This is a genomic window from Wolbachia endosymbiont (group A) of Sympetrum striolatum (genome assembly GCF_947250715.1).
Taxonomy (GTDB): domain Bacteria; phylum Pseudomonadota; class Alphaproteobacteria; order Rickettsiales; family Anaplasmataceae; genus Wolbachia.
Genome location: NZ_OX366342.1, coordinates 692,057 through 749,727, shown reverse-complemented (window position 1 = coordinate 749,727; position 57,671 = coordinate 692,057). Strand labels below are relative to the sequence as shown.

The window sequence follows — 57,671 nt, the reverse complement described above, 5'->3', positions numbered from 1 at the left end:
CAAATTCTTCTGCTAAAACAGAAAACACAAAATCTGTATGACAATCAGGAAGAGAGGTTTTTACGCTACCTTCACCAGGTCCAACTCCAGTTAATTGACCTCTTTTGAATGCTTCTAATGATTTTGTGACTTGAAAGTTATCGCGTTGCGTAAAAAAGACAAAATTGTAAATCCTTTGCTTTATATGTGGGAGGCATAAGTAAGCTATTGTAGTTCCAGTTGTGGCCATTCCTATTATGCATAGAAAGTATAAAAGTGGTATACATGCAATAAACATTTGACCAATAAAAGAATATGTTAAAAGCATGGACATACTGAAATCAGGTTGCAAAAGTAACAACACAAAAACTAACAGAAATATTATGATTGATATGTGCATTTTAAACTTCATTCCGCTGGCTAAGATACTAGCTATAACAACAGAAAAAAATGGCCTTACGAACTCAGATGGTTGAACTGAAATTTTGACAATATGTAACCATCGTTTCGCACCTTTTACCTCTATACCAAGTATTATCGCAACTGCCACTAAAATAGTAAATAAAATGAAACCTGCGAATGAGAGGTTAAGTATAGTTCTTGTGTTGAGAAAAGAAAATGTCACCAGGGTAATTAGTGACAGGACTATATAAATTGTATGGCGCCGTATAAAATAATCTTGTGGTAAAGAAAGACGCTGCGCAATTACAGGGCTTGCTGAATAAACAAGAATGAAGCTTATAGTGAGCAAAAAAAACACTGGAAGGATGAGATAATAATCCAGCGTTCTATACCAGAATTTAATATTCATTTTGTTCCAATGTGTAATGCCACTATTCCATAGCTCATATTATGAAACTCAACATTCTTAAAGCCTACCTCTTCAATTTCCATTTTAAAATCAGCCTGAGTTGGAAACTCTCTAATGCTCTTCACTAAATATTCATAAGAACTCCTGTCTTTAGCAACTATGCTGCCAATTTTAGGAATTACTTTAAATGAATATAAGTCATAAAGTTTGGTAAATATCTCATTTTGATAGTGCATAGGGGCAAATTCTAAGCAGATAAATTTTCCATGTGGTTTTAATACCCTGTGCGCCTCATTTAAAGCCTTCTTGCGGTCAGAAACATTTCGAATGCCAAAAGCTATTGTGCAATAATCAAATTCGGAGTCTTCAAATGGTAAACTTTCTGCATTCGCACATACCCAATCAAAATTAATTTGGTTTGAATTTATAGCTTTATCACGTCCTCTGCTTAGCATATTTTGATTTATGTCACATACTGTAACCTTAGCACTTGGCTCTTTTCTTACTATTCTTATTGCTATATCTCCAGTTCCTCCAGCAATATCTAAAATCTTAGAGTTTTTTGTAAAATGCACACTATTTACCATCTTATCTTTCCATAATCTGTGCATTCCGAGGCTCATTATATCATTCATGGTGTCGTAGCGACTTGCCACGGAATCGAATACCTCTTTAACTAATTGTGATTTCTTCTCGATTTTTATAGTAGACATTACGTAAAGTCGCTCAACTCCTTTATAATTAGTAAAAATTAATTTGAATTAACACAAATGTCAACGACAGGCCTTGAGCCTGTTGAAATCTTCTTCAGCGTGGTATGATGACCGAGTTAGTGGGCTTGATGCAACCACTAAGAAACCTTTGGAGTAAGCAACGTATTTATAATGCTCAAATTCCTCTGGGGTAACATACCTATCAAGTTTTGCATGTTTTGGAGTTGGTTGTAGATATTGACCAATTGTAATAAAATCAACCTCAGCACTGCGCAAATCGTCCATAACCTGAAGTATTTCCTCTTTTGTTTCTCCAAGACCAACCATAAGCCCTGACTTTGTGAAAACTTTAGGATTAATCTGCTTTACCATCTTCAACAAATATAGTGAATGAAAATAGCGAGCTCGTGGTCTTATTTTTGCATACAATCTCGGCACTGTTTCAATATTGTGGTTATAGACATCAGGTGATGCAACAGCAATTGCTTCAAATGCTCCTTTCTTATTTAAAAAATCAGGAGTTAAAATCTCTATTGTTGTTTCTGAAGTTATCTTTCTAATTTCTTCTATGCACTGTATAAACTGATTTGCGCCACCATCTGGTAAATCATCACGATCAACAGAGGTAATGACAACATGTTTTAAGTTTAACTTTTTTATCGCTTTTGCTAAATTTTCTGGCTCATGAGGGTCTAGTTTATCAGGAATGCCATTTGCAACGTTGCAAAATGCACAAGCACGAGTACAAACAGAACCAAGAATCATCACAGTAGCATGACGTTTATTCCAACATTCACCAATATTTGGACATGCAGCTTCTTCACATACCGTATGTAAGTTATGCAGTTTAACGATGTTTAAAGTTTCATTGAATACTTCACCGGTCGGAGCTTTTGCTCTGAGCCATTGAGGTTTGCTATGCATCTGAAACGGCTAACTCTACCTCTTGCTTTACTAAAACTTTTTTCAACCTTCTTTTTATCTTCTGCGCTTTTTCACTTAGTTTAATCGTTCTTGTGTTGAGCAAAAAAGCATCTAAATCACCTTTGTAATCTATAGTTCTCAAAGTTCTTGTTGCCACACGAAATCTAAACTTTTTATTCAATATATCACTTGTCAACGTAACCTTATGTAAATTTAAAAGAAAGGTACGCTTTGTTTTACGATTCGAATGTGATACCTTATTACCAAAAGATTTTTTTCTATTTGTTAATTCACAAACTCTACTCACTTCAATATACCAAATTATTCTATGTACTTAGATTACCTTATATAGTCAAATAGTCAATACTCTCTTGCTTAATTTTTATACCATATACTGCTTTATAGCCAAAAAATATCGTAATTTTTTCTATTATAAGAGAAATCATATGCTGAATTTCTAATGCTTTACTGCCATTTGTTACTACTAGATGCAATACACCAGAATTTACATTCTGTGCATATGAGATCTTTTTCGGTTTTGTACACTCTGCTATTTCTTTCCCTACTATATTTCGCCAGTTTAAAATCAGACGTATTTCATTTTTGCTAATCTTATTTTTCATGCATTTTAATGCGTAATTTTCAATTATAGACTTTAATTTTTTTGGACCGCTACGTTTGAGCATTTTTCTGTTTTGTTTCTAGTATAACTAAATAAGTAAGGTTTACTACTACATTGGATTTCCTCAGTGCCAAATCCAAGTAGCTAACACTGGGATGACAACCTTCTAACTACTTTACAAACCTCTAGCCTCACACCGTAAAAAGCAGTATTTTTATGTAAAATTTATCTCAACGTAGCACTTGTCAGGCAAGTCGTAATCACGTTCCATCCAAAAATTTTTGTGCTGCCATCTTTGCCTCATAATTAACCTTCTAGCTGTTTTAATTGTAATTAGTTAAATTATTATTAACCTGAGTGAATTTTAAATTAGATTTAAAAAGTACAGTATTGTCTAAAATGAATGATATACGGTGTCCGAATTTTAGACTCCTTCTTTTTTGTTGTCATCCCAGTACTTGATACTGGGATCCATTTTTCTTTTTTTTTCTGGATTCCAGCGTCACGCGCTAACTTTTAATAGCGATAGTTATTTCTTATTTGTTAAGATCTTTCCTCAATCCAAGCTGCTTGAATGGCTTCGAGTATTTTCTCGTTACAGCGTTTTTCATCATCATCAAATTCCTCTAAACTCAAGACCTTTTTTTTAAGCTCAGTGAATCTGATATTAATTATATTCTCATCTGGAAATTTTTCCTCTAGAGCTTCTACAATATCTTCTATATCAAGCCATTTCATACTTTTTTGTATTTATCTGCTAAGTTAAATTGGTGCCCATGGGGAGACTTGAACTCCCAAGGTCGCAAAACCCACGGATTTTAAGTCCGCTGCGTCTACCGATTCCGCCACACGGGCTTTTTTTTATCTATCTAGAGTAAAACTCTACTACTAAATTGACTTCCATGTCTGCTGAATAAGGAACCTCAGAATATTGAGGTGACCTCAAATACTTCACTGAATGCTCTTTACTATCTGTCTCTAAATAATCCGGAGCCTTGCGCTCTTGTTTTTGTTCAGCCTCTACTACTACAGGGATTTTTGCTGCCCTTTCTCTTATTTTTATTATATCACCTGGTTTCACTCGATAACTCGATATGTTGACCGCCTTATCATTAACTGTAACGTGCTTATGAGATATGAGCTGCTTCGCTGCATAAATTGTTGGCACAAGACCAGAGTGGTATAAAACAGAACTGAGCCTTGATTCTAAAATACCGATAAAATTATCAGCCGTATAACCCCTTCTGTTATAAGCATCTAAAAATGTACGTCTGAGCTGCTTACTTGAAATCGCATAGTAAAACTTAAATTTCTTATGCGCAGCAAACTGCTTACCAAAGTCGGATAACTTCTTGAATCCAAGAATACCATGTTGACCTGGAGGGTATTTCCTTTTGTTTACTGGGTCTTTAGCTCTACCCCATAAATTTACACCAAGTCTACGGCTAATCCTATACTTTCTAGTGATAACAGTTGTCATATAAAAACTCTCACGATTTAACTTTAGATTATTAAGGATTTTAGCATTCAGTGTCAACTTGTTTTTGCTGATATAATCTTTTATACTTCATTTTTAAGTTTTTCTATTAACACATGAATCATTCACATTTGGAATCTATGGCAAACGCCATCCGTTTTTTATCAATTGATGCAGTACAAAAAGCAAACTCTGGACACCCAGGTATGCCACTTGGCATGGCAGATGTTGCAACTGTTTTGTTTGCTAAATATCTGAATCATAATCCTGATGATTCTAAATGGTTCAATAGAGATCGCTTTGTTTTATCAAACGGTCATGGGTCAATGTTACTATACTCAATATTATATTTGACAGGTTATACTAGCATAGATGAGCTAAAAAACTTTAGGCAAATGGGATCCAAGACCCCAGGTCATCCAGAGTTTAGCTTGACTTCCGGGGTAGAGGCAACAACAGGCCCGCTCGGTCAGGGGTTTGCCGCTGCTGTTGGCATGGCACTTGCTGAATCAATCCTTAAAAAGCAATTCAGAATCAATCACTACACTTACGTAATGCTAGGGGATGGCTGTCTTATGGAAGGAATAAGCCATGAAGCAGCATCACTTGCTGGGCATCTTAAATTGAATAAATTAATAGCCCTTTTTGATGATAATGATATCTCTATAGATGGCGCTACTTGCCTTTCCTGCTCTGATGATGTAGAGAAACGCTTCTTAGCGTATGGATGGAATGTTGACAAAATTGATGGCCATGATTTTGATGCCATATCCCTTGCAATAGAGCAAGCAAAAAAGTCTGATAAACCTACAATGATCTGCTGCAAAACTATTATCGGAATATTTTCAAGCCGTGCTGGCACATCCTCTGCTCACAGTGGTGCTTTTTCGGAGGAAGACATCAAACAGATGAGAGAGAAATTAAACTGGAATTACGAGCCATTCCATGTGCCAGAAGATGTGAAAAACGCCTGGAAGAAAACTGTTGAGAGAGCAAGGCAAAATTACAATTCATTGTCATTCCAGCATGTGACCAGTGAAGAAGAAAAAGAATGGATCCCAGTGTCAAGCACTGGGATGACAGAAGAGAATGCTGGGATGACAGGATATCATGCAGAACTTCAAAGGCGACTAGATGAGCGTCTGCCAGATAACAGCAATTCGGTGTCATTCCAGTGCTTGACACTGGAATCCAGTGAAAATAAAGAACTTCAAAGACGGCTAGATAAACGTCTACCAGACAATATCGATAATGTTTTGGCTAACTTGAAGAAACAAATACACGAGACAATGCCAAACGAAGCTACACGTTCTTCTTTCGGCATGGTAATGGAACTTTTAACACAACATATGCCGGAATTAATCGGCGGTTCTGCTGATCTTACTGGGTCAAATTGCACTAAATATAAGCACATGCAGGTAATAGATAGTAATAATTATAGTGGTTCTTATGTCCACTATGGAGTGAGAGAACACGCTATGGCAGCATGTATGAATGGTATGGCACTTCACGGCGCGATTCTTCCTTATGGTGGCACTTTTTTGGTATTTTCCGACTACTGTCGTCCTGCTATACGTCTTTCAGCTTTGATGAAACAGCAGGTTATCTATGTGATGACTCATGACTCAATTGGAGTGGGAGAAGATGGCCCAACTCACCAACCAATAGAGCATTTAGCCTCTCTTCGTGCTATACCAAATCTATATGTTTTTAGGCCAGCCGATGCAGTTGAAACTCTAGAGTGTGTTAGCATTGCACTCGAAAAAAAAGAATCACCTGCACTGTTTGCGCTCTCAAGGCAAAACGTAAGTTACATGCGCAAATTCTATTTTGATATCGATCAATCTGCTAATCTATCGAAGTTTGGTGCATATGTTTTGTGTGAATGTTCAAAAGAATTAAAAGTGACAATATTTGCTACGGGGTCCGAGGTTGAAATTGCAGTTGAAGCAAGGGAGAAATTGCAGGAAAAGGGTATAGGTACAAGGGTTGTTTCTATGCCATGCTGGAGACTTTTTGATGAGCAAAGTGATGAATATAAAGCGGCAATATTAAATAATGACAGCATCAAAGTTGCAATTGAAGCTGGAAGTGAAATGGGTTGGCATAAATATATAGGTTCAAACGGTATATTTATTGGCATGAAAAGCTTTGGAGAATCAGCACCTTATAAAACACTTTATGAGCATTTTAATATCAGCGCTGATCACGTAGTAAAATGTGTGTGTGAATTTTATCATTCCACTGTATATATTCAATAGAAACCACTTGACAAACTCTGCCAGCCCCTTTATCATGAAACTGAAGGTATTCAGTTATCTTCATCTGTGCAGATTAAACAGCAAGAAAACAACGTAGTTGGCGTCTTATTTTTAATTTTTTGCACTATGTGCACCTTATGTCTTCACAACATTTCTAGGTTTTTACCTACACAAGCTGAAACGCGCTTATAAGTCGTTTAAGACAGTATAGTACGCCAATTTGCAGGATTAGAGAGTGACAACTAGCTAACACGGGATTTCTTTGCCTTTTTTTCTGCTTAGTAAATTTCTTAAACATTTAAACAAAGGTGAGTTGCATTTAAAAGCAGCTAAATTGCAGTGTTTAAGACTTAAAAAACGCCAATACTGAAAGTAGACAATGACTAGGGCTTCTTTTGCCTTTTTTTTCGTTTGGTAAATTTCTTAACGTTTGTAGCTAAAGTAACTTAGGTTCACCGACAACCGTCATCCCGCTACTTGTTAGCGGGATCTATGCTAAGAGATACCGCGGCGGTATGACGTAGGACTGCTGTCATTCCAGTGCCAGCTACTTTCATGACATCATCATAAAGTAAAATGAGATCCCAGTGTCATGCACTGGGATGACAGAGAAGGTACTGGGATCTAGCCTTTATTATTTGGTTGAAATTAAGTCTTCTGGATCCCAATGTCAGCTACTTTCATGACATCATCATAAAGTAAAATGAGATCCCAGTGTCACGCACTGGGATGACAGGAGAAGGTACTGGGATGACACCGTCATAAAGGAACCAGTGCCTGGGGACTGCCCTCTTGGATGGAAACCAGTGTCAGCTACTTGGATGCATCCCACCATGTCATTCCAGCGCGTGACGCTGGAATCTAGTAAACCTTTAGCTATATTATGTCATGGTCTCCTGAACTATTCGGTGGTTCTAACACAACTGGTTGGTCAGATTCAGATGATGATTGTATTGGCTCATCAGACCCAAACAACCATGAAAAAACCCCACCAAAAAATGATGCAATTAATGAAAAAGGCTTCATAAGTATACTAAACAAACTACCAAAAAAAGAGCTCGGCTGTTCTTCTGTTTGTGCAGGTTCTATGGGAGCAATAGGCTGTGCACTTCCGGTTGCTACATCAGTTCCTTTTTCTGCACTGGTGGCGGGTTGTCCTCCATTATTTTGTGTAGGTCCTGTAGGTTGACTACCGTTGCTTACACCAGTTCCTTGTCCTGCACTGGTGGTGGGTTGTCCTCCATTATTTTGTGTAGGTCCTGTAGGTTGACTACCGTTGCTTACACCAGTTCCTTTTTTTGCAATGTCTGATTCTGATTTAGCATCACCTTCTTGCTTTTCTTTCTTTTCTGTACCAGCATCTTCTTCTTGAACCCCTTTACTATCCGTCGATGGCTCATCAATTAAACCAGCATCAGGGCTTTCTGCGGCTTTTTGAAATAGAGTTTTTATTTCTTCGTTAGTAGTTAAATCGAAAGGAGTTTTTTCATCTTTATCTTTTACATTAATATTTGCTCCTGCTTTTATTAGAGCGTCTACTACCTCTTTGTTGTTATTTCGAGCAGCAAAATGTAAAGGAGTCTCTTCTTTATCATTTTGTGCATTAACATTTGCCCCTTTATCCAATAGGGCTTTTACTACATCTTTTTCGCCATTTCCAGCAGCAAAATGTAAAGGAGTCCATCCATACTTATTTTGTGCATCAACATTTGCCCCTTCATCCAATAGGGCTTTTACTACATCTTTTTCGCCATTTCCAGCAGCAAAATGTAAAGGAGTCCATCCACCCTTATTTTGTGCATTAACATTGATCCCATTTACTTTCAGTAGGGCTTCTACTACCTCTTTGTCATTCTTTTCAACAGCCAAATGTAAAGGAGTATTTTCAGAATCATCTGTTGCATTAACCTGTGCTTTTCCTTCTTTACCCAACAGATTTTTTACATCATCAATATTACCGTTTTCAGCAGCCTTAAGCAGTTTATCATTGGCCTTTTTTACGCTTTGCAATAGATCTTGTATTCCTTCATCAGTGGCTAAATTGGAAGGAGTCTTTCCTTCATCATTTTGTGCATTAACATTTGCCCCTTTATCCAATAGGGCTTTTACTACATCTTTTTTGCCAGTTAGAGCAGCCTCATGTAAAGGAGTTTTTCCAGAATTATCTTTTGCATTAACATTTGCCCCTTCATCCAATAGGGCTTTTACTACATCTTTTTTGCCATATTCAGCAGCCCAATGTAAAGGAGTACATCCACTATTATTTTTTGCATTAACATTTGCCCCTTTATCCAATAGGGCTTTTACTACATCTTTTTCGCCATTTAGAGCAGACCAATGTAAAGGAGTATTTCCAAAATTATCTGTTACTATATCTTCATTTACATCACTCATCCCACACCTCCTGTAAAATTATATTATCACGGCAAAGCCGTTAATAATCTATGACCTTTATGTTCCTGGATCACGCAAATAATGCCCATGTTTTTCAGTATATTTGAGCAGGCTGTGCATAAGAATTGCAATTGTAGAGCATATTATTGTTAATAGTAAATTTGGTAAAATGCCATAGCGAAAAAATTTTCCTACTATATATATTCCAATAGCCCCAAACATCATATTGCAGAATGAGAGGACTGCACTACCAAGCCCTATACCTTTGATCGTTTCTAAAGCAGAAGTTACGTTATTGCTGATTACTAATGCAAGCCCAATATTGGCTGGAATCCAGGCAACTTGAAGAATTAATATATTTAACTTGTCCGCGAAATAAAAATATACCAATAAACTATCGGATATTATCGGTAACACCAAACCTATTATTAGCATTTTGCTAACCCCTACTTTTGGTACATACCTTCTATTAATTAAAGTTCCAATTATGTAAAATATGACTATGATCGATATGAGGTAGCCAAAATACTGTACTTCAATGCCCATTGATTCAAATATGAACGGGTAGTTAGCAACATATGCCCAAAGCCACATGAAAGTTAATCCATGAATGGCTGAAAACCCAAGGAAACGATAATTTCTAAATATTGATATGTATTGCTTGAAGATATTAGTAGTTATGTTAGTTATACTGGTTTCATTTTTATTCACAATGAGTGTTTCTTGTAACTTAAAGTAAATAAAAATAAGCATAGCAATTGCCGCAAGTGATATAATAAAAAACAAAAATTTCCAACTATACCCATGTGAAATTATATAACCGCCCACCACTGGAGCTATTCCAGGTGAGAGTGCCACTACCATATTTAACTTTGAAATTACTCTCGAGTATTCACTACCCGAGTACATATCCCTTATTGCTGCATACCCAACAACACCTGCAACACCTGCCCCTGCTCCTTGTATGAAGCGAATTAGTATCAAGAGCGCAATACTGTCGGCTATATAACACATGATACTTGCTAAAGTAAAAATTGTCATACCAATCAGCATCATTGGACGCCTACCATAATGGTCCGATAATGGACCATAAATTAATCCAGATACTGCAAATCCAACTAGATTCAAGCTAATTGTAAGCTGCACTACACTGCCTTCTACTTTAAAATAATTGGCAATGCTTGGTAGTGCAACTGAGTATAGGTCAGTTGCCATATCGACAATTGCTACAGACAATATCATAATAAGAGAGATGATATTTTGCGAAAGAGCTGTTTTCACTTAATGATTTACTGGATTAAATATACTTGATTATAATATATTTTTTTCATTAGTATAAGTACAATGTTACATAGTAAACGATGTCATTCGAGTAGCGGACACTGTCCTCCTTTGTCATCCCAGTGCCTTGACTACTTGGATCCAGGAATTTTATTAAGTTGGTAAGCATAAAAGTAGCCGTTTTATACAACGTTTTGATGATTATGAAAAAGCTGGATTCCAGACTGGAATGACACCCTCCTAGTGGATTCAAATCACAATGTTCGTACAGTTATGTGCTTTGACACTGGAATCTTAAGCTAAAATCATAAAAAGCCTGAATTTCAATATCTTATCTTCAATTATTCAGGTTTAAGTTTAAATACTGAGCATCAATTGTTCAGGACCTTTGCTTCCGTGTTATCCAACGAATCACCATAAGTCACTGCTTTGAGGTAAAATTTTCTCCCTGATTGCACTTCAAAAGAAATTATTGAATCATCAAGTAAGGTAAATTTCTCACCTCCTGTATGCTCATACTCTTTAGTACCTTCTTGCCCTCTAATTAGGTTGCTAAGCTTATATTTATTTTTATCTATGAGTTTAGTACTCTGGAATTTCACTATCTCTTTTCCGATTAATGCTGAATTTGAATCGATAATTCCTAGCAGCTTACCAAAACGTAATACTATTACAAGCCCCTCATCGGTAGATTCCATTACATATCCGTAAGTAGACTGTTTATTTGTGCTTGCGATAGGCTTATAATCCTTATCGTTGTACGAAATAAAGAGCGTTGCTCCCTTCCAATTCCTTTCCTCACTAATTAAAGTAAAGCTTGCAATATTACCTTTAACATGCGGTAAATCTATCATTTCTACGATGGTTTTGCTGATATGAGAAGGAGGGTATTCCTTCAGCATAAGAGACCTTGTTGAAGGAAAAGAAAGCTTATATATGGAGCTGTCATAACCAACACCACTTACTTGAATGGACATGCTTTCAAATTTTGTTTTTATAATTCTCACCGTATGCTTTTTCTCACCGTCTAAAATCGTTATGACATCACTTGGCGCAAGCCACGCATATTTTATCGGCAGCTTGAAATTGTATATATTTCTCTCTTGCCACGAAGAATAAAGTAAAACCTCAGCTATATTTTGCGCCTCTCCCTCCTCCATAATGAGCGGTATTTCAACTGTTGCAGCAGTGCCTTGCTTTGGCAACTCAGCATATTTAACATCAATTGGATAGCCAAAATTGCGATTAAAATAAACGACGTTAACTTTATTGTTTAAATCCAGTTGACTAATATTAACAAGTTTTGAATTGTTACTGAAAACCGTTTCACCAATTGGCATTACAGTTGTAACTCCCCTGCCCTTTTGGACAAATTTCAGTTTAGAGCCCTGCTCAACCACATCAAAAAAATAGCAACTTTGCAGCATTTTAATAATTGAACGTACGGGTTGCTGGTCATTTATTACATATCCAGACAATAACCCTTTGACGCCACCTGTATCGAACTGATTGCTTTTTAAACCTGTTTTTTGTAACAGATCCAATAAAACATCGGAAATATTAAGCTGTGAAAGCTTTCCCTGAATCCAATGTCCTGTCTGCCAATTATGTCAGTCAGTCCACACATCACACAAATTGGGAAAGTAAGGAAATGGCCTTGCATCCCATGCCCAGAGAAACATTTTTTCTACCATTTCTGAGCTTTGCCACTTCTTTAGCGTTCCTTCAATTGCAATTTTTTGTGAAAGAAAGCTCACCTCTCCGTTTGAATATCGTGGATATTTGCTCTCTATGCTGCCTTTGTCAACAAACACATTTGGCTCATTAGTGCAGCCGTTCATACTGGGAAATCCATATTCAGTAAACCATATTTTTTTCATTTTTGGTTGCCATTTTGTTTTACTACCACCGGGGTTTATGTGAGTTTCACTCCACCATTTCTCTATATTTTTCCACGCATACCTGCTGTCGTTATACTTTACTTTTTCAGGCTCACTTTTTGAGTAATCATAGAAATAATCATACCCCACTCCACTGCTCCAACCACCCATTACATCTTCCGCAGAATAGCCAAAAGGAGGCTCTGGACCATCAGTCAGTGGAAAATAAGCATCTATGCCAACAACGTCGATGTACTGTGAAGACCACAGTTCATCCATATTATACCAACCATCATATGAGTGGTATTCGCTCCAATCCGCAGCGTAAGTTACTGTTACTTCTTTTCCAAGATCAAGTTTTATCTGCTTTGCAAGCTTAACTAGCTCTGCCACTGCAGGGTAATTACCTTTTTCATCTCTGATTTTGGTAAGTTCAACAAATTCAGAACCAATGATAAACCCTTCCACTTTAGTTTGTTTGGCAATGCTTGCATAATGCTCTATAAATTTGTTGTACTGATTCTTAAAAAAATTACTTATATCCCCAGGAGTCCCGCTCAATCTTCCTCGCCACTCTTTGTTCTTTGTATCAAGTAAGGGCATCGGATAGAGCATCACCTTGTAGCCTCTGCTGTGTAGCTCTTCTATATATCTTATTAGCGCTGAATCACTAACTGTGCCACCATATCTTGGGTTTCCATTATCGTCTTTTGAAATTAGCTGAGCATCATCTCTGGTACTACTTCCTACTTGCCAATCATCAGGTAATATTGCGGAATCATCTTGAAATTCAACTGCAGGGTATATTTTACAATCTTTAATGTTCACAGATCATTCACAAACCAATTGACTACTACCGATACCCACTCAACATTTGGTAAATCTCCCTTTAATTGATCCAAAGAAAGCACTGCATCGCTCTTTTTAGTGTGGTTGTTATGATTTACCCTTTGTGCCAGCCCATATGGGATATATTGGTTGCTGCTTATTTTCTCTTGCGCGATTTTCTTCTGTATTTTTGTATCATATACAAACTCTCCTGAGCCTGGTATTATATTGATATTCTGAATATTTTCTACTACTGAAAATCCGCTAGGCTTTAATATAGTCTGCACTTCAAATGTGAATACCGGAACGCGGTTATTATAGTCTGCTAAAGGAAAATTCTTGATGACTATGTAAGATATTCCCCTATAAGCCGGCACACCTTCGATTGACGACATAAATGGATCAGGATTTTGGTCTTCTGTACCGCGGTAAAAAGTATAATCTATTTCATCAAAGCTAAGTGATGTTGTATCTGCCCAGATTCTGTTTAATTTTTCTACTTTCCCCTTGCAGATCGCAATTGCAAGCGTTGCATAGTAATTATACTCAACATTCATACCTCTTCCAATTTTGCTTTTGGTGGTTATCGCCTCTTCTTTTATTGGCTGTGACCAAATAATGTTCCCTGCAATGCGAGCAGTGCCATAGATAATTGGTATCGTCCTTCCATAGGTTGAGGTTTGAACTTGCAGATTTTTTAGTCTCGCACCATGCGTTACTTTCTGCTCAGCATCAAGGCTAAACATCGCACCATCAAGCTGCGCACCAAGAAGAGCACCGAGTTCTGAGCCGATAATCTGGCCAATTGGACCAAAAATGCTGCCTGCTTGACCAAAAATTGATGATAAAACTATTGTAGACATGATAATCCTCCTTTTTGTTTCTATAGTTAATGTAGGCTCTACGTCATGCCGCCACGAACCGTCATACCGCGATTCATTCGCGGTATAGATTCCACTAACTAGTAGCGGAATGACGAATTTGTCGTTTTACAGCCACTTGGATGACAATTTGCCACTAAATAGTAGGAAATTCAATAGCTTACAATGAATAGTTGAAGTTTTTAATTAAGAAAAGCACATGAGTAAATCGTGTAGCTATAATTATTGTAAGCAACAATGAAAAAGTGCGGAAGTAGAAATTTGAGTTGACAAAATAAGAAAAAATATAGTATATTAAAAATATTGATACTAACTTAAACTAATTATGCCAGCAGTAGTAAATACACCAGACAACATACAAAGACCGTCAAAATTAAAAAAAGCAAAAGAAATTCTGCTAGCTCCTGTAAGGTGGCTAATCACAGGTTTATTTGTAGTACTTTTTATAATATTTTTTATTCCTCCCCTGGTGTTTTTCTTAATCCCCAAGGTATTGAGTAAGCTATATCTTTTTGCAGGAGGCAAAAGAACTGAAGCATTTATGGAGGCAGCACGTATCCCACAAACAACGCATGATACTAATGTAAATGATGCAATTAATATTAACGTTCAAAAGCTAAAAGAAAACTATGGCGAGCCTGATGTTGATGATAAGTTTATAGAGGAAATAGAAGGATTTATTGATCAGTTAGAGTGCATAGCAAATGGCACACAAAAAGCTGCAGATAAAGATCAACTTAGAGAAGATGAGAAAAAACATGCACTTGAGTGCTTGGAGCGTATAAAAAATAACCCTGATACACATAGTGGAAGCGGGTTAACATTGAAGCAAGTTTTAAATTTAGCTTGGAAGGCTTGCAACGATCAAACTAGAGCAAATGCTGATCATAATATAGATATTAATACCCGCATATCACAGAGAAAATATCAACTGGTTAAACATTTAGTAGAATCGCAAACAGAATACGGAGTGCGTGGTGGTCGTGGTTCAAGTGCATGTTTTACTGGTACCTTCAACAGTATTGTCTCTTCCTTGTACATTTTTGAAGAGTTTTCCTTCTTGCAAAAAGCAGATAAGAATACTATAAAGCAGGAATTTGAAAATGAGCTGCAAAAAAAGGGAGAAGAACTATTTAATCAGCTTTCCAATGATAAAGAAAAAAAAGAAGTTGCAGAAGCTTTAAGTAATCCTTCTACAAATTTCTTTTCAAGCTATGTAGAGTCATTTAAAAACCACTCTGCACGTGCAGTTTTAGGTGATAAAGAATGCGACAAATTAGTTAAAACTTATCTTAGTAATCTTCAGTACAATAGCACAATATCTTGCTTTACCTAAAGTAATCACTTTACCAGCGGCAAAGTGATACCATGCTGATTCATATATTTTCCTTTCATATCATCATATGATTTTTCACACTCACTTTCGCCGCTTAAAAATACGAATTGGCATGCGCCTTCATTAGCGTAAATTTTTGCAGGAAGTGGGGTGGTGTTTGAGAATTCGAGTGTGACATGACCTTCCCATCCAGGTTCTAAGGGAGTAACGTTTACTATAATTCCACACCTTGCGTAAGTTGATTTACCAACACAAATGACCAGTACATTTCTTGGTATACGAAAATATTCCACTGTGCTTGCAAGCACAAAGCTATTTGGTGGAATTATGCATACGTCTGTTTCTTTATCTATAAAACTATTCTCAGAGAAATTTTTAGGGTCCACGATGGCTGAATTAACGTTAGTAAAAATTTTAAATTTATTATCCACTCTTGCATCATACCCATAAGACGATAGTCCGAAAGATATAACACCTTTGCTGCTTTTGTGATCCACAAAAGGCTCTATCATTCCAAAATTTTCAGCTTTTTCTCTGATCCATTTATCTGGCATAACTGCCATAATTGCCCCTTAAAGTTGTGTAATACTTACAATAATATAAAATAAAATTTAAATGTAAACTGTAGCTTTTGTCATGCAAGTAGCTTGTATCAAATCACAATGTTCATACAATTATGCGCATGACGCTGGGATGACAATGGATTATTAACTAACAAATTGTACATGGTAAATGATGTCATTCCAGTCTGGAATCCAGAAAACTTAACTTTACACCAGGTAATAAGAACTGGATCCCAGTGTCTGGGCACTGGGATGACATCCTCCTAGTGGAAATTGCTCTCAAATCACAATGTTCGTACAGTAAGCTGCTTGCAGACACCATTGTTACAATGTTCATGCAATTGAAATAGCGGTCAATTGGATTAGCTATAGGTCAATCACAAGAGAAAATTAAAGCTTTTCAGTTTGATTTTTTATTACAATAATTAGATTTATGTTCTTAACTAAAAATAATGCTTAGAAACTTTCTCCTGATTTTTGTATTCGTATTATTCACGCCGCTGTCAAATGCTGATGCCAGGAAATACATCAGAATTGTTGGATCTTCAACCGTTTTTCCTTTTATCTCATTTGTAGCCGAGGAGTTCAATCGTGTATTCTCTTTTAAGACTCCAGTTGTGGAATCGATAGGAAGTGGATCAGGGTTCAAAATGTTTTGCTCAGGAATAGGGGAAGACACGCCAGACATCACCACTTCATCTCGCCCTATGAAGGAAGTAGAAAGAGAACTATGTAAAAGAAATAAAATTAATGAAGTGATAGAGATCATCATTGGCTATGATGGAATTGTCATTGCAAATTCAAATCAAAGCCATAGATTTGATTTCACAAAAAAGGACTTATTTGAAACTTTATCTGCATATTCTCAAGAAAATGATAAATTAGTAAAAAATAATAAGAAGTTTTGGTCTGATGTAAATCAAGCCTTACCAAAAACAGAAATTGAAATTTATGGTCCACATCAAAATACAGGCACATACGAAACTTTGGTTAATTCTATTATGTTCAATCAATATTCATGCATGAACTCGAGAATTTTCAAAGAGAATTATAAAGATCAGGAAGAAAGAAAGAAAGCATGTGGTAATATAAGGGATGACGGAAGGTATATAGAAGTTGGAATTAATGAAAACATAATAATACAAAAATTGAAAAGTAACAAGAACGCTTTAGGGATATTTAGTTTTAGCTTTTTAATGAGGAATCAAGATAAAATACAAGGGAGCACAATTGCAGGAATTGAGCCAACTTACGAAAATATATCATCGGGAAAATATATATTAGCAAGACCTCTATACCTTTATATAAAGAAAGAACACCTGGATACTGTTGATGGATTAAGAGAATTCATAAAAGAAATTATAGATTCGATCGGCATTGAAGATGGGTACCTATCTAGGCTTGGTCTAATCCCACTTTCAAGTGAATATATAAAGAAAGCTTCAGCAAAGGTTTATGATATAACGTGACGGCAACACTTCCTTCTCCTGTCATCCAAGCAGCCTCCTTTTTTTGTCATCCCAGTGCGTGACACTGGGATCCAGACTTTAATTATTATACTCGTAAATAAGTGTAATAGATAATGGTCCTGGTGAGAAAAAAGTTCACCTCAAATGCAGTATTTTTGTTGAAATAGCTCAACTGGATGCCAGTGTCACGCACTGGCATGACACCATTTGTTGTAAACTCACTTTTATGGTTATCTTTTTATACTACCTTGTCTACCTTATTTTGTCGCTTTCCTGAACGGATACATATTCTTTGTCTAGCGTAGTCAGACCCCAGCGCAGCGCGCTGGGATGACAATGGATTACTAATTAGGCAGTTCTTGTTTTGTTGCAACACTGAGAAAGATCTGGGTCCGAGCTTTTCGTATTTGGGCTTTCTGATTTCTCACAAAACTTAGCAATACCAGCACCCATTAATATAACTGCTGCCAAAACTGTTAAAGCCAGTGCAACTACAGGATACGCTAGCACATAGGCTGCAACAGCACCAGCTACGCATAGTCCAGTAACACCTAGAGCAATCTTCCCTTTGTGTTCACTCCAGAAGTTTGTATCGTTCTTTTCTGGGGTTTTGTTATCTGCTTCATTTGTTAATTCAGGGTTTGCGGTGTTAATTACTGGGTTTTGACCTAGATCAGTGTCATCTATACAAGCATTAAGTTCATCATTCTCAAACAGATCATGATTGATTTCTTATGAAAATCGAGTCGCATACTCTTTATCCCATGCTATCTGATCATCAGCCTTGGCATTATCTAGTGTATCTTTACTAAGTTTTTCCTCAAATTTTTGAATCAAATCTTGAAAGCATTGCTCACCTACTCCAGGTATTTTAGCAAAACGTTTTTGTGCCTTTACAAGTTTACTCATTACATAGTTATTTCCACGGTGCTCATACCCAAGGAGCTGTGGAGAAGAAGCATTAAACATTAATTCAAAGATTTCTTTTATCTTTTCCACATCTTCTTGGTTCAATTCTTTACTATATTTAACTTCCAGAGGATAAACTAAAAAGGCATCTACGTCTCCATCAACCCAATATACTATTCGATCTAAAACACTTTGTACATTTTCACCACAATTCTCTAATGCTGCTTCAACTTGATTAACATTAAGACTTTTTATTGCATCTCTTAGTATTGAACTAAGATCCATTACCCTCTTGTGCTCTTCCATTTCTTGAATAACTGTTTCAAGAGCAGGTATGTCACTAAGGACAGTTTCTCTTAGAGAGTTTTCAAAACTCTCTATTGCATGATCACACACAGAATCACGAATTTTTTGATTAGTTTTCTGCCAAATTAGTTCAATGATCTTTACGCTTTTTTCAAATTTTTCTTTATCTTCAACTATATCGTTAAGGCGAGTAATAGCAAAATATAAAATGATATCTTTTTCACTAGTCGGAGCTCCCTAGTGTCTCAAAGCTGCTTGTATATCATCATTTTCATTACTGTTGAATATTTCCTGGACCATTTTAAGGTTGTTCTCGCTGATTGCTGTAATTAATGAAGTTTGAATTTTTTGTTGTATGTCAGTTAATTCAGTCATATTTTACCTCTATTTTCTATAAAGTTTAATTATCATATATATTTACAAGTAAGTCAAGTATATTGTTAATAACTGTTAATAAAGGCCAACAAAATGCTTGACGTTAGAGTAGCTTTTATGGCTTTGTATAGCGAGGAAATAACTCTACGAAAAATCATCAACGTTTACAAACTTTACGTTCAATTGTATTTATTGTGGGAATATTCCTATTGTTATTTAGCTTAGCAATGCTTATTCCTGTTATTACTAATAAATGTCTCAGCTACGAATGGAAAAATTTTCTCGCTGGATTCATAATTACCTGCACATCTGGCGTAATTTTTATTTTACTCGGTAAATTAAATGGCATGCCGGCAATTTTTGCAATTACTAGTTGCACCTGGATTGCCTTGTCTTTGTTTGCAGCTATTCCTTTCTATTTTGACAATCTGAGCTATGTTGATGCATTATTTGAAACGATATCTGGCATCACAACCACAGGGGCAACTATATTTAATGATATTGAAAAACAATCTCCAGGAATACTGCTATGGAGAGCAATGCTACATGGCATGGGGGGTTTTGGTGTAATCACTTTAGGAATTGCAGTTTTTCCTATGTTTAAGATTCTCACAGCCTAAATAATTTACTTTATTCTGAATATTCAGATGCTACAAAAAGGAAGTTGCCGAACACGCGAAGCGTAGTAATTCATATTACAGCAATATATTATGGCCTAATTTTGTTATGTATATTTTCCTATTATCTGGCTGGCATGCCACTATTTGACGCAATATGTCACGGAATGTCCGCTGTATCAACTGGTGGATTTGCTAACTATAATGATTCTATAGGGCACTACAATAACCCTATGTTAGAAGTCATAACGATCATTTTTATGATTTTGGGTTCTCTGCCTTTTTTTAGCTATTTAAAAATCATAAGACGGTTAGACATTTGCTATGATGAACAGGTCTCTTACTTTGTTAAGATAGCTATTGTTTCATCTTTATTTGCTTGTTTTTGGTTGTATCAAAATGTTGATTTAGGAGTGTCATTATCATTTAGATACAGCACGTTTACCATCACCTCTTTAATTACGTCAACTGGTTATGCAATCTGTAATCATATAGATTGGAGCTTCATTTCAGTCTTAGCTTTTTTTCTAACCTTTGTTGGTGGATGTAGTGGTTCTTCAAGTGGTGGCATCAAAATCTTTCGTTTGATCATTTTTCTAAAGTCTATAGGAAATCACTTTCGCCTTTTATTAAACCCAGGTGCAGGTAATAGGGTAAAATTCAACGGAAAAACCCTGGAGAATGATGAAGTTCACTCTGTCTTTATATTTTTTGCAATTTTCATGTTAACGTTTACCATTTCATCAATAGTGATGTCTTACTTAAGCAATGCAGACTTTATAACTAGCATCAGTTCAGTCTCTGCAACGCTTACAAATTCTGGCCCGGGATTTAGTAATTTAATAGGCCCTTCAGGTAACTATTCTTATTTCAGTAATGAAGTAAAATTATTTTTGTCGTTTTTGATGCTGCTTGGTAGACTTGAAATATTGCCAATCTATTTTTGTATAGGTAATTTATTCTTATTTAATAGAAAGAAATAGTTGGTAAAGTTGTGAAACTTGATATTATAGCTAAACTGACTTACGACAATTTGAAAAACCGTCATTCCGCTACTTGTTAGCAGAATCTATACCGCGAATAAATCTACAGATGTACGAACATTGTCTATCAGGAGGGTGTCATCCCAGTGCCCAGACACTGGGATCCAGGAATTTTATTAAGTTGGTAAGCATAAAAATAGATGTTTTACGTTAAAATACAACGTTTTCGATGAGATTATATGGAAAACTGGATCCCAGTGTCAAGCACTGGGATGACAGCAGTCCTACGTCATACCGCGATTCATTCGCGGTATCTCAGCCGCTAACTGTTCTCCCTCGTCATACCGTCACGGTATCTCTAGATCCCGCTAACAAGCAGCGGGATGACGATTGTCGTTTAGCTATAAATATTTAAGAAATTTACCAAACGGAAAAAAAGGCAAAAGAAGCCCTGGTCATTGTCTATTTTCTGTATTGGCGTTTTTTTAAGTCTTAAACGCTGCAATTTAGCTGCTTTTAAGTGCAACTAACCTTAGCTTAAATGTTTAAGAAATTTACTAAGCAGAAAAAAAGGCAAAAGAAATCCCGTGTTAGCTAGTTGTCACTCTCTAATCCTGCAAATTGGCGTACTATACTGTCTTAAACGACTTATAAGCGCGTTTCAGCTTATATAGGTAAAAACCCAGAAATGTTGTGAAGACATAAGGTGCACATAGTGCAAAAAATTAAAAATAAGACGCCAACTACGTTGTTTTCTTGCTGTTTAATCTGCACAGATGAAGATAACTGAATACCTTCAGTTTCATGATAAGGGGGTTGGCGAAGGGTGTCAAGGAATTTTTATGCAAGAGATCCCATAAATTGGGTGTCATAATATGGCGGCTACATTAATTTTGGCGTGCGTGACCTTGAAAGATTGCAGTGCAATACTTAGATTATTAGGGTAGTAGGCAAATAATGGAGCTCAAAATGCATAACGTACAAGAAACTGAAAATTTAAAATTTGACGCTGAAGTAGGGAAAGTACTGAATATAGTGATTCATTCACTTTATACTAATAAGGACATTTTTCTGCGTGAGTTAATATCAAATGCATCGGATGCATGTGATAAATTGCGCTATGAATCTCAATCTAATTCAAATTTGCTAGATTCAAGTGATGAGTTAAAAATCACTATTAGCTCCAATAAAGATAAGAACGAGCTATATATCACTGATAATGGCATCGGAATGAACAGACAAGATTTAATAGATAACCTTGGTACAATTGCAAGCTCTGGTACGCAAAAGTTCTTAGATGCGATTAAAAATAGCAAGGATTCAAGCCAAGCTGTGAAGCTGATTGGGAAGTTTGGTGTTGGTTTTTACTCAAGCTTTATGGTTGCATCAGAAGTAATAGTAGAGTCAAGAAAAGCTGGAGAGGAGGAGTCTTGGGTCTGGAAATCCAAGGGAGATGGAGAGTATTCGATAAGTAAACTAGATAATCAAATTTCTCGTGGAACTAAAATTACACTCATTATGCGTCCTGAAGAGAATGAGTTTTTAGATAAATTTCGTGTTGAAAACATTGTCACTACTTACTCTGATCACATAAATTTTCCTGTTGAATTCATAAATGAAGAAGGAAAAAGTGAAAAGTTAAACAGTAAGGCTGCAATTTGGACTAAGCCAAAAAATGATGTTACTCAAGAGGAACACAATGATTTTTTCCGCAGTGTTGATCACGTTGGCGGGGAGCCTTGGATGATATTGCATAATAAAAATGAAGGTGCAATAGAATATACAAATTTGCTTTATGTTCCCTCTATTAAACCTTTTGATTTATTTCATCCAGATAGACGTTGCTCTGTTAAGTTATATGTAAATAAAGTATTTATCACTGAAGATAACGTACAGATCATACCGCAGTATTTACGTTTTCTGAAAGGTATTGTTGATTCACCGGACTTGCCTCTTAATATCAGCAGAGAAACGCTGCAGAATAATCGTGTTGTTGAGCAAATCAGAAAATCCTTAACTAAACGCGCGATATCAGAGCTCGGTAAAAAGGCAAAAGAGAATTTAGAGGAATATACAAAATTCTGGACCAATTTTGGTGCAGTATTAAAAGAGGGTCTTTGTGAAGCTATGCCAACTTATGAGAGAGAAGCGCTACTCTCGATTTGCAGATTTCATAGCACTGGTGATGAGAAATTAGTCAGCATTGATGACTACATAAGCAGAATGAAGCCTGAGCAGGAACATATCTATTATCTCACCGGGAATAGCCTCGATTCAGTGAAAAACAGTCCGCAACTTGAGGGATTCGTCAGTAAAGGACTAGAAGTGCTCCTATTTGTTGATCCAGTTGATGATTTCTGGACTAGCGTGATTCATGAATATAAAGATCAAAAATTTAAGTCTGTGACCCGCGCTGATGTTGATTTGGAAAAATTCTCTTCAGAAGAAGATAAAAAAGATGAGGAAAATAAGCAAGATGAAGAAAAGACTGAAGAAAATACGGACTCTATACTGCAATATTTCACCAAGGTTCTTGGCAATTCAGTGAAAAGCGTGAAAATCTCAAAAAAACTGACTGACAGCCCTGTATGTCTAGCAGTTGATGAAGGTGCTATGGATCTTCGCATGGAGCGTTTTTTGCGTGAACAAAAGCAGCTAAATTACCGCACGCCAAAGGTACTGGAAATTAACACTAAGCATCCTGTAATAAAAAGCATAATGAAATCTCACGCTGAAAATGGTGAAAACCCAACATTGGAAGACATGATTCATTTATTATTTTACCAAGCTTGCATCGTGGAAGGTGAAGAGATGGATGATGTAAGTCTGTTTGCTAAGAGAGTTAATAATTTGCTTGGCAAGATTGTTGTCTAATACTATACTAGATTAGTTATTTATGTGAGGTAATATATAATTAATCTACTTAGAAAACCTATTCCACAAACAGAAGGTGTTACAGGAAAAGGTAAAAGCAGGAATAATTCTAGGAATCTAACTAAAATTGCAGGATTTAACCAAAAGAAGTTATTAGAGATGATCAACTTCGCTATGGTAGGCTATTATGTTAGTGATTGTGGTTGTAAAAACAATGAGTTTGTTAAGCTAAAGAAAGGAGGATATAAAACTCCTGCTCAACTTGAGAAAGAGGGTTACAAAGTTGTTCAATTTCATGGCATTATTTCTGACCAAGAAGTTCGACATACTGGTTATGTTTTCATAAGGGGTAAGGAAGTAACTATAGCATACCGCGGTACTTGTAATTCTTATGACTTCAAGAGAGATGTTGAAATACCTTTAATTCGTCAATATGAACTTCTGCCCAAAGGTGGTAAAATTCACCTAGGCTTCTACTCCGTATTTGAAAATTCCTGGGAGAGCCTTTACGGGATATTAAAAGGATATGCTAACGATCAAGGATTAGAAATCAGAGATTTAAAAATTAATCTTACAGGTCACAGCATGGGAGGTGCTGTCGCTAACATAGCTGCTCTATGTTTAAGTGTAACAGAGGATGCAAAAGATTTGCATATTGCAACTTTTGGTGCACCAAGGGTTTTTAACCGTAATGCTGCTAAAGTCTGTAATGAGCTCTTCGGAAGAAAGACTATTAGAGTAGTTGATCGATCAGATTCCATACCTTCATTACCACCTAATTTTATGGGCTATAAACATGTAGGCAAACAATTAAAAATAGGAAGACATTCCGTGCCGGCGCTACATGACCACAAATTGGAAGTTTATCATGATCTTATTTTAAAAATAAAGCCAAAAAATTTTAAGTCGGATAATAATACATCTGCAACATGCTACATCCTTTCCCGGACTGCTAGGGAAGTGTATGATGTACTAACTGTACCCAGTTGTCTTATTCCAAGCACCCATTCAAGTAGCGATAAACAATATTTTGAACGAGTGAAAGATCAACATAAGAATGCTTCATTCTCTGAAATAATTAATATATATTCTGAGCTCAGCAATAGAAATGATAAATTTCTTGACAAAGATAGAAGAAATGGTATTATGGGTGACATAAGGGCTTCAATAAAGAAGCCCAGAGGCAATTATAATAAGGAGGGTGTAATGACCAAATTTAAAGAACAAAGTGAAAAGTCAGTCAGTTTGGGAGGAGGACTTCCTAATATTGACAATTTGACTAATTCTAAAGGAGGATCGACGATCAATTTGAGGGAACAAAACAAAAGGGATGAGACTAGTTTGGTAGAATCGTTTGAAAAATGGGCCAATTCGGGGGAAATTTTTGATATTGGCAGTCCGAATAATCTTGAAGAAGGTGAAAAGACTGTGGTTGAACGTGTAGAATATTTTAACAAGTATTTGAACAATCCTAAACCTAGTAAGCACACCCGTCTAGGAGTACCTACTATGGGTGTCAATCAGGTCCATTTAAAACAAAGTAAAAAGAAGTCAGTCAGTTTGGGAGGAGGACTTTCCGATGTTAATATTTTGACCAATTCGGGAATAGAAACTCCTGATGCTGACAAGTCGACCAACTCTAAAGAGGAGAGACAAAGTAAAAAGGGGTCGGTTCAGAAAAGACTTTCTAATTTTTTCCGTCCTAAAAAAAAGACACAAAGTAATGAAAGGTCGACCAGTTTGAGAGAACTTTTTACTCTTCGAGAAACGATAAATGAGGCCGAGGCAGAAATTAATGGTTTGCAGGGCGAGGAAAAGAATCAACAAGAAAGCAAACTTAAAGAAATTAAGGAATTGTTTCCGTTTTCTAGGATTCAAACTAACCAAGGAAAGGCCATAGAAGAAATTCTTTGTAATGTTCTTGAGAGTGTTGATCTTGAGACAGTAAAACTTATAGTGGGACAGAAAAAAATTTATATAACTGCATCTGCTGAATTTGCTTTACGGGAAGCATTAAGCAAAGCCAAGACAAAAGTTGCTAGTTTAGAGGGCGAGGAGAAAAGTAAACAAGGAGGCAAACTCAGAGAGATTGTGAAACTTCTTAGTGAATGGCTTGTAATTCAAAATGATCATGCACCATCAGTAAGTGATGAGCTAGATTCTTCAAGTAAAGATGTTAGTGATACTACAGGTACTCTTGCTAATCAGTCTACTGAATACATAACACTACAAACAAGTGATACGCCAGATTCCTCAAGTGATGAGGAGGATAATCACCAGCGTGAAAGTGAAGATAATCCACAACCAGAAACTTTAGTTAACGATACAAACACCTTGGATGATAATGCTAGTCTCTCAAGCAGTGATGAGCATAGCAGCACCTCTTCAAATGCTGGCGATGTGTCTACAACTGAAGATATTACTGACAATGAAGAGCCTGTGGTAACTACAACAGATAGTAAAGAGGGTAGTGATCAACCTACAGGTAAAGGTGATTCACAAGGTCCGCAGATTATTGTCATCAGTAATTCTAATAACGTAGTTGTTGAAGATAACGATGTTGAAACGCACCCACAAAGTACAAAAAGTAGTAAGCTGCCTGTTATAGCTGCTTCTGCACTAGCACTAGCTGGAGTTGCTTCGGGAGCGGCTATTGTAGTTTGCCTAGAGATGTTAGCAGTGGGAATAGCAGTTGGAGCTTGTTGTTTAGTTGCTGCTGTAATCATATATTGCTGTAACAGACCTTCAAGTTCACTTGAGGGTGGTAATGTTGAACCTGTAGCTAACAGAAAGTTTGTTGAAACAGTAAGTTGAAGAATAAATATTGTAGTTTACCATTTAATAATTTATTATAATTATATTAATTATTAGCGAATGAAAACTTGGTAAACTACGAAGAAATATTCTTAAACAAAATCAAAGATATAAAAGATGAGGGGCGCTACCGTGAATTTATGCACTTTGCGTCATTGCCAGGTAGGCTCCCCCACATTATGGACTATGAAAGAAATAGGGAAGTAATAGTCTGGTGCAGTAATAACTATTTAGGAATGTCACAAAATGAGAAAGTTATTGCCGCTATTCAAAATTCATCAATTGGTGCGGGGGGAACAAGAAATATATCTGGTACAACAAAAGAGGTTGTAGAACTGGAAAAATCCTTAGCTTGTTTGCATAAAAAAGAGGCTGCTTTAACTTTTGCTTGTGGCTACCTTGCTAACCAGACAACACTTAGCACTTTATCGTCTATTATCCCAAATGTAGTAATTTTTTCAGACGAGAAGAACCATTCTTCAATGATAGAAGGCATAAAATCAGGAAAAAGACCAAAACATATATTTAAACACAATGATGTTGATCACTTAGAGCAGTTGTTAAAGTCCGTAGACACAAAAACACCAAAGATAATAGCACTTGAATCCGTATATTCAATGGATGGCGATATAGCGCCGCTTGAAGCGATATGCGATCTTGCAGATCAACATAATGCAATTACCTATTTGGACGAGGTGCACGCAGTTGGCATGTATGGTTCACATGGTGGCGGAATTGCAGAAAGAGAAGGCCTGATGGATAGAATAACCGTCATTCAAGGTACACTATCGAAGGCTTTTGGAGTGATGGGTGGGTATATAGCGTCTTCAAAGAGCTTGGTAGATGTAATAAGAAGTTCCGCTCCAGGATTTATTTTCACCACTGCTATGTCGCCTGTTTTAGCAGCGGCAGCAAAGGCAAGCGTTGAACACCTAAAATCGAGCAACATTGAAAGGGAAAAGCAAAAGCAAGTCGTTGAAAAAGTAAAAAACTCACTGAGAAATACAGGAATTAACTTCATTCCAACAGAAACTCATATAATTCCAATAATAATTGGCGACCCAGAGTTATCCAAAGGAGCATCAAAATTATTATTTGATGAGCATGGAATATACGTTCAACATATAAATTATCCAACAGTGCCAAGAGGAACTGAGCGTTTCCGTATTACCCCTACACCTTATCATACTGATGAAATGATAGAACATTTAACAGAATCTCTTGTAAAAGTTTTTGAGAAGTTGTCTATCTCTGTAGCCTGTTTATGCTATAGCTAGTACAGCCCTACGTCATACCGCGATTTATTCGCGGTATCTCAGCATGGATTCCGCTAACAAGTAGCGGAATGACGAGTTTTACGCTTATCAAATTGTAGGTAAACATAAATTACTTTAGCTATAGTTTTATATCTCCAGCAATGATTAGCCCGTTGTCTTCCGTTAGCCTTCCACCGCTTTCTTGCAGAAAAAGTCTACCGAGCAAGGCTTTATATTTGTTAATTCCAGAGTAAATTATTCCACTTTGCCTTCCTGCTGCAAGGTACGCAAAGCCTAAAATTGTTGAACCGATGGAGCGTACATTACTATTGCCAGGCAGCAATTTATTTAATAAATTACCACTTACATCTATTAGACCCCCTTCACGGCTTTTCACCCGCATTTTTATATGACGAGATCTAAAATCCTCAAGAAAAGCACCTTTCTTTTCTTCTGCCCAAAAAGTTTCTCTAAGAGCCGGAGCATCAATTACAGCTGCCACAACTTTATTTTTATGAATGAGACAGACTGATACTGCAAAATAAACCATGCAACTAGAAAAGTTCTCCCTGCCCTCTATAGGCATAATAAACCAAGTGTAACCGTTATCTTTTATTTCTTGGTCAGTATCATCTTCGGAAATAAACCCATAGTCTCGTTTGTAGTCGTGCAAGCAATCGTATATGGTTTGCTTGGATTTTGAATAAGTTTTATTAATGAAGTCTGCTGATTTAACATTAGAAATTTGCAATTCATTAAAATCGCGCATAAGCTGCCTGGAAGCACTACGCACAGAATCAAGCATCACATTAATTCGTGGTGATGAGATGGACATTCTTCCTTTTACTCTTTCACTCTTTCATAATAGCTGTCATCTGGAGTATATACTACAATTTTATCCTCTTCTTTTATAAACTGAGGCACGTTAACGCGCATTCCGTTTTCTAAAATTGCAGGCTTATAAGAAGCAGTAGCAGTTTGTCCTTTAATAACAGACTCTGTTTCTTTCACAGCAAGTGTAACATAATCAGGTACATGCGCAGAAATTATTTTGTCTTGATAAGTTACTACTTTAATTTTCATATTATCTTGCAAATAAATCTTTTTTTCTCCCAATAAGTCCAAATTTATAGTGATTTGCTCGTAATTACTTGGATGCATAAGATTTACAATGTTTCCTTCAGTGAAAAGGTAAACATACTCCTCTTCATCTAAAATTGCTCTTCTGATTGTTGCATCAGAGCGAAATCTTTCATAGTGTTTTGCTCCGGTTTTAATGTTTTTCATTTCAGCTTGTATGTATGCACCACCTTTACCAGGTTGAGTATGCATAATACCTACAACCAAAAATAATCCGCCGTTATGTTCCAACACCTGACCTGGTCTGATATCGTTAGCTCTTTCTGCCATAATTACATTTTCAGTTCGATCTTACAATTATAAATAGCTTTATATAAATATCAAAGTCTTTATTAGTCAATAAATTCTGGCATATTGAGCACCATATACCTCTCCTTCATGTTTATGTGCGGAAACATTTCTTTGGTAAAAGACAGCATAATGCGTTTTTTTGTGCTGATAACTAAAATTTCTAATATATCCCCTGAGCCGAAATTATATATAGATTTTACATTGCCATATAATTCATTACTTTCCAGCCTTACTTCCATATCTACAAGGTCACTTTGATAAAATTCATTCTCATCATTTAGCTTCGGTAGCTTGCTTCTTTCTATATACAGCTTCTTATTCCTTAAAAGCTCTGCTTCATTACGGGAATTTACTCCGCTGATTGTAGCTATTACTAGATTATCACCTATGACGGATACTAAGTCTATTTTATAATTCTCATCACCACTTATTAGCTCACCATATAAGGAGATATTTTCAGGTTTTTCGGTAAAAGTTTTTAATTTAACAGCTCCTTTAATTCCGTGAGGAGAAGTAATCATTCCGAGGCATACCAGATTGTCGTTCATATTAAGATGATAACTAATGTTGGATTTTTTGTCTATAAGGCATAAAATACCTAAAAATGTTTGTTGTAATTCTATCAATACAATGTATTATGGAATACATTGTATTGATAGTGGGAAGATATGAGTCAACGTATTACTAATCAAATAAAAGAGCTTATCCCTCATTTAAAGGAAGTTAATAGTAAGCTACAAGGTGAATCTATAAAGCTCTTCAGTGACAAAGAATCTATAATAGTAGAACGTCGTAAACCTGTTGTTGAAGAGATGCTAAAGCATCTAGAAAGTTCTTCCATCACTAACTGTAATACTATGATTGATGCAGAAACTGGGTTTGGCAAGACTTATGATATTGGATTGTGGAGTCATGCGCTAGCTCAAGCAGGATATCACCATTTAGTTGCAGTGCCAAATGGTAATTTAGTTGAACAAGCTAAGAAAATGATAGATGGTGCATTTACTGTAGATGTTAAAACACCTAAAACTGTGCAAGAAATTAAAGATGCGCTGAAAGTCACTGAACCTACAACAATTATAGTAACACATGATCTGCTTTTACAGCAAGAGAATGATCGAAAATTTGAAGAGCAAAACGGTGAAAAGCCTAAATTGTGGGTTAGTGTTGATGAAGCAGATAGCATTAACAAGCAGCAGGCCTTTGAAAATATGTGCAAACTTGATGCGGAATATCCTACGACTTACCTAACCGCAACACCAAAGAAAAGGATCTTAAACAGATGTGGAAAAATTATCAGTCCTACAAGATCAAGTAGACGCTGCATTGCAGACACTATCAAAACAGTAAATGTTATTGCAAAAACTAATGAAAGAGAAAAATTCAATCGAGCATTCGTGGTGAATGTTGCTGCTACCATAATACCTTTAATTACATTATTCCCTATTATAAATAGTAATGTTGCTGCAATAATTGGTCTAACTTCAGATTATTGGCTGTATTCCGCTTTAATTAATAATCTATACTTTACAATTTCTTTCGTTATACTTTCTATAGTAATGTTGCCAATTTGGTGGGTGTTGACCAAAATAACTGGAGTAGAATCAAAAGAACTGCTCCTTAGGTTTGCTGCTAACGTGCGCAGCTTATTTACTAGGGAAAAGTCTAGTCCAGCTCATGAATATGTTGAAGAATGTGAAGAAGTTTTTAATTACAATAAACTTGTTGACTCTGATAATCTGCTGGAATCTGTAAGGTGGAACGTACAAAGCCCAATTGGGGAAAATGCTCTTATTCTAGTTGATGATGTGAATAGCATAATTAACCTTAGCTTTGCATTGCAAGGTAAGAATAATTTGGTATATGAAGATGGTACGCGTTATGAAGTTTATAATAAATTTCAGCCTGAAGGGATGTCGTACCAAGATTACAGACTCAAATTACGTCAATCAAACTTTATAAACTGCGTTAAAAAGCAACACCCTGGTCTAACGGAAGAACAGATATCTAAATTGAAAGACAAGGTAGATTTTAGCAATACTGCTAAGTATCTAGAATACAGAGTAATGCACTCAATGATTGATCTTACACTTTCGTATTTAGTGGAATGCGATAACACCGCTTTGGATAAACAAAGAAGAAAAGATTTAGGTGGATTAATAGAAGAGGTTAAAAATAAGGTTAGTACTGCTAATGATAGCAGCATTACAGATTTTCTAAAGAAAAAAGGTTTTAGTGAGAAATTCGCTAAGGATGAGCTTTTACCACAGATAAAGACAGTAATTAAAGCATTGAGTAAAAGCAATGATAAACAACGCAGTCTAATAGTTGATAACTGGCACTTAAGCAAGGAGTTACATAGTTTCATAGAACAACAGGGGGATGTACTACATAACCTAAACGACTTCTGCGAAAAAAATAAATGTATTTTTGCAGGATTTGGAAAAAATGATCTTGATATTAGACAAGATAAACCTTTCTTTAAAATCATGCATGATAGCAAAAGTCAATACGAAGCTGACTATTGTAATTATGACCAAGGCGATTTAAATACATTAGCTAAATATGCGTTGACAACAATTATAGACGAATCAAAAAGTCGTGGTTTCGATAGTGAGTATAATCACGTTGCATCAATATTTACAGATTCAACTAGTCAGTTCAACAATCCAGCAGAAGCTTTGCAGAATTTGGGAAGAAATAGAGAACGCAATCCTAACAGGCAACCTTGGTTTTTTGCTGCTGGAGGTGAAAAAATTGAGTTATTTGTAGATAAAGTTTTAGCAAAATTAAAAAGCGCACCGCAGGATTTTTGTCAAAAGGTTTTATTTCCAGCCACTGATAGGTACAATAAACTAATAAAAAATAGAATGGGAATAGAGCTTGGAGAAAAAATAGAGATCTATATTAGCGAAAACATGGATGCACTAGGAAATATCGATGACGCAGCTCTGAAAAAATTTTCAAAGGATTTGATAAAAGAGGTGTATGAAAAAGTACATGATATAAATGATTTTGACGTAGGAAAGACAGAAGAAGATTTACGTAAGATTTTAAAAAGCACAGAAAAATATCTTTGTTCATATGAAGACAGAATTAAAAACAACGGTAAATTATCTTGCACACGCTCAGTTCTATTTTCTGTGGGAAGTGCTATTGTAAAGTCCATGTATTATCTATGGGCAGGATTTGACTATTTAGTCTTTTTAGCTAAAGCGTATAATGTAGGTAAGTCTGAAAATGCTGATGCAAAGGCATATGTACATATAATCAGAAACTGCTACTTTGAAAGTAGTGTGAAGGCTCAAAATATGTTAAGTCATGTATTAAAAATTGCCGGAGAAAATGATGATAGTTTTACACAAAATAGTTTGTACGAAGGCAATGGAGATAGGTGTAAAGAAAAAATCATCTCATATTTTCAATCCAAACAATATATATATGCATTAGATAAAACGATTTCTCGCATTGAAAATGAGCATTTAGCAACAGTTTTGAAAGCCGTAGGTTGCAGAGATGATGCTAATAAAACAGCACAAGAAATTAAAGACTTTTTGTACGATTTAAAGAATTTAAGCTGCGCAGACTTTAGAAAAAAGCATTATTGTGGATGTTCATATAAAATGAGCAATTTATACAAGATCAATAATCAAATTAGTATGGTAATTGATGAAGTTATAGATTGCCATAAATGGCGTCATGGAGTAATTTCAAAGCGGGACAATCTTTTGAGAGGTTTTTTTCCAGAGTTGGAAGAAAATTTTGGTTTAGAACTTAAATTAAAAACTAACCATAATATTTTTAAAGTAAAAGTTAACAATAACTTTTCTGAATTGTATCGCAAGAACTGGAAAGAACATTCTAGACAAAGGATGGTCTTGGGTACAGCTATGCTATTTATCGGACTTATAGTTTCAGCGAAGCTTATATATGAAATATCATTAGGCCATACTATGCTATTGCCATCACTTTGCGGTTTCATAGCATTTGGACCGCTAGCATTTTTGTGTGGTGCATTATTATGTGGAATAACGACCTATTTAGTGAAAGGGACATTTTTTCTTTTTGGAATACCAATCCTGTTAGAGGGATTATCGAAATGCGTTTTTAGAAACGATTTAGTACAGGATTTATCAGAAACGACATTATCATTTGGTAATAGCGTTTTCTTCCAGGTTCCAAAAAGCATCTTACAATCATTTATATTTGAGGATGCAACAAAGTTTGACTCACTAAGTGATATAAATGGACTTACATTGATAAAAGAGCAAGATAAGGTAAAATGCATGAATGAAGTAGCTACTACTATAATTTCGGTACAAACAACAGTTGGTAAACAGCCAGATCTTACGTGTGTATTTGCTTGATTTCACTAGAAGATTTCTCAGATAAATATTGAGTCAAAATCTCGATGCCTTCATCAATTTCTTTCTCGGTGATAATTAGTGGAGGTAAAATTCTCACAACGTTATCTGATGTTACCCCAACAGTAAGCAAGCCGCGATAACTTAGCTCTTCTGCAAACTTTTTATTGTTTGCTTTCACCTTTATTCCAAGCATTAACCCTTTCCCTCTCACTTCTTCTATTATTGGAAATTTACTTGCTAAGTCTTCTAATTTATTTTTTAAATACTTACCTCTAATTTCAACATTTTTCAAAAAGCCAGGACTGAGCAATTCTTCGAGCACAGCATTACCTACTGAGGTTGCAAGCGGATTGCCACCAAAAGTGGAACCGTGCATACCGACCGCCATATACTTAGCAGCCTTTTCAGTTGCAAGACAAGCCCCTAGCGGAAAGCCTCCTCCTATTCCCTTTGCAAGAGCACATATATCAGGTTCCACTCCTATATGTTCGTATGCGAATAATTTTCCTGTCCTACCAGCACCGCATTGTACGCAATCAAAAAATAACAATATGTCATTTTCATCACACAGCTTTCTTAGTTCTTTCATAAAGACTTCATTCATTACTTTGATACCACCTTGCCCTTGTATTGGTTCTATTAATATAACGCCTATACCACTTGAAATTGCTTTCTTTACACTCTCAATATTGGGCTCGATATTATCACACCAATCAATACAGGGACTCAGTAATTCAGAAAATTTCTGTTTATCGTTTGCAGCACAAGTTAGGAAGGTTCTTCCATGAAATGCACCATGGAATGTTAAAATTCTGTGACGGTTTTTATTGCCTTTTCCGTTTTGATAGACCCTAGCAATCTTAAGCCCACATTCTACTGCCTCTGATCCAGAATTTGAGAAAAATACAGTGTCAGCGAAACTGTTGTTTATTAATTTTTCTGCAAAATTATTGGCAGCAGGTATATTATAGGTATTTGATATATGCCATAATTCTTCTCCTTGCAATTTTAGAGCACTAATTAATCGCGAATTGGTGTGACCTAAGCTACTAACGGCTATTCCAGAGTGAAAATCTACGTAGCGCTTACCGTCAATATCATACAAGTAAATACCTTTACCATAAGAAAAATTTATGTTAACAGGAGAATAAACTGGCAAAATAGGAGAAATTGTCATAAAATATTATATGCTAAATTTTATTATTAATAACATAAAAACCGTTGTTTCACAATAAGAAGAATATGTATAAGCTAGGTAAATCAATGTTTTCTGCGCTGGAGAAAAACAAATACACAAAAGTTATTGCATTACTCTCATCGATCTTTATGATTTTATTCAGTGTGATATATTGTAATTATTTACTAAGGAGTAATTTCCTTTCTTCTTACCGTGATTCAAGTGTAAACTTAAAAAGTATACTGGAAAATGGCATAATAAAAAAATACCATTATTTACTAATAGAAAAGCATCACATTAAATACAAAAATTTTGACTACATAAACCAACTGGTAAAACTGCGTGCTGAATTATTACAATCAGTGAGCAAAGTAAAGGATTTCAGCTTAATACTGTATGATCAAAACAGCAGAATAATATTCAGTAATTTTAACACTCAAGATTATGATTATGAACAGTTACTTACAAACGATGAAATTGATGAACTATTAAGTAACCAAGAAATATTTTATACTACAGGAAATACATTAACTTCTATTTTTCCTATATTCCATGAAAATAGCGTTAAACCTTCGTTTTTTTTGAAGATTCTTCGAAACTACAATAATTCTTATGTTATAGCATATGGCCTATTTTTAACATTTTTGGGCTTATTGTTAATAATTTTAATATTAATAATGTTCTATTTGCAATTTTCTAATACCCAAATGCTAGCCAAGCAACATAAAACTAACATTGAATTACAGCAGATAAAAGAGGCATTAGAGCAAGAAAATGCAAATAAGCTAAAATTTTTTGCAAGCGTTACACATGAATTACGCACACCTCTTAATGCTATTATTGGATTTGCGGAGTTGATCAAAAATGAAACTTTAGGTTCAATGGATAACTCTCAATACAAGGAGTATGCAGACGATATATATAATGCAGGAACACACTTACTTACCTTAATTAATGATGTGTTAGATTTTTCAAAAGCTGAATCAAGTAGTTTAACAGTAGAAAAAGTGAAGTTTAACCTGAACAAAATAATAGATTCATGCGTAAATATGCTATTACCTAAATTAAAAGAAGCCGGGATTAATTTAAAAAAAGAGACGACTAATAAACAATTATTAGTCATTGCAGATCCTAAGAGAATGAAACAAGTTATAATAAATTTATTATCAAACTCAATCAAGTTTACTCCCAAAGATGGTTTAATAAGAATGGTGATAAAAGAAAATATAGAAAAAAACTTATTAACTATTGAGTTTCATGACAATGGAATAGGAATAATGCAGCAGGATATATATAAAGTTATGTCTGTTTTTGGCCAAGCAGATTCGGGATATAGAAATGAAGGTACGGGCATCGGATTACCGCTAAGCAAGAAATTAGTAGAGTTAATGGGTGGAACTTTCGACATTAAAAGTGAAGCAAAACTTGGTACTACGATAACATTGAACTTCTTTTATGAAGAACAAACATGTGAAGATTCGATTGATTTTTAATAGGATCTATTTGATATTGTCTTGAAAACCACACTTTATCAAAAGCAGCAAGCCGAGAAGGTAGGTACCGTCTGGCTAGTCAACAAGAAAATTATAAAAATTGAATCTCAAGCTGTATTGTAAAATCAAAAAATACTTCTAACTGTGTAGCGGTATACAGATTATAGTTAGTGGATATGTTGATAAGTAAATTAGTTATACCAATTCCCGCTATACAAGTAACGGATAGACAATAATGGAAAAAAGCCATACTGGAGTAAGTAAAATAGCGAGGTTTAAATGGCATTAAGATCAAAATTATTGGATGAAAAAGTGAGCAAAAGAAATGCTGAAGAAAGTAAGAAATAATGCATATGTTGCAAAAAAACTAAATGCTGTAATTGCAGCAAAAAAGCATAGTATAACAGCCGTAGCAAAAATATGTTGCATTTCAAGAAAGGCACTTACTGCATGACCTAAAATTTGGCAGAGAAGAAAAATTATTTGCTCCACCTCAACGCCGTAGAAAAACTATATTGAACCAAAGTCAACGTGAACAAGTTGAGGTGTGGATAGAGGAAAACCCCAATATTACTATAAAAGAAATGAAAATAAGAATTCAGGAAAGGTTTGGTTTAGCAAGTCTACAGTACACCGTAATATGCAAAGAATGAAATTCTCATATATCACACCAAGACCAGTGCATAACGGACAAGATAAAAGTAAACAAGAGGAGTTTAAAAAAAAAATCTTAATGAAACTATTGTCATGTATCCTGAAAAAGAGCTGTTTTTCTTCGATGAACCGCGGTTTGGCACACATTCAAAGATTGGACACGGGTGGTTTAAAAAAGGCATTAGGACACAGGTTAAGGTAAAACTAGGTAGGAAAATTTTTATCTCTATAGTGCACCATAAATGGAGAGAGTTCTGGCTCAAACGTCAATACTGATTGTATGAATATATTCCTTGAGCAGATGTCACAATATTTAGGAACAAGGGAAGCATTTCTTATCATGGATTGTGCTAGTTGGCATAAGTCAAAAAATTTAAAGGTGCCTAAAAATATTGACATTATATACCTACCTCCATATTCACCTGACTGTTGAGAGGTTTTGGTTATACATAAAACAGAACATTTTGCGCAATAAAATCTATGATACAATTGCTCTGCTTGAGAGCGCTTTGTGCAAATTTATTGCCTCTCTTTCTCACTCCACAATTAAACAACTCTGCAATGCCTCTTATTTGATTCACTAATAATGAGAATTGGTATTAGAACAATTGGGGAGAAATCTTGATAGGTTAAAAGAACAAAACCCTAAGCCACGGAGTTTTATAAGTGAATCAGCTATATCTCAAGTTATTGATACTTTACATAAAGCAACTAAAAACCAGGCTGTTGGTTAGTACCGTTACAGATAGAAACATCGTAGAGCTTACTTGACACCATGTAAGCACCAACCCCGGCTATTAATGCAGACACAACTATTGCCAAAATGGGTAGTTGAACTGAATAACAGACCAAAGCTGTTGCTAGTGCAGCAACAATAACAACAGCAATTGCAATTTTTTGTTTTCTAGAAAATATTGGTGGCTCTTTTTGAGAATAAACACCAGAATTAAAAGTAGAACGTCCAGTTACCATAGGTTTTTTATCTGTGTAACTAGTATCACTTATCTCATTCCTGTTTTCTTTAGCAGCATTACCTTTTGATTTTTCCTTACCATGCTGTTTTACAGTATCCTGATCATCTTTATTAGGCTTTTGTGCAACATACTCTTCTGTTATGCTGTCTTCCTTTTTCTTTACTTCAGTCGGTGCACTACTAACTCTGGATTCACCCCAAAGCTCTTGTTTTATAGCCTCTGTGTTTTCCCTGATATAGCGAAATATTCTGTATGACAAGATTTGCGATTTTTGAGATGATAGGTCTTTGACTACAGGATTATCTTCAAAACAAGAAATAATCTTATCGAATAAGTCATAATATCTAAGAGAACCATCTTCAATCTCAATAACAGGCCATCCTGTTCCCTGAGAGAACTCTTGCTCAACCTCACCTTCAGCAATAGTACCTTTAATGACAAGCTTTATATCTGGTATTCCAAGTATTTGAGGTATCACTTTGCTGCAAACTTGAATGCCCATTACACCAATTAGACCATTTCCTGCTATAATATCAGCAAGTGATCTAAGATCTTTATTCTGTTCTACTACCTCAAATAACTTTCTGTGGTACTCTATTGAGTCCTTTTGCTTCTCTAAAAACTTTTGTATAGAGGTGACAAATTTCTTATCATTTATGTGATGACCATGAAACTACACGTCAATAAGACCTTCAGGAGTCTTACTAAAATTGTTACTAGCATAAATATTAGCCCCATATTTTATAAAAAGTCCTATTAAGTCAGTAAGTTGTTTTTTGAAAGCTTGTTCTCTTATGTCAAATGATTGACGAATAAGCTGATGTAAAACAGTATTTTCTTTATTATCTACCACTTCATTAATGTTTGCTCCATTTTCTAATAGAAGTTTTGCTGCCTCTACATTAAGACTCTCATCAGAATAACGGCACGCTATAGATAACAGGGTTCTTGAATCTGTAGCACCATCGTCTATTGCATTTGGATCTGCTCCAGCGTCTAACAATAACTTTACTACTTCTTTATTATTGTCTCCTTCGGTGTAAACAGCTTCACTTAGTGGAGTACTATTGTAGCTATCTCTTACATTAAGATCAGCCCCTTTCTCTAATAGACGTTGAACCAATGGCATACATGCAGTTTCTTTTTCTCTGCAATTAATTGCGCTATGTAATAGCGTCGTCTCCGTAGTGCCATACAAACCACCAGATAACTTGAACTTAAAACTTGGATCAAATTGACTACTTCCCCACTCTTCATATATAGTACTAAGATTTTCTCTTAACTGATTTTTTATTTCCTCATAAATTTCAGCATGACCAACCCTACCGGAATTAATGTTATCACTTATTTTTGCAATGATATTATTAAACTCTTTGAATTGAGACTCACGTGGTGCCATATTAATCTAACCCTAGGATAAAATTATTTAATTGTACAATAAAGCTAAAGGAAGTCAAGTCCAGCACTTATTCAGGAAACAATAGCTTAAAAAGAGACTTAGTGTTAAATTTCTAATAGATTACTTATAAAAATAAATCTTATGGAAAGCAGAGCTAAGGCTTGGTTCATTTGGCTGATCAGTAACTTGGTTGTTATATTCAGCAATATTCAGATAGTTTATACTTTTATAAGTGTGAATCTTGAAAAAGAACTTGGACTTACAATCGCGCAAGTTGCGCTAGCTAACTCATTATATACTTGGACTTTTGCTATCTTACAATTTTTTAGTGGGGCAACGTTTAATGTTTTTTCCAGTAAAAAAATTTATTTTTTCTCGTTATCAACTATGATCTTGGGGTTTTTTGTCCTTATTAATAGTGATAATTTTTCCCATTTGATTTTATCTCAAGTATTGATTGCAACTGGAGCATCATTTGGTTTTATTGGTGCTGCTCATACAAGTAGCATATGTTTTTCCGTTGCCCAATTTGGATTAATGTTTTCACTAGTGCAGACAATTTCAAGTCTTTCCGCTTTGGTGATTCAAATGTTGTTCTCTAGCTTGCTTGCCGAAGGTGCAGATTGGAAGAATCTGATTGTATGCATAATACTATTTGGTGTGTTGATATTTGTACTTACGCTTTTTTGTCCAAACACACTTCCAGAAAGCAGTTCAGAAGAATGCACAATAAAAAGCTCTATAAGAACAGTAATGTGCTCTGTACTCACAGTGCTAAAATTAAGAGATATCTGGATAACTTCAGTGGTGGGTGCTATTACTTTTGGAACATTTTTAGCACTGAATACCTTGTGGGCTCCAAGGTTACTGAGCAACTCAGAACTTGATGCAGTGGAGTCAGGTGTAGCAACCGCAATATTATGGCTTGGTCTTGCAGTTGGTGCTCCAATTGCAGATCGAATCTCAAATCTATTTAAAAATAGAAGGCATGTAATCTCTGCTTTTGCTCTGTTACAAGGTATTTCAATGATTATTTTGTTGTGCAGCCACTTAACAGTCCACGTTGTGTACTTTTGTATGTTAATGTTCGGGTTTTTTGCGGGAGGACATATGCTTAATTTTACTGTCGGCAGCGAGATTGTGAAACGAAAATACATTAGCACATCATCATCCATTATCAATGGGTTTATGTTTATTGTCAGCGGAATTATAGTGTCAATGCTAGCACTTTTTACAGATCATCAAATGGCGCTTTTTGCAATATTTGTAATGTTGGCAGTTGCTAGTATTTTAAATTATGCTACAGAAGAGACATACCCTAAAAAATAAAGTAGCTGAATCTCGAGTCGATTGCTATATTATATTTACGTATTGTAATATTTATCAATAATGGATCACGTTACAACAAAAGACACAACAGTAACTAAGGCAACGATAGCTGAAAATATAAACCAAGAAATAGGATTATCAAAGGAAGACTCTGCTTCGATAATAGATGATATATTGAACGAAATAAAGACAAGCTTGGTAAAGGATGGAATAGTAAAAATATCGTCATTTGGAACATTCTTGGTTAAGAAAAAGAAGGAAAGACCAGGAAATATACCAAATACATCAGAGAAAGTGATGATTCAGGCAAGAAATTCAATTTCTTTTAGGCCTTCAAAAATTATAAAAAAATTAATCAATAATTAATGAATAAGGAAAAATTATTTTATACGATTGGGGAAGTAGCTGAAGAGCTACATTTGGAACAGCATGTTTTAAGATTTTGGGAAGGTCAATTTCATCAAATTAAGCCTACAAAGCGTAAAGGAAGAAGGCTATATGATCTTAAGTGTATAGAGGCCATAAAGAAAGTAAAATACATGCTATATGATAAAGGATATACAATAAAAGGAGTGCAAAAAGAATTTGGTAATGATATAAAAGTCAATCTTGATCCAAAGAATTTGTTGCAAGAACTTACCGATTTGAGGGATTATTTAACTAGTAAAATAAATAACGAGGAAAGTAACGAACAGGCGTGAAACACTACGTCTCGCTAAAATTTTGGAGTTTTGTGAGAGTTGATATATCTAAAATGTGGCATATAGCTTCATTTCTTATATTATTAGCAATATTAATAGGCTGTGGCCTGCAAAAACCTGCACCTGTGCTGCTTAAAGGCGAAGAATTTTACGGAAAAAGAGAGCTGGAATATACAAGAGAGTACCATTTAATTAGGGAGCCTTTAATAAAAAAAGAAAATAGAAAAGCCATCATAAACAGGATATACAAAGATAACAATAATGCACAAAACGTGGGGGTAAATTGCAAATTTGTAATGCCAGTTAAAGGTACAGTTATTTCAGCTACCTCTTCTGATGAAATGTGTAAGGATGGCATAAAAATTGCTGCTCAAAATGGAACGAATGTAGTTGCCTCTGCACCCGGCAAAGTGGTATATGTAGGCAAAGGGCTGAGATGGTATGGAAATTTAATTATAGTAGAACACAAAGATAATTACATGACTGTGTACTCCTATTTAAAAAACATACATGTTGAAATTGGTGATAAAGTAAAGCAAGGTCAAGTGATTGGATCTGCAGGTAAATCAAGCACACAAGATAAAGATCCACAGATGTGTTTCACAATACGGCATAATGGCCAAGCGGTTGATCCTTTGATGCATGTGAACTGTAATTGAATTTGGATTTATATGAAATATGATTTTAAAAGTGTTGAAAAATTTTATCAAGATAAATGGGATTTTTCTGTAAGCAAGAATAGTGAACAAGAGAAATGTTACGTATTGGAGATGTTTCCATATCCATCCGGTAAAATTCATATGGGGCACTTACGTAACTATGCAATAGGGGATGTGATAGCGCGTTACAAGAGAGCTCGTGGATTTGAGGTTTTGCATCCAATTGGCTGGGATGCGTTTGGATTACCAGCTGAAAATGCAGCAAGGGACAATAATATTAGCCCTGAAACATGGACAAAAGAGAATATAGATAATATGCGTACACAGTTGAAATCTATAGGTCTTTCTTATAATTGGGAGCGTGAACTCTCCACATGTGAGCCTGATTACTACAAACACGAACAAAAATTTTTCCTGGATTTTTTAAAGCATGGGCTTGCCTATCGAAAAGAGTCATGGGTTAACTGGGATCCAGTGGACCAAACAGTGCTTGCAAATGAACAGGTGGTTGATGGAAAAGGGTGGCGATCAGGTGCAGTTGTTGAAAAACGTAAGTTGTCCCAATGGTTTTTAAAGATTACTGATTTCGCTGAAGACTTACTCAAGTGCCTGCAAAGTTTGAAAAATTGGCCAGAAAAAGTCAAAACAATGCAGGAGCGTTGGATAGGAAAATCTGAAGGAGCAACTATAGAGTTTGAAGTAGTTGGCTTAAATAAGAAATTGAAGGTTTTTACAACTTATCCTCATACTTTGTTTGGGGCTTCTTTTTGTGCAGTGGCAGCAGAGCACCCTATTGTGCAGGATTTAAAAAATAAAGAAATACAGGACTTTATCGATAACATAAAAACAAATGGGGAGAATGATGAAAAAATAGGAGTTTACACCGGATTAAACGTTAAGCATCCATTTCTTGATAAGGAATTGCCGCTTTACATAGCGAATTTTGTGTTGATGGAATATGGGGAAGGTGCGATTTTTGGTTGCCCTGCACATGATCAGCGTGATTTTGAATTTGCACAGAAATATAATTTGCCGATTATTCCCGTTATTTCTTCAGCCCACTTAGGTGTCATTCCAGCGCGTGACGCTGGAATCCAGAATTCTTACAATGGATCCCAGTGTCGAAGCACTGGGATGACAAAGGAGGCGTATACTGGCGATGGGGTAATGTTCAATTCTGAATTCTTAAACGGATTAACGGTAAGTAGAGCAAAGGAAGTAATCATTAAAAAGCTCAAAGAAAAAGGGATAGGTGAGAAAACAACAAACTATCGTTTACATGATTGGGGAATTTCGAGACAACGTTATTGGGGATGCCCTATACCTATAATATATTGTAAAGATTGTGGAACTGTGCAAGTGCCAGAAAAAGACCTTCCTGTAGTTCTACCTGCAGATGTAGAATTTACAAGTGGTGGCAATCCGCTGGATAAGCACCCAACTTGGAAGTTCGTTGATTGCCCAAAATGTGGAAAGCAAGCAGAGCGTGAAACTGATACATTCGACACCTTTTTTGAGTCTTCCTGGTATTTTGCTGCATTCTGTAGTGAAGATAAATCAATAGACAAAGATGCATGTAATCGTTTTATGCCTGTTGATTATTATATAGGTGGGATAGAACATGCAATTCTGCATTTGCTTTACTCACGATTTTTCTGCCGTGCTTTAACCAAATGTGGCTATTTTGCTATTAAAGAGCCTTTCTCTACTTTAATCACTCAAGGAATGGTCTGCCATGCAACTTATAAAGACGAAAATGGTAAGTGGCTATTTCCCGCAGAAGCAAAAGAGTTGATTGCACAAGGAGCTAAGGTTCAAGTGGGCAAAGTTGAAAAAATGAGCAAGTCGAAAAAGAACACAGTTGATCCAAATTTTATCATAGAAAAGTATGGTGCTGATACTGCTCGCTTGTTTGTGTTGTCCGACACTCCTCCAGAAAAAGATATGGAATGGTCCGATGATGGCGTGGAAGGTTGTTCTCGTTATGTAAATAAATTGTGGCGTATGGTCATGCAGCTGAGACCTGTAAATATACACTATGATAATGAAAGTATTACGGGTGGACTTCTAGAGTACAGAAAAAAAATTCATAAACTCTTACACGGACTTACAGATGACTTGGAAAACTGCAGATTAAACTGTGTAGTGGCAAAATTTCGTGAGATGACGAACTTAATAGCTGAAATAGATGTAAAAACTGGAAAATCTCTTATTGATGAAGGTATATGTATACTAATCAGAGTAATTGAACCGTTCATGCCACATCTAGCTGAAAGCCTATGGCAAGAAATAGGAGGTCAACCTTGGCCAAAAGCTGATGAATCATTATTAGTTGACGATACGGTAACTATAGCAGTGCAAATCAATGGAAAATTACGCACAACAATAAAGGTAGCAATTAACTTACCTCAAGAAGAATTGAAGAAAATAGCGATAGACTCTGTGTCCAGTAAGATCGGTCAAAGCAAAGTTCGCACTGTATATGCTGTACCAAATAAGATAGTAAATATAGTTATATAAAAAATCCGAGTGTATCTGTTCAGGCAATGGCGTCAACTTAAGGGAAAATATCAGTGATAGTGTATAAAATTTCTCTCTAAAATTTTTACTATTAAATTACCCAAAAGCTGCAATAAACAGCACTTTTGTTTCTGTTTTATAGTATTTTCAAAAGCGAATGATAAAGGTATAATATATTCTATACTGAGAATATGCACGAGCTCCAAGAGGAGAAAAAATATATGCTGATGTTCCAGGAAAAAAGCGGGAAAGAGTGAGTATAATAGGTGGATGGATTAAAAAGAAGTTTATTGCACCAATGACCTTCACAGGAGGGTGTAATAAAGATGTATTTAATGTATGGTTAGAGCGAACCACAATTGCAGCGTAATACAACCATAGTTATGGATAATGCTACATTCCATAAAACTCCCAAAACAAAGTCATTAATAGAGTCTTTTGGCTGTCATTTGCTTTATCTTCCAACATATTCACCTGATCTAAATCCGATAGAGCATTGTTGGCACATCATCAAAAGTCGCCTCAGACCTCTAATGCATCAATGTACAGACTTACACCTTTTAGTTGGTAATACCATTTTAGACGTTTATCATTCGTTTTAGAAAATACTATAACTGCTAACATTGTTTGCTTTTATGCCTTGCCTCAGGCAACATATCTTTGCTTAGAAAGAAAGCAATAGCTCTTGCATCATGCTTGTCTGTTTTGTGTATAGAGCGGCGCACAACTTCAAACTGTCCGGGAGCGACTATTACCACACGCTTAACGTAAGGTGAAACTGCATCATAAAAGAAACAGCTATTGCCTGTTGCTTCTATAGCCACTTTATCTGTTTCTTGAAGATTTTCGATAAAATTATCCAAGTCTTTTAAGCAAAACGTTTGAATATACTCTGGCTTCCCTTCTTGCAGATAACAAGCAGTAAAGCTATTAGTATAACTCCAATGTGACGCATTTTTTCCTCCAATTGCATATTTCAATATATCAGAGTACCGGTTGTTCCAAACTCCTATACGAGGTCATCACATTTTGTGAGCCTCGCCGGTGGCAGAATCTGGGTCACGAGGTCTTCTTCCTACACTCCATGTAAGAGAAGAAAGTGCCTCAAAAGAAGTACCAACCTGCCACCTATCCACTCTGAAAAGTTATTATCTTCTCTTGCTTTCAACCAAGCAATACTTATTCATATCATCTGGGTAAGGTCACAGTCATATAATACAAGACCAAGGACGTAAGTATTTCTTTCCTTTTGCAGAAGAATATTGTCACTTATTTACTTAACAATTCAAAAAACTTGAAAGAATAAAGATAGCTATTGAAATTATCTTGATTTACATCAGTTATCCAAGTTTGACATTGAATACTTAACACTTCCTCTATTAACGCCTTTCTGTAATGTTTATCCAGATGAGACATTATATCATCAAGTAGAAGAAGTGGTGCCTTATTGTAATGAATACACCTTGCTTTTACACTGGATAAAATAATAGAAAGCAGTAATAACTTTTGTTCTCCAGTGGAGCACAGATTTATTGGTACGTTTCTTTTTTGACAAAAAACCCGAAAATTATCGTTATGCACACCAAGGGTTACTCTACCAGTCAATGAATCTTTTTCTCTGTTTTCCTTTAGACGATTCTGAAAATATTCTGCAGTATCGTCCAAAGTTAGCTGGCTGCTGAATTTCAAACTTGCCTTCGGAAAAAGCTTACTGGAATGGTTATCAATTGTATCTTGTAATATTTTTAAAACAGACGATCGCATATGTAAAATACTAACTGCATTAACGGCCATTATGTTTTCAAGACTAGAGAACCAGTTTTTGTTCAAAATGTTCTCCCTCAATAGTTTACTTCGCTCATGTTTAGCTTTTCTATATTTCATGTAGCAGCAAGTGTAATTTTCTTCAAACAGTGAAACTATACGGTCTAAAAATTTTAATCTGTCACTTGGAGAATTAAGAAGAACATAGTCCATTTGTGGAATCAGCCATATTACATTGGATATCTTATACAGAGATGAATAACTTGATTGCGTTTTTCCATCAATTTGTATTAGTTTCTTATCAAAACTCTTTGCGATACCAATTGAATTAAAATCCGTTCCATTAAAAAAATCATAGTGCACTACCCAATCTTCATTACTGAATCTATTTTGTATCTCACTGGCTTTTGCTTTTTTCATTCCATTGCTTTTAGCAAGCAACGAGATTGCTTCAAGTATATTAGTTTTACCAATACCATTTTCGCCAGTTATTACAACTGAGCTATCATCTGAATCCAGTTCAAAGTTTGAGTGGCTACGAAAATTATGTAATTTCAGCTTTTTTATGTAGCAATGGGTAGCCATTAACCTATTCTTTAGTTTACATTCTCCTTACTTCTTCCAGAACCTCATCAACATGCCCACTAACTTTTACATTTTTCCAGATCTTCACTACTTTACCTTTTTTATCTATTAAAAAAGTAGTGCGCTCTATTCCCATATACTTTTTGCCAAACATACTTTTCTCTACCCAAACACCATATTTTTCCAACATTTCAGCATTCTCATCAGAAACTAAGGAAAATGGCAGAGAATATTTTGCTTTGAAGTTAGCGTGGCGCTTAACACTATCTTTTGATACACCAATTATCACTGTGTCAAGGGAAGAAAAATCATCTATTTTATCTCTAAAGCCTTTTGCCTCCATCCTACAACCCGGAGTATCGTCTTTAGGATAAAAATAAAGAACTACATTTTTTTTATCAAAAAATTCACTCAATGATAAATTTTCACCAGAATCTGTTGGTAAGCTAAAATCAGGTGCATTATTTCCTACTGCTAATTCCATACCTTGCTCCATTAATAACACTTTTATGGTATTATAGTAATATGGTGCATTATTTCCTACTGCTAATTCCATACCTCGCTCCATTAATACCACTTCTGTGGTATTATAGTAGTATGGTACATTATTTCCTACTGTTAATTCCATACTTTGCTCCATTGATAACACTTTTATCTATAGTAGTATATTGTAGTCAGAGTATCAAATTTTATATATAGCTAACAGATAAGATTCTTGATGGGGGCTTATTGATAAGTTTCTGCCTTGTATCTTGTAAAAAGCATCTAATGCTTTAAGCTTAAGCATTGTAAGTCATGCTCATTAGTTTCCTCATCTCTTATAGTATTGCTAGATATATAATTGGATTTCTTAGGAAACAAAATACAATTTGAAATCGCAATAAAGAAGACCTTCTTTAAATTAGTGTATCTGCCAGACTGTCTTGAGTAAACTTTACCAGCATATGCTTGTGCGCGTTTTTCAAAGCCCTTGTCGCGAGCGAGCTGCATTTCGACCACAAATGCAGCCTTGTAGAGAGGAGTATCATCACCATTGGTCTTAGCATTAATATCAGCCCCTTTTTCTACAAAATATTTCACTGCATTTAAATTACCTTGCTTGGCAGCTAAGTGTAAAGATGTGTTGCTATATTCCTCTATAACTTGCTCTTTTCCTGTTTCAGTAGACAAAATTTGTTTGAGATCATCTATAAAATCTTTTAAATCTTCTATATCTTCTATATCACCTAAAAGTTCCCTGGCTGTTTCTAGAGTTTTCTCCTGTCCACGTTTTGTAACTAAGTACCGATTGACTACCTGTAAACCACGCTTCCAACCCAGTTTATCTACCAGCCGATATGCACGATACATAAGGACTACTGAGTAATATATACCTCTTCCCATATCTCGCTTTGAACGACTAAGTTTAACTGTATCATCTATTAGCCCACTTACCCCTACATCACTAATTTTATCACTAAGACTTTTTTGCTTTAAAGTGCTAGACCGTAACAACTGAATGGTATTATATCTTGTAGCTATTTTACCAGTTAACTGTTGCTGACCTATAACCATTTCACCCCCCTTAAGTGTAATTAGAAATTACCCTCACTGTAAAACTAAATGGTCGTAAACAATTTATGTAAATACTAAGTATAGCCTTGCTTATAACACGGATATTTTTAGTGTCAACAACTTTTTAAGTAAATTTTATACAGATCAGAAATTGAATAGAAAAAACAAAACACGTAAATTAGCCTGTAGGTTTATTTATCACTATTACTTCTGCTTTCTTTTTTACAGCTACTGTTTTTGCAATTTTATCATGAAAAAACTGCTTTCGTTTGTCAAATATTGCAGATACAAAAATTAGTATTATAGCTGTAAAAATTAAGTCTGATAAAGGTTCAGGCCACCATTTAGAAGTATACTTATCAAAAAATAATATATCCATAATGAATAAAGAACTCAATATGAAGCTAATAACTTCAAGAGAAACATACCTAATTGTTGCTTGCATTAGAGTAATATTGTTAAGTGTATTTGCATCTTTTATACGGATACAGCATAACAATTGCCCTAGAGTACCACTAAATCTTCTTGTTATGAATATTCCGAATACTATTGATAGCAAAGAAAATAAGCAAATGTATATGATTAATAGTTGAGATTTAGCAGGGTGAAAAATTATTTTTACAAAAGGAAAATAGACTAAAGAAATTCCCATAATAATAAGACGGTCAATAATATATGCTATAGCACGCCTAGTTATTCCCACATATACATAGTTTAATCTTGGATAGCATTCTTCAGACTTATGATCCATTACTACTGTTTTTGCAATTTTGTCGTAGAAAAGCTGCTTACGTTGATCAAATATTGCAGGTATTAGGATCAATATTGGTAAAATTAAAAACCACTCAGAAATATAGAGAGGTACAAACAAAAATGCCTTGAGAGTGCTTCTCATCACTACTTGCATTAAAGCAGCGTTTTTAAGTGTGCTTGCATCTTTTATGTATATACCAAGTAGCAATTTTCCTGGAGTCCAACCAAGTCTTGTTATCATTAATACTTCTAATGCTATATATACTAAACTTTCTAGTAATGTACCTAAGTCTTCTAATATTTCATATCGTTCTGATATAAGGCCTGTATCAATGTCAGGATCAAGAAAGAAATAATTAAAAAAGTTGGCAAGGAATTCTTCTGGTAATATAAATAAAATTAATGAAAGAAACGATGAACAGCAGACTAGGAATATCGTTTGGTCAACTATATATGCTGCAACGCGTTTATTAATTCCCGCATAGTTATCCATTTTTGTATCCAACACGATTGCCTAACATACCATACTAGCAGTTAAATAATAGTAAAATTGTACTCCTTGTCTTCTTCTTGCTTTCAACCAAGCAACTGGGTAAGTTGATCTATTTCATTTATTGGCACAATTTGCGTGTCTGCTTAAGAAAGTTCACAGAAATACTGTACATTTTTAATAAAATCACTCTGAAGCGTGCTTGATTTCAATACCCCATTCTGCTAGTACTCATGTCCTACTTGCCTTGAGTGCGTGCTTTTAACCCGAATTCTAGATTAGAAACAGTTTTTAGTTTGAAATCAAATCCTCATATTGCTTGCTAAGCTTATATTTTCTTCCTCTGTTGGAAAAGTCTACAACCTCAATAAATCCCATTTCTACCCACTTTTTACAAAGCTGAGCACTGGTGCGAGGCTTAAAATTAAATAATTTGCCTACTTGACTAGCTGTAATCATGGAAAATTCCCCAAAGAGCTCAAGAGCCCTACGCTGTTTAGGATCAAGTTTACGTATAAGATCAGTCTGGTCAGTTCTGTGCCCTTCCTCGTTTATACGCTGTAAAACATTCTCAAATGCAATTGCCACACCTTCCACAAAATAATCTATCCACTTGGTAATATCTGCTTCAGCTCTTCCCATGTAATAGTTGTGCGATGGACCTATACTGATTGCTTCATAATACGCTCCTAGATTCTTGGCATAATATTCTTCCAATGAATAAAGTCCTTTTAGGTCATATCCACCAAGGTGTAAAATTAATGTAGTCAACAATCTTGCAGTACGACCATTACCGTCATAGTAAGGGTGAATTGTTACAAATTGATAATGCGCAATACCTGCAATAATTGGGCAAGGCACTTGCTCACTGTCACGAATCCAATCAATCATACTGCTCATGAGCTTTGGTACATCCTTTGCTTCAGGTGGCATATAAATTATTGCACGTGTACGGCTATCACGAATAACGTTTTGACCATCACGATAAGGTGTTGGTTTTATTTTAGATTTTCCACTTGCTATTACTAGAGCATGCAGTGTTTGAACAGCTTTCTCAGTAATGGGTATTCTCCTTGCTGCCCATTGTTCAATTCGAGTTAAGGCTGCATAATATCCTTTAACCTCATTTTCATCTCTCTTATACCTCGGAAAGTGACCTTTATGCTTTAAAATCTCTTCAATCTGTTTAGGCTCAAGTCGATTTCCTTCAATCATAGTAGAATAGTGTGTCGTATAGAGCCTTGCAGTTTCACGAAGAGATGAAAGCATTGATACAGTGAGTGGTAAATGTAACACTTTTTCCTTTGCTGCCTCAATTCTTATAAGGCAGCTAGCGATTTTGGAGGTAATTGTATAATTTGGTGTAAATTTTATCGGCATAATATCTGCATTACATTACTTCTATATTATGCTGATAAAATGCAGATAATGCAACATTTGCAAATCTAAATACTGTAGATTACTTTCTGGATAGTTGATCTATTTCATTTATTGGCACAAGTTTAACTTTTGCGTGTCTGCTGACCTGTATAACCCCTTAGCTGTTTGAGAGAGTTCACAGAAATACTGTACATTTTAAAAAAAATCACTCTGAAGCGTGCTTAATTTCAATAGCATCCACCCCATTCTGCTAATAAATCTATTTCGTGTCCCGTTCAGTCACGCCAAAAGTATAGATTGGCAGGTAATCCCTGATTGAGGCGCTTCTTGAAAATCTCCAAAACAATCAAATTTTCAAACAGAGCTCCTTTAAGGTAGTACTCCTTTTCAAGGCCAACAAGCAAGTCATAGAAGTATAACTTTGGCATCTTGATTAAACGCTTGTTGAAACTTTGGTGAAATGGTTGAAGAAAAAATATTAGGTAACTAGCTTCCAAAATATTCAGCCACTGCTGCATAGTTGTATGAGAAGTGCCACAATCTTGAGTAAGAGATAAGCTACTCGACCTAAGGTTTGCAATGTTTTTAAGTTGTCGAACGTCTCGCTCAATGTAGATAACTAGCCAGTGGATGCATGTTAAGGCCAGGACTTAAAAATAAATGTTTGTAGGCATCAGATAAACTGAAATGCCTATGCGCCCTGAAAGAGATATAGGGAAAATTTTGAGACCCTGTTAGTACACTTTGCAGGTTCTTAAAGATATCTCAGGATCAAAAATTGCGCCCTTTAGCTAGAAATGCCCTATGAAAATGAGATTCTTCTAAAGATACGTACATGTTTTGTAATAGTTGTTTTACCAGACTCTGTAATGTCCAAAGCAGTTAGAAAATCTTTCTAAAACTGGGGTTATAGAACGTAAATACATAAATTGAATTTTATAGTTTCAATATGCAAGAATACTATAAAAGGTTAAAGATGGCAACACTTACACGAACATTTGCTCGCTGAACTTTCTACAAAAACATAGTTGATTGGAATTAAGTCGATAAACAACTCAACGTCCATCGACCCTGAGCCCTCCTTCCTGATCCATTCTCTACCTTAAACCGGAGGCTCCTCAAACTCTAAATCTTGTTTTCGTCACCTCTCCCCTAATTATATACTATATTATATATAAAATATAATATAGTATATAATTTATAGGGGGGGGGTAGCCAAAAAAATGAGTTATTTTTGAGCTGAGCAAAGCCACCTAAGGTAGAGAATGGATCAGGAAGGAGGGCTGTATAATATATATAATCTTTATGATTTTCTGTATAATTTACTTATGTAACTTGATAAAAAAGGAGGGTAAAATTTATTGAAAAATATATTTATTGATTATCTTCAAAGCCTTCTCGTAAATGGTGTCTCTATGTCCTATTGCAACGATAGTTACTTCATATTTCACAGTGTTTACATATGATATATAATACGGAACTCTTAGTCTTCTAAACCCTTTAAAGCTATAGTGTAAAGGCTCACCAAGATTCACTGGATCGACCGTAAGCCGTTCCTGTATTGCTTTATTTACTCTTGATTCTATTGTTACCGGTAAAGCTGGAAGATCTTTTTCAGTAACATTCTTTAAAAATTTAATTTTGTAATGCTTTATTTCCACTTGGCGTCTTTATGATCAACATCTCCACTTAACGTCTTCGTAATCAACTGTTTCTGCACTTTCAATATCATATTGATCAGCAACCACAGATAATAAAAAGTCATCCATTTCAAGTTCAATTGCTTCTCCGAGTAGTTTCTCTGCTAATTCTTGAGCAGGCTGCTTAGTAAGTTCAGATAACTTAGTAAGATTCTGCAAAATTTCTTTACTGAGAGCTATGTTAGCGTTTGCCATATGTTTTACCAAAATCTACTACTGTAATAATTATACAACATTTTTCTAAATTTTTCAATAAAGAAAGGAAGTAGGGCTGTATAGAAATACATTTTGTTTTTATAGAATATCTTCTATAATTTCTGTATGTAATAGTTTTTAGGTATGACTATGAATGAAGACAAAGAGCATTTAATATTTGTGATTGGAGCATCATTAGTAGGCCCTGCAATAGGGGCACTTACAGGTTTGGGATTAAGTGTCACAGCTTTTTCACCTTTAGCCATAGGTGGAATTGTTGGTTCTATAATTCCAGCAGCGGCTATATTTTTTTTTTGCAGGATGTTTGCTGTGCAAATCTGATGGAATAGATTCTAAAAGAGGTTGTACAGTTTTCAGTATTGCAGCACCCATAAGCGCTGCAATTGGAGTTGGTCTTGCTGCAGCTGCAACTGCTATTTCTCCTGGTATAATGCTTGGAGCCGGATCTGCAGTTTTAGCAGGTGCAACAATAGGAGCAATAGCAGTAATAGCGCCAATTGCAGGGTTCCTTATAGCTGACAAAGTGAACGATTATATTATCTCTCCTATAGTTGAGCACTTTTCTTCAAAAGGGAAGGAAGAAAGTTTAAGCTAATCAAGTAAGGTTTCTGTTATTCCAGTGTGTAACATTGGAATAACAAGATTTGACATTAACCGTTGATAATCGGAATATTAGTAGAGTAGAATTACTCAAAAAAGCATGCATAAATATGACGTAGTAGTAGTAGGTGGTGGTCATGCAGGGTGCGAAGCTGCTGCTGCGGCAGCTCGCCTTGGTGCAAACACGCTGCTTATAACTCATAAAATTTCAACTATAGGAGAAATGTCCTGCAATCCAGCAATTGGAGGAGTTGCAAAGGGTGTTGTAGTCAGGGAAGTTGACGCTCTTGATGGAATAATGGGAAGAGCAATCGATCAAGCAAGCATACACTCAGTCATTTTAAATAGCAGCAGAGGTGCAGCAGTATGGGGACCACGTGCACAGGCAGACCGAAAATTATATAAGCAGGCAATACAGGAAATTATTCTAAATTATAACAATTTGAAGGTAAAAGAAGAGTCAGTTGACAATTTTCTTATAGAAAGTAATGGCAATGGAGAACCGTGCATTAAAGCTGTAATGATAAGCTCAGGTGAACGTATATCAACAAGTAAAGTCGTTCTAACTACAGGGACTTTTCTGCGGGGTGTGATTCATATAGGAGAGCAAACAACTCCTTCAGGAAGAATGGGAGATAAGTCTGCAGTAGAACTTGCAAATACGTTGAAGAAGTATGATTTTAGATTAGGTAGACTGCGTACCGGAACTCCACCAAGGCTTGATCGTAATACTATAAACTGGTCAATATTGCAAGAACAAGTGGGTGATAACCCACCTGTGCCGTTTTCTTATCTCACAGAAAAAATTAACCAACCTCAGGTATCATGCTTTATTACCCATACTAATGAAAATACGCATAAAATAATTAGAGAAAATCTTCATAGGTCAGCTTCTTCGTATTTGGATGACATTGTTGCACCAAGATACTGCCCATCCATTGAAGTTAAAGTTAATAAATTTGCAGAAAAAAGTAGTCACCAAATATTTTTAGAACCAGAAGGGCTGGATGATGATACTGTATACCCAAACGGAATTTCAAATTCATTGCCTGTTGAAGTGCAAAATGAAATGATAAAGAGTATCAAAGGACTTGAAAACGCAGAAATATTGAGGTCTGGATATGCAGTTGAGTATGACTATATTGATCCACGAGAACTAAGCCATACTCTTGAAACTAAGAAAATTAAAGGTCTATATTTTGCTGGCCAAATTAATGGCACTACTGGATATGAAGAAGCAGCAGGGCAAGGAATTATCGCCGGAATTAATGCAGCACTCTCTGCATCTGAAAAAAAAGAAAGCTTTGTTCTTCACCGCACAGATTCATATATCGGTGTAATGATAGATGATTTGGTCACCAAAGGGGTGATCGAGCCTTACAGATTATTTACCTCACGTGCAGAATATAGGCTAGCTATCAGGTCAGACAATGCGGATAGAAGATTAACACAAAAAGGTTATGATATTTCCCTTGTGTCGCATGAGAGATACTCTGTTTTACAGAATAAACTTGAATCCATTAAGCAGCTTGAAGAGAAGTTAGGGAGTCTGACGATTACTCCTGAGCAGCTTAGATCTTATGGTATTAAAATATCTTATGATGGGATAAGAAAAACGGCATTAGATTTACTTAGCTATCCAAACATCGACTGGAATAAATTACAAGAAATATGGCCGGAGTTAAGCAGCGTCACGCGCTGGAATGACAAAATGGGACACACCAAAGCGGATAATAGAGCTAAGAATGAAATATGCGAAGCAGTTGAAATTGAAGCAAAATACAAACCTTATCTAATAAGACAAGAAGCAGATATGAAGTTTTTACGAGAGGAAATTAACACTCAAATTCCAATTGATTTTAACTATTCACAAGTTAAAGGCCTGTCAAGTGAAGTAATAGAAAAGTTGGAGACGATAAAACCAGCGACGATTGGCATTGCAAAGCAAATACAAGGCATCACTCCCGCAGCGATAGTGAGCATATTAGTGTACCTTAGGAATAAGAAAACGAAAGTAGCTGCTAGTTTTGCGTGAGGTATATGTCAAAAATCGAAGAATTTCGTTCTTTTATGTGTGAAACAAATGTTGACGCATTTATGTTGCATACTAAAGATGAATATTTAAATGAGTATTCAGAGGAGCTAACAAAGCTGTGTGGCTTTACAGGAACAAATGGGCTACTTATCGTTACAAAAGACAACAAGTGCCCATTTTTTACGGATGGACGCTATATCACACAAGCTCGCAATCAGCTCGATCGGGGCAATTTTCAAGTATATAATATACAAGAAGAGGATCCACGCGAATGGGTAAAAGCAAACTTAACATTGACCACCTCACTAGGTTACTATTTGCAATATTTTACCATAGAAGATATAAGAAAGTATGAGAATATCTGTAAATTAATACCCTGTTTAGCTGGAAAAAAAAGTGACTATCGAAAACAAGCAGTGGTTTTACATTCTATTAAATATGCTGGTGAAAGTAGCAAGAATAAATGTGAAAAAGTCGCTAAAAGCATAGATAAAGAAGCTGAAGCAGTGCTTTTAACTGATCCAAATTCAATTTCATGGCTATTAAATTTAAGAAATGAAAATGCCAAATATACTCCATGTATATTGGGCCGTGCTATATTGTATAAAAGCGGTAATGTTGATTTGTTTATTCAAGATAAAGAACATTCAACTATAGAAGCAAATTTAGGCAATCATATAAATATTTTTGATATTAGTGAGCTAGAAAATTCGCTGCACAGGCTAAATTCAATAGTTATAGATCCAAACACAACTCCAATGAGTATCATGGCTGTAATAAAAGATAAACAGGTAGCTGAAAGAGAAGATCCTTGTCTAATTTATAAAGCAGTAAAAAACCAAACTGAAATAGCTGGGGCTATAAATGCGCATATCAGAGATGGAGTGGCAGTTACAAACTTTCTACATTGGCTTGAAAGTAATGTTGGTACAGAACTTGAAGCTGAAGAAAAGATTTTAGAATACAGAAAAGAACAGAATTTGTTTAAGCAACCAAGTTTTCCAACAATTTCCGCATTTAATGAAAATGGTGCAATAATTCACTATCGTGCAAGCAGTAAGACGAATAAGGTAATTCAGAAAAGTGGACTATATTTGATTGACTCTGGTGGCCAATACCTTAATGGCACAACTGATGTGACAAGAACTGTAGTGGTTGGTAATCCGACTAGTGAGCAAATAACCCACTATACAATAGTATTGAAAGCTCACATTGCTGTAGCAAGTGTCATCTTTCCTTCTGGCACTACTGGTGGAGAATTGGATATATTGGCACGTACGCATTTATGGAAATTTGGAATGGAGTATATGCATGGTACAGGGCATGGAGTAGGAAGTTACCTATCAGTACATGAAGGACCACAAGCAATATCAAAGGGCAATAAAGTGAAACTCACGCCAGGAATGATACTTTCCAACGAACCTGGTTATTACATTCCGGGAGAGTATGGAATAAGAATTGAAAATCTGATGTATGTCGACAGACAAGAAAATAGCTTTTTACATTTCAAACAACTGACCTTCATTCCATATGATAGAAGGCTAATAGATGTGCAAATGCTTACTAAAGATGAAATTGAATGGATAAATAGCTATCATCAATTTGTCTATGAAAACTTAGAAAATAGCGTAAAAGATAAGGAATGGTTAAAGAAGGTATGTGACCATTTGTAAGCAAAGGAGCATTTTTTATTGTTTAAAAAGTATTAATGCAATTGTGATAGGTATTTTGTATTGTTTTTAATTTAAAAACGATATACAATAAAGAATACGTATTTTAAGGTAGACATATTATGATAGACAAAGGACAAGAAGATGAATTTATGAAGCAGTATATGGATACTTGCAAAGAGCAAATAGAAAAATTAGCCAAGGATCCTGAATTGCTTAATCAGACTTTAAAACCATTTATGCAAATGTCCCAGCAGCTTATGGCTGGCGGTATGTTAGAAGGGGCTATGCCTGGCATGGTACCTGATTTGGGTAGTATGGATGTTAACAAGATGATTGCTCAGATGAAGGAAATGATTGACTACATAAGAGGTAACTATAAGGAACTAATGAAAGAACATAGCTCGCAGATTCAAGAGCTTGATGAATCCAGTAAAAAGCTAAGAGGCTTAGTTAAAAAATTGATAGAAAAGATCGAAAGTAAATAAACAATATCTAACGCAAGTCTCTTCTGTCATTCTATGCACAGCTGCATAAGTGTCTAGTGACCTTACCCAGAAAAAGTAGAGAGAAAGTTAAGACGTTTTTGGAGTAAAATAAAACGTTTTTTCAAAATATGGCAAATAGAAGCAGCAGGATTCAAATTAGAAGCTGTTAAGCTGGTTAA

Annotated in this window: 51 protein-coding genes, 1 tRNA gene and 6 pseudogenes (2 of these 58 running past the window's edge); 23 read left to right on the top strand and 35 right to left on the bottom strand. The window is 35.5% G+C overall.

Annotated elements, in window-relative coordinates:
- The 8 genes from OOK87_RS03690 to rpsD form a co-directional block, all read right to left on the bottom strand.
- Window positions 1–790, bottom strand: the 5' portion of a protein-coding gene (locus OOK87_RS03690; protein ID WP_253308944.1) for an FtsW/RodA/SpoVE family cell cycle protein. It extends 317 nt beyond the left edge of the window; 790 of the gene's 1,107 nt are visible here — the first part of the coding sequence; its start codon is at window positions 788–790; its stop codon lies beyond the left edge, outside the window.
- On the bottom strand, window positions 787–1,503 hold the full coding sequence (gene ubiE, locus OOK87_RS03685) for a bifunctional demethylmenaquinone methyltransferase/2-methoxy-6-polyprenyl-1,4-benzoquinol methylase UbiE (RefSeq protein ID WP_253308943.1): 717 nt from the start codon (window positions 1,501–1,503) through the stop codon (window positions 787–789). Before ubiE ends, OOK87_RS03690 begins: the two co-directional genes overlap by 4 nt.
- 60 nt (window positions 1,504–1,563) lie before the next feature.
- Window positions 1,564–2,427, bottom strand: coding sequence for a lipoyl synthase (gene lipA / locus OOK87_RS03680; RefSeq protein ID WP_264688088.1), 864 nt, complete (start codon window positions 2,425–2,427; stop codon window positions 1,564–1,566).
- Window positions 2,420–2,734 (bottom strand): 50S ribosomal protein L28, encoded by a 315-nt coding sequence (rpmB, locus tag OOK87_RS03675; protein WP_006279619.1) that lies wholly within the window; start codon window positions 2,732–2,734, stop codon window positions 2,420–2,422. Before rpmB ends, lipA begins: the two co-directional genes overlap by 8 nt.
- 37 nt (window positions 2,735–2,771) lie before the next feature.
- Window positions 2,772–3,113 carry a DUF721 domain-containing protein gene (locus tag OOK87_RS03670; RefSeq protein WP_182182927.1) on the bottom strand — a complete coding sequence of 114 codons (342 nt, stop codon included), beginning with the start codon at window positions 3,111–3,113 and terminating at the stop codon, window positions 2,772–2,774.
- 479 nt (window positions 3,114–3,592) lie between these two features.
- The gene (gene iscX, locus OOK87_RS03665) at window positions 3,593–3,787 is read right to left on the bottom strand and encodes a Fe-S cluster assembly protein IscX (RefSeq protein ID WP_253308941.1); all 195 of its coding nucleotides are present in this window, start codon (window positions 3,785–3,787) and stop codon (window positions 3,593–3,595) included.
- Window positions 3,788–3,817: 30 nt separating this feature from the next.
- Window positions 3,818–3,904 (bottom strand) — tRNA-Leu (locus OOK87_RS03660).
- Window positions 3,905–3,914: 10 nt separating this feature from the next.
- Window positions 3,915–4,529 carry a 30S ribosomal protein S4 gene (gene rpsD / locus OOK87_RS03655; RefSeq protein WP_264688479.1) on the bottom strand — a complete coding sequence of 205 codons (615 nt, stop codon included), beginning with the start codon at window positions 4,527–4,529 and terminating at the stop codon, window positions 3,915–3,917.
- 113 nt (window positions 4,530–4,642) lie between these two features.
- On the opposite strand from rpsD, the gene OOK87_RS03650 reads away from it, so the two are divergent.
- Complete coding sequence (locus tag OOK87_RS03650; RefSeq protein ID WP_264688087.1) at window positions 4,643–6,787, top strand: transketolase family protein; 2,145 nt, start codon at window positions 4,643–4,645, stop codon at window positions 6,785–6,787.
- A 691-nt stretch (window positions 6,788–7,478) separates the two neighbouring features.
- On the opposite strand, the gene OOK87_RS03645 is transcribed toward OOK87_RS03650, so the two are convergent.
- From OOK87_RS03645 to OOK87_RS03620, 6 genes are all read right to left on the bottom strand, one after another.
- Window positions 7,479–7,622: a hypothetical protein gene (locus OOK87_RS03645; protein ID WP_264688086.1), complete on the bottom strand. Its 144-nt coding sequence runs from the start codon at window positions 7,620–7,622 to the stop codon at window positions 7,479–7,481.
- A 41-nt stretch (window positions 7,623–7,663) separates the two neighbouring features.
- On the bottom strand, window positions 7,664–9,181 hold the full coding sequence (locus OOK87_RS03640) for an ankyrin repeat domain-containing protein (protein ID WP_264688085.1): 1,518 nt from the start codon (window positions 9,179–9,181) through the stop codon (window positions 7,664–7,666).
- A gap of 57 nt (window positions 9,182–9,238) precedes the next feature.
- On the bottom strand, window positions 9,239–10,462 hold the full coding sequence (locus tag OOK87_RS03635) for a multidrug effflux MFS transporter (protein WP_458694278.1): 1,224 nt from the start codon (window positions 10,460–10,462) through the stop codon (window positions 9,239–9,241).
- A gap of 371 nt (window positions 10,463–10,833) precedes the next feature.
- The gene (locus OOK87_RS03630; RefSeq protein WP_264688084.1) at window positions 10,834–12,006 is read right to left on the bottom strand and encodes a phage tail protein; all 1,173 of its coding nucleotides are present in this window, start codon (window positions 12,004–12,006) and stop codon (window positions 10,834–10,836) included.
- Between the two features lie 66 nt (window positions 12,007–12,072).
- Complete coding sequence (locus tag OOK87_RS03625) at window positions 12,073–13,170, bottom strand: baseplate megatron protein TIM-barrel domain-containing protein (RefSeq protein ID WP_264688083.1); 1,098 nt, start codon at window positions 13,168–13,170, stop codon at window positions 12,073–12,075.
- Window positions 13,167–14,033 carry a hypothetical protein gene (locus OOK87_RS03620; protein WP_264688082.1) on the bottom strand — a complete coding sequence of 289 codons (867 nt, stop codon included), beginning with the start codon at window positions 14,031–14,033 and terminating at the stop codon, window positions 13,167–13,169. Before OOK87_RS03620 ends, OOK87_RS03625 begins: the two co-directional genes overlap by 4 nt.
- Before the next feature lie 343 nt (window positions 14,034–14,376).
- On the opposite strand from OOK87_RS03620, the gene OOK87_RS03615 reads away from it, so the two are divergent.
- Window positions 14,377–15,387 (top strand): hypothetical protein, encoded by a 1,011-nt coding sequence (locus OOK87_RS03615; RefSeq protein ID WP_264688081.1) that lies wholly within the window; start codon window positions 14,377–14,379, stop codon window positions 15,385–15,387.
- Between the two features lie 5 nt (window positions 15,388–15,392).
- Here the strand turns inward: OOK87_RS03615 and dcd are convergent, their stop codons facing one another.
- Window positions 15,393–15,950 (bottom strand): dCTP deaminase, encoded by a 558-nt coding sequence (dcd, locus tag OOK87_RS03610; protein ID WP_064125494.1) that lies wholly within the window; start codon window positions 15,948–15,950, stop codon window positions 15,393–15,395.
- A gap of 175 nt (window positions 15,951–16,125) precedes the next feature.
- A complete protein-coding gene (locus tag OOK87_RS03605; RefSeq protein WP_264688080.1) occupies window positions 16,126–16,287 on the bottom strand; it encodes a hypothetical protein in 162 nt (53 codons plus the stop codon).
- Between the two features lie 115 nt (window positions 16,288–16,402).
- Here OOK87_RS03605 and OOK87_RS03600 point away from each other — a divergent pair, with 115 nt between their 5' ends.
- Entirely contained in the window at window positions 16,403–17,419 is a 1,017-nt protein-coding gene (locus OOK87_RS03600) for a substrate-binding domain-containing protein (RefSeq protein ID WP_253308933.1), read from the top strand.
- 348 nt (window positions 17,420–17,767) lie between these two features.
- On the opposite strand, the gene OOK87_RS03595 is transcribed toward OOK87_RS03600, so the two are convergent.
- The 3 genes from OOK87_RS03595 to OOK87_RS03585 form a co-directional block, all read right to left on the bottom strand.
- Window positions 17,768–17,929 (bottom strand): hypothetical protein, encoded by a 162-nt coding sequence (locus OOK87_RS03595; protein WP_264688079.1) that lies wholly within the window; start codon window positions 17,927–17,929, stop codon window positions 17,768–17,770.
- A gap of 222 nt (window positions 17,930–18,151) precedes the next feature.
- Window positions 18,152–18,724 carry a hypothetical protein gene (locus OOK87_RS03590; protein ID WP_264688078.1) on the bottom strand — a complete coding sequence of 191 codons (573 nt, stop codon included), beginning with the start codon at window positions 18,722–18,724 and terminating at the stop codon, window positions 18,152–18,154.
- A gap of 147 nt (window positions 18,725–18,871) precedes the next feature.
- Complete coding sequence (locus OOK87_RS03585) at window positions 18,872–19,009, bottom strand: hypothetical protein (protein ID WP_264688077.1); 138 nt, start codon at window positions 19,007–19,009, stop codon at window positions 18,872–18,874.
- A 227-nt stretch (window positions 19,010–19,236) separates the two neighbouring features.
- Here OOK87_RS03585 and OOK87_RS03580 point away from each other — a divergent pair, with 227 nt between their 5' ends.
- From OOK87_RS03580 to hemA, 5 genes are all read left to right on the top strand, one after another.
- A complete protein-coding gene (locus OOK87_RS03580; protein WP_264688076.1) occupies window positions 19,237–19,629 on the top strand; it encodes a potassium transporter TrkG in 393 nt (130 codons plus the stop codon).
- A gap of 44 nt (window positions 19,630–19,673) precedes the next feature.
- The gene (locus tag OOK87_RS03575; RefSeq protein WP_264688075.1) at window positions 19,674–20,609 is read left to right on the top strand and encodes a TrkH family potassium uptake protein; all 936 of its coding nucleotides are present in this window, start codon (window positions 19,674–19,676) and stop codon (window positions 20,607–20,609) included.
- A gap of 969 nt (window positions 20,610–21,578) precedes the next feature.
- Window positions 21,579–23,483, top strand: coding sequence for a molecular chaperone HtpG (gene htpG, locus OOK87_RS03570; protein WP_264688074.1), 1,905 nt, complete (start codon window positions 21,579–21,581; stop codon window positions 23,481–23,483).
- A gap of 159 nt (window positions 23,484–23,642) precedes the next feature.
- Window positions 23,643–26,297 carry a lipase family protein gene (locus OOK87_RS03565; protein ID WP_264688073.1) on the top strand — a complete coding sequence of 885 codons (2,655 nt, stop codon included), beginning with the start codon at window positions 23,643–23,645 and terminating at the stop codon, window positions 26,295–26,297.
- A 68-nt stretch (window positions 26,298–26,365) separates the two neighbouring features.
- The gene (gene hemA, locus OOK87_RS03560) at window positions 26,366–27,574 is read left to right on the top strand and encodes a 5-aminolevulinate synthase (RefSeq protein ID WP_253307234.1); all 1,209 of its coding nucleotides are present in this window, start codon (window positions 26,366–26,368) and stop codon (window positions 27,572–27,574) included.
- 118 nt (window positions 27,575–27,692) lie between these two features.
- Here the strand turns inward: hemA and OOK87_RS03555 are convergent, their stop codons facing one another.
- From OOK87_RS03555 to rimM, 3 genes are all read right to left on the bottom strand, one after another.
- The gene (locus OOK87_RS03555; protein WP_264688072.1) at window positions 27,693–28,388 is read right to left on the bottom strand and encodes an inositol monophosphatase family protein; all 696 of its coding nucleotides are present in this window, start codon (window positions 28,386–28,388) and stop codon (window positions 27,693–27,695) included.
- Window positions 28,389–28,396: 8 nt separating this feature from the next.
- On the bottom strand, window positions 28,397–28,963 hold the full coding sequence (gene efp, locus OOK87_RS03550) for an elongation factor P (protein WP_253307236.1): 567 nt from the start codon (window positions 28,961–28,963) through the stop codon (window positions 28,397–28,399).
- A 62-nt stretch (window positions 28,964–29,025) separates the two neighbouring features.
- On the bottom strand, window positions 29,026–29,532 hold the full coding sequence (rimM, locus tag OOK87_RS03545) for a ribosome maturation factor RimM (RefSeq protein ID WP_253307237.1): 507 nt from the start codon (window positions 29,530–29,532) through the stop codon (window positions 29,026–29,028).
- A 120-nt stretch (window positions 29,533–29,652) separates the two neighbouring features.
- Between rimM and OOK87_RS03540 the strand changes: the two genes are divergently transcribed.
- On the top strand, window positions 29,653–33,351 hold the full coding sequence (locus OOK87_RS03540; protein ID WP_264688071.1) for a DEAD/DEAH box helicase family protein: 3,699 nt from the start codon (window positions 29,653–29,655) through the stop codon (window positions 33,349–33,351).
- On the opposite strand, the gene OOK87_RS03535 is transcribed toward OOK87_RS03540, so the two are convergent.
- Entirely contained in the window at window positions 33,332–34,528 is a 1,197-nt protein-coding gene (locus OOK87_RS03535; protein ID WP_264688070.1) for an aspartate aminotransferase family protein, read from the bottom strand. The two genes, OOK87_RS03540 and OOK87_RS03535, sit on opposite strands and share 20 nt — an antisense overlap.
- A 65-nt stretch (window positions 34,529–34,593) precedes the next feature.
- Here OOK87_RS03535 and OOK87_RS03530 point away from each other — a divergent pair, with 65 nt between their 5' ends.
- The gene (locus OOK87_RS03530; RefSeq protein ID WP_264688069.1) at window positions 34,594–36,021 is read left to right on the top strand and encodes a sensor histidine kinase; all 1,428 of its coding nucleotides are present in this window, start codon (window positions 34,594–34,596) and stop codon (window positions 36,019–36,021) included.
- A gap of 279 nt (window positions 36,022–36,300) precedes the next feature.
- A pseudogene (locus tag OOK87_RS03525) lies at window positions 36,301–37,259 on the top strand (IS630 family transposase).
- Between the two features lie 127 nt (window positions 37,260–37,386).
- Here the strand turns inward: OOK87_RS03525 and OOK87_RS03520 are convergent.
- Both OOK87_RS03520 and OOK87_RS03515 read right to left on the bottom strand, forming a co-directional pair.
- Entirely contained in the window at window positions 37,387–38,151 is a 765-nt protein-coding gene (locus OOK87_RS03520; protein WP_264688068.1) for a hypothetical protein, read from the bottom strand.
- A gap of 171 nt (window positions 38,152–38,322) precedes the next feature.
- On the bottom strand, window positions 38,323–39,048 hold the full coding sequence (locus tag OOK87_RS03515; RefSeq protein WP_264688067.1) for an ankyrin repeat domain-containing protein: 726 nt from the start codon (window positions 39,046–39,048) through the stop codon (window positions 38,323–38,325).
- Window positions 39,049–39,189: 141 nt separating this feature from the next.
- Between OOK87_RS03515 and OOK87_RS03510 the strand changes: the two genes are divergently transcribed.
- The 6 genes and pseudogenes from OOK87_RS03510 (at window position 39,190) to OOK87_RS07430 (ending at window position 44,859) form a co-directional block, all read left to right on the top strand.
- A complete protein-coding gene (locus tag OOK87_RS03510; protein WP_264688066.1) occupies window positions 39,190–40,377 on the top strand; it encodes an MFS transporter in 1,188 nt (395 codons plus the stop codon).
- Window positions 40,378–40,437: 60 nt separating this feature from the next.
- Window positions 40,438–40,743: an integration host factor subunit alpha gene (locus OOK87_RS03505; protein ID WP_253307244.1), complete on the top strand. Its 306-nt coding sequence runs from the start codon at window positions 40,438–40,440 to the stop codon at window positions 40,741–40,743.
- Complete coding sequence (locus tag OOK87_RS03500) at window positions 40,743–41,078, top strand: MerR family transcriptional regulator (RefSeq protein ID WP_253307245.1); 336 nt, start codon at window positions 40,743–40,745, stop codon at window positions 41,076–41,078. The genes OOK87_RS03505 and OOK87_RS03500 overlap by 1 nt, the downstream gene beginning before the upstream one ends.
- A 53-nt stretch (window positions 41,079–41,131) precedes the next feature.
- Entirely contained in the window at window positions 41,132–41,737 is a 606-nt protein-coding gene (locus tag OOK87_RS03495; RefSeq protein ID WP_253310003.1) for a murein hydrolase activator EnvC family protein, read from the top strand.
- Window positions 41,738–41,749: 12 nt separating this feature from the next.
- Window positions 41,750–44,257: a leucine--tRNA ligase gene (gene leuS, locus OOK87_RS03490; RefSeq protein WP_264688065.1), complete on the top strand. Its 2,508-nt coding sequence runs from the start codon at window positions 41,750–41,752 to the stop codon at window positions 44,255–44,257.
- Window positions 44,258–44,474: 217 nt separating this feature from the next.
- Window positions 44,475–44,859, top strand: a pseudogene (locus OOK87_RS07430) (transposase).
- A gap of 18 nt (window positions 44,860–44,877) precedes the next feature.
- Here the strand turns inward: OOK87_RS07430 and OOK87_RS03485 are convergent.
- The 10 genes and pseudogenes from OOK87_RS03485 to OOK87_RS03440 form a co-directional block, all read right to left on the bottom strand.
- Window positions 44,878–45,225: pseudogene (locus tag OOK87_RS03485) on the bottom strand (IS110 family transposase); the annotation flags it as partial.
- A 301-nt stretch (window positions 45,226–45,526) separates the two neighbouring features.
- The gene (gene recF / locus OOK87_RS03480; protein WP_264328634.1) at window positions 45,527–46,606 is read right to left on the bottom strand and encodes a DNA replication/repair protein RecF; all 1,080 of its coding nucleotides are present in this window, start codon (window positions 46,604–46,606) and stop codon (window positions 45,527–45,529) included.
- A 16-nt stretch (window positions 46,607–46,622) separates the two neighbouring features.
- Window positions 46,623–47,090 carry a thioredoxin-dependent thiol peroxidase gene (gene bcp / locus OOK87_RS03475; RefSeq protein WP_264688477.1) on the bottom strand — a complete coding sequence of 156 codons (468 nt, stop codon included), beginning with the start codon at window positions 47,088–47,090 and terminating at the stop codon, window positions 46,623–46,625.
- Window positions 47,091–47,392: 302 nt separating this feature from the next.
- Window positions 47,393–47,614 (bottom strand): annotated as a pseudogene (locus OOK87_RS03470) (PD-(D/E)XK nuclease family transposase); the annotation flags it as partial.
- Between the two features lie 3 nt (window positions 47,615–47,617).
- Window positions 47,618–47,956: pseudogene (locus OOK87_RS03465) on the bottom strand (ankyrin repeat domain-containing protein); the annotation flags it as partial.
- A gap of 382 nt (window positions 47,957–48,338) precedes the next feature.
- Window positions 48,339–49,421 (bottom strand): RDD family protein, encoded by a 1,083-nt coding sequence (locus tag OOK87_RS03460; RefSeq protein ID WP_264688064.1) that lies wholly within the window; start codon window positions 49,419–49,421, stop codon window positions 48,339–48,341.
- Between the two features lie 273 nt (window positions 49,422–49,694).
- Window positions 49,695–50,783: a Fic family protein gene (locus tag OOK87_RS03455; RefSeq protein ID WP_253309131.1), complete on the bottom strand. Its 1,089-nt coding sequence runs from the start codon at window positions 50,781–50,783 to the stop codon at window positions 49,695–49,697.
- 275 nt (window positions 50,784–51,058) lie between these two features.
- A complete protein-coding gene (locus OOK87_RS03450) occupies window positions 51,059–51,364 on the bottom strand; it encodes a DUF4143 domain-containing protein (protein WP_264688476.1) in 306 nt (101 codons plus the stop codon).
- Window positions 51,365–52,141: 777 nt separating this feature from the next.
- On the bottom strand, window positions 52,142–52,444 hold the full coding sequence (locus OOK87_RS03445; protein ID WP_264688063.1) for a type II toxin-antitoxin system RelE family toxin: 303 nt from the start codon (window positions 52,442–52,444) through the stop codon (window positions 52,142–52,144).
- Window positions 52,445–52,459: 15 nt separating this feature from the next.
- Window positions 52,460–52,678, bottom strand: coding sequence for a hypothetical protein (locus tag OOK87_RS03440; protein WP_253309133.1), 219 nt, complete (start codon window positions 52,676–52,678; stop codon window positions 52,460–52,462).
- A 150-nt stretch (window positions 52,679–52,828) separates the two neighbouring features.
- Here OOK87_RS03440 and OOK87_RS03435 point away from each other — a divergent pair, with 150 nt between their 5' ends.
- From OOK87_RS03435 to OOK87_RS07515, 6 genes and pseudogenes are all read left to right on the top strand, one after another.
- A complete protein-coding gene (locus tag OOK87_RS03435; protein WP_264688062.1) occupies window positions 52,829–53,020 on the top strand; it encodes a hypothetical protein in 192 nt (63 codons plus the stop codon).
- On the top strand, window positions 53,004–53,294 hold the full coding sequence (locus tag OOK87_RS03430) for a hypothetical protein (RefSeq protein ID WP_264688061.1): 291 nt from the start codon (window positions 53,004–53,006) through the stop codon (window positions 53,292–53,294). The genes OOK87_RS03435 and OOK87_RS03430 overlap by 17 nt, the downstream gene beginning before the upstream one ends.
- A 105-nt stretch (window positions 53,295–53,399) precedes the next feature.
- Window positions 53,400–55,334: a tRNA uridine-5-carboxymethylaminomethyl(34) synthesis enzyme MnmG gene (gene mnmG, locus OOK87_RS03425; RefSeq protein ID WP_264688060.1), complete on the top strand. Its 1,935-nt coding sequence runs from the start codon at window positions 53,400–53,402 to the stop codon at window positions 55,332–55,334.
- 5 nt (window positions 55,335–55,339) lie between these two features.
- The gene (locus OOK87_RS03420) at window positions 55,340–57,007 is read left to right on the top strand and encodes an aminopeptidase P family protein (RefSeq protein WP_253309136.1); all 1,668 of its coding nucleotides are present in this window, start codon (window positions 55,340–55,342) and stop codon (window positions 57,005–57,007) included.
- Window positions 57,008–57,126: 119 nt separating this feature from the next.
- The gene (locus OOK87_RS03415; protein WP_096641498.1) at window positions 57,127–57,492 is read left to right on the top strand and encodes a hypothetical protein; all 366 of its coding nucleotides are present in this window, start codon (window positions 57,127–57,129) and stop codon (window positions 57,490–57,492) included.
- A 126-nt stretch (window positions 57,493–57,618) separates the two neighbouring features.
- Window positions 57,619–57,671, top strand: a pseudogene (locus OOK87_RS07515) (IS3 family transposase); it runs 1,001 nt beyond the window's last position.

Excerpts from the sequence above, each read along its gene's own strand:
- OOK87_RS03495 (WP_253310003.1), top strand. The coding sequence starts at position 41,132 with ATGTGGCATATAGCTTCATTTCTTATATTATTAGCAATATTAATAGGC.
- OOK87_RS03585 (WP_264688077.1), bottom strand. The coding sequence starts at position 19,009 with ATGACTGAATTAACTGACATACAACAAAAAATTCAAACTTCATTAATT.
- recF (WP_264328634.1), bottom strand. The coding sequence starts at position 46,606 with ATGGCTACCCATTGCTACATAAAAAAGCTGAAATTACATAATTTTCGT.
- htpG (WP_264688074.1), top strand. The coding sequence starts at position 21,579 with ATGCATAACGTACAAGAAACTGAAAATTTAAAATTTGACGCTGAAGTA.
- OOK87_RS03540 (WP_264688071.1), top strand. The coding sequence starts at position 29,653 with ATGAGTCAACGTATTACTAATCAAATAAAAGAGCTTATCCCTCATTTA.
- OOK87_RS03605 (WP_264688080.1), bottom strand. The coding sequence starts at position 16,287 with ATGAACATTGTAACAATGGTGTCTGCAAGCAGCTTACTGTACGAACAT.
- OOK87_RS03645 (WP_264688086.1), bottom strand. The coding sequence starts at position 7,622 with ATGGTGGGATGCATCCAAGTAGCTGACACTGGTTTCCATCCAAGAGGG.
- OOK87_RS03520 (WP_264688068.1), bottom strand. The coding sequence starts at position 38,151 with ATGGGCATTCAAGTTTGCAGCAAAGTGATACCTCAAATACTTGGAATA.
- OOK87_RS03510 (WP_264688066.1), top strand. The coding sequence starts at position 39,190 with ATGGAAAGCAGAGCTAAGGCTTGGTTCATTTGGCTGATCAGTAACTTG.
- iscX (WP_253308941.1), bottom strand. The coding sequence starts at position 3,787 with ATGAAATGGCTTGATATAGAAGATATTGTAGAAGCTCTAGAGGAAAAA.
- bcp (WP_264688477.1), bottom strand. The coding sequence starts at position 47,090 with ATGGAATTAGCAGTAGGAAATAATGCACCTGATTTTAGCTTACCAACA.
- leuS (WP_264688065.1), top strand. The coding sequence starts at position 41,750 with ATGAAATATGATTTTAAAAGTGTTGAAAAATTTTATCAAGATAAATGG.
- OOK87_RS03420 (WP_253309136.1), top strand. The coding sequence starts at position 55,340 with ATGTCAAAAATCGAAGAATTTCGTTCTTTTATGTGTGAAACAAATGTT.
- OOK87_RS03415 (WP_096641498.1), top strand. The coding sequence starts at position 57,127 with ATGATAGACAAAGGACAAGAAGATGAATTTATGAAGCAGTATATGGAT.
- OOK87_RS03535 (WP_264688070.1), bottom strand. The coding sequence starts at position 34,528 with ATGACAATTTCTCCTATTTTGCCAGTTTATTCTCCTGTTAACATAAAT.
- rimM (WP_253307237.1), bottom strand. The coding sequence starts at position 29,532 with ATGAACGACAATCTGGTATGCCTCGGAATGATTACTTCTCCTCACGGA.
- OOK87_RS03650 (WP_264688087.1), top strand. The coding sequence starts at position 4,643 with ATGAATCATTCACATTTGGAATCTATGGCAAACGCCATCCGTTTTTTA.
- OOK87_RS03530 (WP_264688069.1), top strand. The coding sequence starts at position 34,594 with ATGTATAAGCTAGGTAAATCAATGTTTTCTGCGCTGGAGAAAAACAAA.
- efp (WP_253307236.1), bottom strand. The coding sequence starts at position 28,963 with ATGGCAGAAAGAGCTAACGATATCAGACCAGGTCAGGTGTTGGAACAT.
- OOK87_RS03670 (WP_182182927.1), bottom strand. The coding sequence starts at position 3,113 with ATGCTCAAACGTAGCGGTCCAAAAAAATTAAAGTCTATAATTGAAAAT.
- OOK87_RS03565 (WP_264688073.1), top strand. The coding sequence starts at position 23,643 with ATGATCAACTTCGCTATGGTAGGCTATTATGTTAGTGATTGTGGTTGT.
- OOK87_RS03440 (WP_253309133.1), bottom strand. The coding sequence starts at position 52,678 with ATGGCAAACGCTAACATAGCTCTCAGTAAAGAAATTTTGCAGAATCTT.
- OOK87_RS03435 (WP_264688062.1), top strand. The coding sequence starts at position 52,829 with ATGAATGAAGACAAAGAGCATTTAATATTTGTGATTGGAGCATCATTA.
- OOK87_RS03620 (WP_264688082.1), bottom strand. The coding sequence starts at position 14,033 with ATGTCTACAATAGTTTTATCATCAATTTTTGGTCAAGCAGGCAGCATT.
- OOK87_RS03615 (WP_264688081.1), top strand. The coding sequence starts at position 14,377 with ATGCCAGCAGTAGTAAATACACCAGACAACATACAAAGACCGTCAAAA.
- dcd (WP_064125494.1), bottom strand. The coding sequence starts at position 15,950 with ATGGCAGTTATGCCAGATAAATGGATCAGAGAAAAAGCTGAAAATTTT.
- mnmG (WP_264688060.1), top strand. The coding sequence starts at position 53,400 with ATGCATAAATATGACGTAGTAGTAGTAGGTGGTGGTCATGCAGGGTGC.
- OOK87_RS03580 (WP_264688076.1), top strand. The coding sequence starts at position 19,237 with ATGCTTATTCCTGTTATTACTAATAAATGTCTCAGCTACGAATGGAAA.
- OOK87_RS03515 (WP_264688067.1), bottom strand. The coding sequence starts at position 39,048 with ATGGCACCACGTGAGTCTCAATTCAAAGAGTTTAATAATATCATTGCA.
- OOK87_RS03505 (WP_253307244.1), top strand. The coding sequence starts at position 40,438 with ATGGATCACGTTACAACAAAAGACACAACAGTAACTAAGGCAACGATA.
- OOK87_RS03500 (WP_253307245.1), top strand. The coding sequence starts at position 40,743 with ATGAATAAGGAAAAATTATTTTATACGATTGGGGAAGTAGCTGAAGAG.
- OOK87_RS03455 (WP_253309131.1), bottom strand. The coding sequence starts at position 50,783 with ATGCCGATAAAATTTACACCAAATTATACAATTACCTCCAAAATCGCT.
- OOK87_RS03555 (WP_264688072.1), bottom strand. The coding sequence starts at position 28,388 with ATGTCCATCTCATCACCACGAATTAATGTGATGCTTGATTCTGTGCGT.
- lipA (WP_264688088.1), bottom strand. The coding sequence starts at position 2,427 with ATGCATAGCAAACCTCAATGGCTCAGAGCAAAAGCTCCGACCGGTGAA.
- rpsD (WP_264688479.1), bottom strand. The coding sequence starts at position 4,529 with ATGACAACTGTTATCACTAGAAAGTATAGGATTAGCCGTAGACTTGGT.
- ubiE (WP_253308943.1), bottom strand. The coding sequence starts at position 1,503 with ATGTCTACTATAAAAATCGAGAAGAAATCACAATTAGTTAAAGAGGTA.
- OOK87_RS03640 (WP_264688085.1), bottom strand. The coding sequence starts at position 9,181 with ATGAGTGATGTAAATGAAGATATAGTAACAGATAATTTTGGAAATACT.
- OOK87_RS03600 (WP_253308933.1), top strand. The coding sequence starts at position 16,403 with ATGCTTAGAAACTTTCTCCTGATTTTTGTATTCGTATTATTCACGCCG.